58 protein-coding genes and 1 tRNA gene (2 of these 59 cut by a window edge) are annotated in these 57,671 nt (G+C 35.2%); 11 read left to right on the forward strand and 48 right to left on the reverse strand.

Annotated elements, in window-relative coordinates:
• Positions 1-766, forward strand: partial view of an MFS transporter gene (locus AC4BB2_RS08135; RefSeq protein WP_490472444.1) — the 3' portion only. It extends 518 nt beyond the left edge of the window; only the last 766 of its 1,284 coding nucleotides appear in the window; its start codon lies off the left edge, out of view; it ends in the stop codon at positions 764-766.
• Between the two features lie 81 nt (positions 767-847).
• On the opposite strand, the gene floT is transcribed toward AC4BB2_RS08135, so the two are convergent.
• The 4 genes from floT to AC4BB2_RS08155 all read right to left on the reverse strand — a co-directional run bounded on the left by floT (position 848) and on the right by AC4BB2_RS08155 (position 7,260).
• Positions 848-2,320 carry a flotillin lipid rafts scaffold protein FloT gene (gene floT, locus AC4BB2_RS08140; RefSeq protein ID WP_490472445.1) on the reverse strand — a complete coding sequence of 491 codons (1,473 nt, stop codon included), beginning with the start codon at positions 2,318-2,320 and terminating at the stop codon, positions 848-850.
• 20 nt (positions 2,321-2,340) lie between these two features.
• The gene (locus tag AC4BB2_RS08145) at positions 2,341-2,865 is read right to left on the reverse strand and encodes an NfeD family membrane protein (protein ID WP_490472446.1); all 525 of its coding nucleotides are present in this window, start codon (positions 2,863-2,865) and stop codon (positions 2,341-2,343) included.
• A 258-nt stretch (positions 2,866-3,123) separates the two neighbouring features.
• The gene (locus AC4BB2_RS08150) at positions 3,124-6,552 is read right to left on the reverse strand and encodes an FtsX-like permease family protein (RefSeq protein WP_490472447.1); all 3,429 of its coding nucleotides are present in this window, start codon (positions 6,550-6,552) and stop codon (positions 3,124-3,126) included.
• A 6-nt stretch (positions 6,553-6,558) separates the two neighbouring features.
• Positions 6,559-7,260: an ABC transporter ATP-binding protein gene (locus AC4BB2_RS08155; RefSeq protein WP_490472448.1), complete on the reverse strand. Its 702-nt coding sequence runs from the start codon at positions 7,258-7,260 to the stop codon at positions 6,559-6,561.
• 185 nt (positions 7,261-7,445) lie between these two features.
• Between AC4BB2_RS08155 and AC4BB2_RS08160 the strand changes: the two genes are divergently transcribed.
• Both AC4BB2_RS08160 and AC4BB2_RS08165 read left to right on the forward strand, forming a co-directional pair.
• Complete coding sequence (locus AC4BB2_RS08160; protein ID WP_490472449.1) at positions 7,446-8,120, forward strand: DNA/RNA non-specific endonuclease; 675 nt, start codon at positions 7,446-7,448, stop codon at positions 8,118-8,120.
• Positions 8,121-8,251: 131 nt separating this feature from the next.
• Entirely contained in the window at positions 8,252-8,641 is a 390-nt protein-coding gene (locus tag AC4BB2_RS08165; RefSeq protein WP_490472450.1) for a hypothetical protein, read from the forward strand.
• Positions 8,642-8,764: 123 nt separating this feature from the next.
• Here AC4BB2_RS08165 and nagA read toward each other — a convergent pair whose 3' ends face one another.
• Positions 8,765-9,913 carry an N-acetylglucosamine-6-phosphate deacetylase gene (nagA, locus tag AC4BB2_RS08170; protein ID WP_490472451.1) on the reverse strand — a complete coding sequence of 383 codons (1,149 nt, stop codon included), beginning with the start codon at positions 9,911-9,913 and terminating at the stop codon, positions 8,765-8,767.
• Between the two features lie 102 nt (positions 9,914-10,015).
• Complete coding sequence (locus AC4BB2_RS08175; RefSeq protein WP_490472452.1) at positions 10,016-10,843, reverse strand: helix-turn-helix domain-containing protein; 828 nt, start codon at positions 10,841-10,843, stop codon at positions 10,016-10,018.
• Between the two features lie 192 nt (positions 10,844-11,035).
• Here AC4BB2_RS08175 and AC4BB2_RS08180 point away from each other — a divergent pair, with 192 nt between their 5' ends.
• A complete protein-coding gene (locus AC4BB2_RS08180) occupies positions 11,036-11,212 on the forward strand; it encodes a hypothetical protein (protein ID WP_490472453.1) in 177 nt (58 codons plus the stop codon).
• A gap of 69 nt (positions 11,213-11,281) precedes the next feature.
• Here AC4BB2_RS08180 and AC4BB2_RS08185 read toward each other — a convergent pair whose 3' ends face one another.
• The 3 genes from AC4BB2_RS08185 to AC4BB2_RS08195 all read right to left on the reverse strand — a co-directional run bounded on the left by AC4BB2_RS08185 (position 11,282) and on the right by AC4BB2_RS08195 (position 16,174).
• Entirely contained in the window at positions 11,282-12,499 is a 1,218-nt protein-coding gene (locus AC4BB2_RS08185; protein WP_490472454.1) for a pyridoxal phosphate-dependent aminotransferase, read from the reverse strand.
• 203 nt (positions 12,500-12,702) lie between these two features.
• On the reverse strand, positions 12,703-14,061 hold the full coding sequence (locus tag AC4BB2_RS08190) for a WxL domain-containing protein (RefSeq protein ID WP_490472455.1): 1,359 nt from the start codon (positions 14,059-14,061) through the stop codon (positions 12,703-12,705).
• A 451-nt stretch (positions 14,062-14,512) separates the two neighbouring features.
• The gene (locus tag AC4BB2_RS08195; protein ID WP_490472456.1) at positions 14,513-16,174 is read right to left on the reverse strand and encodes a glycoside hydrolase family 13 protein; all 1,662 of its coding nucleotides are present in this window, start codon (positions 16,172-16,174) and stop codon (positions 14,513-14,515) included.
• Between the two features lie 183 nt (positions 16,175-16,357).
• On the opposite strand from AC4BB2_RS08195, the gene AC4BB2_RS08200 reads away from it, so the two are divergent.
• On the forward strand, positions 16,358-16,759 hold the full coding sequence (locus AC4BB2_RS08200) for a DUF2871 domain-containing protein (protein ID WP_490472457.1): 402 nt from the start codon (positions 16,358-16,360) through the stop codon (positions 16,757-16,759).
• A 53-nt stretch (positions 16,760-16,812) separates the two neighbouring features.
• Here AC4BB2_RS08200 and AC4BB2_RS08205 read toward each other — a convergent pair.
• The 10 genes from AC4BB2_RS08205 to AC4BB2_RS08250 all read right to left on the reverse strand — a co-directional run bounded on the left by AC4BB2_RS08205 (position 16,813) and on the right by AC4BB2_RS08250 (position 25,035).
• Positions 16,813-16,895: transfer RNA gene (locus tag AC4BB2_RS08205), tRNA-Leu, on the reverse strand.
• A gap of 299 nt (positions 16,896-17,194) precedes the next feature.
• The gene (locus AC4BB2_RS08210) at positions 17,195-17,353 is read right to left on the reverse strand and encodes a hypothetical protein (protein ID WP_490472458.1); all 159 of its coding nucleotides are present in this window, start codon (positions 17,351-17,353) and stop codon (positions 17,195-17,197) included.
• Positions 17,354-17,499: 146 nt separating this feature from the next.
• Positions 17,500-17,763: a hypothetical protein gene (locus AC4BB2_RS08215; protein WP_490472459.1), complete on the reverse strand. Its 264-nt coding sequence runs from the start codon at positions 17,761-17,763 to the stop codon at positions 17,500-17,502.
• Position 17,764: 1 nt separating this feature from the next.
• Positions 17,765-18,079, reverse strand: a complete 315-nt coding sequence (locus tag AC4BB2_RS08220) for a hypothetical protein (RefSeq protein WP_490472460.1) — start codon at positions 18,077-18,079, stop codon at positions 17,765-17,767.
• Between the two features lie 14 nt (positions 18,080-18,093).
• The gene (locus tag AC4BB2_RS08225; protein WP_490472461.1) at positions 18,094-19,323 is read right to left on the reverse strand and encodes an alpha/beta hydrolase family protein; all 1,230 of its coding nucleotides are present in this window, start codon (positions 19,321-19,323) and stop codon (positions 18,094-18,096) included.
• Positions 19,310-19,708, reverse strand: coding sequence for a hypothetical protein (locus AC4BB2_RS08230; RefSeq protein ID WP_490472462.1), 399 nt, complete (start codon positions 19,706-19,708; stop codon positions 19,310-19,312). Before AC4BB2_RS08230 ends, AC4BB2_RS08225 begins: the two co-directional genes overlap by 14 nt.
• Before the next feature lie 834 nt (positions 19,709-20,542).
• Positions 20,543-21,268, reverse strand: coding sequence for a YdcF family protein (locus AC4BB2_RS08235; protein WP_490472463.1), 726 nt, complete (start codon positions 21,266-21,268; stop codon positions 20,543-20,545).
• 223 nt (positions 21,269-21,491) lie between these two features.
• Positions 21,492-21,989, reverse strand: coding sequence for a SprT family protein (locus AC4BB2_RS08240; RefSeq protein ID WP_490472464.1), 498 nt, complete (start codon positions 21,987-21,989; stop codon positions 21,492-21,494).
• Between the two features lie 2 nt (positions 21,990-21,991).
• The gene (locus tag AC4BB2_RS08245; protein ID WP_490474684.1) at positions 21,992-24,184 is read right to left on the reverse strand and encodes a Tex family protein; all 2,193 of its coding nucleotides are present in this window, start codon (positions 24,182-24,184) and stop codon (positions 21,992-21,994) included.
• Between the two features lie 116 nt (positions 24,185-24,300).
• Positions 24,301-25,035, reverse strand: a complete 735-nt coding sequence (locus AC4BB2_RS08250; RefSeq protein ID WP_490472465.1) for a metallophosphoesterase — start codon at positions 25,033-25,035, stop codon at positions 24,301-24,303.
• 603 nt (positions 25,036-25,638) lie between these two features.
• Between AC4BB2_RS08250 and AC4BB2_RS08255 the strand changes: the two genes are divergently transcribed.
• From AC4BB2_RS08255 to AC4BB2_RS08265, 3 genes are read left to right on the forward strand one after another with little or no spacing between them, the layout of a single operon-like run.
• Positions 25,639-26,499 (forward strand): efflux RND transporter periplasmic adaptor subunit, encoded by an 861-nt coding sequence (locus tag AC4BB2_RS08255; RefSeq protein ID WP_490472466.1) that lies wholly within the window; start codon positions 25,639-25,641, stop codon positions 26,497-26,499.
• 11 nt (positions 26,500-26,510) lie between these two features.
• Positions 26,511-27,203, forward strand: coding sequence for an ABC transporter ATP-binding protein (locus tag AC4BB2_RS08260; protein ID WP_490472467.1), 693 nt, complete (start codon positions 26,511-26,513; stop codon positions 27,201-27,203).
• A 15-nt stretch (positions 27,204-27,218) separates the two neighbouring features.
• Complete coding sequence (locus AC4BB2_RS08265) at positions 27,219-28,442, forward strand: ABC transporter permease (protein ID WP_490472468.1); 1,224 nt, start codon at positions 27,219-27,221, stop codon at positions 28,440-28,442.
• 61 nt (positions 28,443-28,503) lie between these two features.
• Here the strand turns inward: AC4BB2_RS08265 and AC4BB2_RS08270 are convergent, their stop codons facing one another.
• From AC4BB2_RS08270 to AC4BB2_RS08295, 6 genes are all read right to left on the reverse strand, one after another.
• Entirely contained in the window at positions 28,504-28,914 is a 411-nt protein-coding gene (locus tag AC4BB2_RS08270; RefSeq protein WP_490472469.1) for an EVE domain-containing protein, read from the reverse strand.
• An 11-nt stretch (positions 28,915-28,925) separates the two neighbouring features.
• Positions 28,926-29,345, reverse strand: a complete 420-nt coding sequence (locus AC4BB2_RS08275; protein WP_490472470.1) for a pyridoxamine 5'-phosphate oxidase family protein — start codon at positions 29,343-29,345, stop codon at positions 28,926-28,928.
• A 114-nt stretch (positions 29,346-29,459) separates the two neighbouring features.
• Positions 29,460-29,843 (reverse strand): DUF4430 domain-containing protein, encoded by a 384-nt coding sequence (locus AC4BB2_RS08280; RefSeq protein WP_490472471.1) that lies wholly within the window; start codon positions 29,841-29,843, stop codon positions 29,460-29,462.
• 22 nt (positions 29,844-29,865) lie between these two features.
• Positions 29,866-30,543: an ECF transporter S component gene (locus AC4BB2_RS08285; protein WP_490472472.1), complete on the reverse strand. Its 678-nt coding sequence runs from the start codon at positions 30,541-30,543 to the stop codon at positions 29,866-29,868.
• A complete protein-coding gene (locus AC4BB2_RS08290) occupies positions 30,536-32,206 on the reverse strand; it encodes an ABC transporter ATP-binding protein (RefSeq protein WP_490472473.1) in 1,671 nt (556 codons plus the stop codon). The genes AC4BB2_RS08285 and AC4BB2_RS08290 overlap by 8 nt, the downstream gene beginning before the upstream one ends.
• Positions 32,179-33,066 carry an energy-coupling factor transporter transmembrane component T gene (locus AC4BB2_RS08295; RefSeq protein WP_490472474.1) on the reverse strand — a complete coding sequence of 296 codons (888 nt, stop codon included), beginning with the start codon at positions 33,064-33,066 and terminating at the stop codon, positions 32,179-32,181. The genes AC4BB2_RS08290 and AC4BB2_RS08295 overlap by 28 nt, the downstream gene beginning before the upstream one ends.
• 289 nt (positions 33,067-33,355) lie before the next feature.
• Between AC4BB2_RS08295 and AC4BB2_RS08300 the strand changes: the two genes are divergently transcribed.
• Positions 33,356-34,291 (forward strand): helix-turn-helix transcriptional regulator, encoded by a 936-nt coding sequence (locus tag AC4BB2_RS08300; protein ID WP_490472475.1) that lies wholly within the window; start codon positions 33,356-33,358, stop codon positions 34,289-34,291.
• A gap of 56 nt (positions 34,292-34,347) precedes the next feature.
• Here the strand turns inward: AC4BB2_RS08300 and dnaJ are convergent, their stop codons facing one another.
• The 14 genes from dnaJ to rimP all read right to left on the reverse strand — a co-directional run bounded on the left by dnaJ (position 34,348) and on the right by rimP (position 49,866).
• A complete protein-coding gene (dnaJ, locus tag AC4BB2_RS08305; RefSeq protein ID WP_490472476.1) occupies positions 34,348-35,514 on the reverse strand; it encodes a molecular chaperone DnaJ in 1,167 nt (388 codons plus the stop codon).
• A gap of 207 nt (positions 35,515-35,721) precedes the next feature.
• Positions 35,722-37,551: a molecular chaperone DnaK gene (gene dnaK, locus AC4BB2_RS08310; protein ID WP_490472477.1), complete on the reverse strand. Its 1,830-nt coding sequence runs from the start codon at positions 37,549-37,551 to the stop codon at positions 35,722-35,724.
• Positions 37,552-37,625: 74 nt separating this feature from the next.
• Positions 37,626-38,168 carry a nucleotide exchange factor GrpE gene (gene grpE, locus AC4BB2_RS08315; protein ID WP_490472478.1) on the reverse strand — a complete coding sequence of 181 codons (543 nt, stop codon included), beginning with the start codon at positions 38,166-38,168 and terminating at the stop codon, positions 37,626-37,628.
• Between the two features lie 62 nt (positions 38,169-38,230).
• Positions 38,231-39,274, reverse strand: coding sequence for a heat-inducible transcriptional repressor HrcA (gene hrcA / locus AC4BB2_RS08320; protein ID WP_490472479.1), 1,044 nt, complete (start codon positions 39,272-39,274; stop codon positions 38,231-38,233).
• A 193-nt stretch (positions 39,275-39,467) separates the two neighbouring features.
• Entirely contained in the window at positions 39,468-40,619 is a 1,152-nt protein-coding gene (hemW, locus tag AC4BB2_RS08325) for a radical SAM family heme chaperone HemW (protein WP_490472480.1), read from the reverse strand.
• Between the two features lies 1 nt (position 40,620).
• Positions 40,621-41,568 carry a riboflavin biosynthesis protein RibF gene (ribF, locus tag AC4BB2_RS08330; protein ID WP_490472481.1) on the reverse strand — a complete coding sequence of 316 codons (948 nt, stop codon included), beginning with the start codon at positions 41,566-41,568 and terminating at the stop codon, positions 40,621-40,623.
• Positions 41,569-41,585: 17 nt separating this feature from the next.
• Positions 41,586-42,506: a tRNA pseudouridine(55) synthase TruB gene (gene truB, locus AC4BB2_RS08335; protein ID WP_490472482.1), complete on the reverse strand. Its 921-nt coding sequence runs from the start codon at positions 42,504-42,506 to the stop codon at positions 41,586-41,588.
• Positions 42,507-43,014: 508 nt separating this feature from the next.
• Positions 43,015-44,250, reverse strand: a complete 1,236-nt coding sequence (locus AC4BB2_RS08340) for a coiled-coil domain-containing protein (protein ID WP_490472483.1) — start codon at positions 44,248-44,250, stop codon at positions 43,015-43,017.
• 292 nt (positions 44,251-44,542) lie between these two features.
• Positions 44,543-44,893, reverse strand: a complete 351-nt coding sequence (gene rbfA, locus AC4BB2_RS08345) for a 30S ribosome-binding factor RbfA (RefSeq protein ID WP_207696309.1) — start codon at positions 44,891-44,893, stop codon at positions 44,543-44,545.
• A gap of 34 nt (positions 44,894-44,927) precedes the next feature.
• Complete coding sequence (gene infB / locus AC4BB2_RS08350; RefSeq protein ID WP_490472484.1) at positions 44,928-47,492, reverse strand: translation initiation factor IF-2; 2,565 nt, start codon at positions 47,490-47,492, stop codon at positions 44,928-44,930.
• Positions 47,493-47,504: 12 nt separating this feature from the next.
• Positions 47,505-47,807, reverse strand: a complete 303-nt coding sequence (locus tag AC4BB2_RS08355; RefSeq protein ID WP_490474685.1) for a YlxQ-related RNA-binding protein — start codon at positions 47,805-47,807, stop codon at positions 47,505-47,507.
• The gene (gene rnpM, locus AC4BB2_RS08360) at positions 47,800-48,096 is read right to left on the reverse strand and encodes an RNase P modulator RnpM (RefSeq protein WP_490472485.1); all 297 of its coding nucleotides are present in this window, start codon (positions 48,094-48,096) and stop codon (positions 47,800-47,802) included. The genes AC4BB2_RS08355 and rnpM overlap by 8 nt, the downstream gene beginning before the upstream one ends.
• An 18-nt stretch (positions 48,097-48,114) precedes the next feature.
• Positions 48,115-49,296, reverse strand: coding sequence for a transcription termination factor NusA (gene nusA, locus AC4BB2_RS08365; protein ID WP_490472486.1), 1,182 nt, complete (start codon positions 49,294-49,296; stop codon positions 48,115-48,117).
• A gap of 96 nt (positions 49,297-49,392) precedes the next feature.
• Complete coding sequence (gene rimP / locus AC4BB2_RS08370; protein ID WP_490472487.1) at positions 49,393-49,866, reverse strand: ribosome maturation factor RimP; 474 nt, start codon at positions 49,864-49,866, stop codon at positions 49,393-49,395.
• 351 nt (positions 49,867-50,217) lie between these two features.
• Between rimP and rnhC the strand changes: the two genes are divergently transcribed.
• Together rnhC and AC4BB2_RS08380 are read left to right on the forward strand one after the other, a co-directional pair.
• The gene (gene rnhC, locus AC4BB2_RS08375; RefSeq protein WP_490472488.1) at positions 50,218-51,147 is read left to right on the forward strand and encodes a ribonuclease HIII; all 930 of its coding nucleotides are present in this window, start codon (positions 50,218-50,220) and stop codon (positions 51,145-51,147) included.
• Between the two features lie 159 nt (positions 51,148-51,306).
• Positions 51,307-51,825, forward strand: a complete 519-nt coding sequence (locus AC4BB2_RS08380; RefSeq protein ID WP_490472489.1) for a hypothetical protein — start codon at positions 51,307-51,309, stop codon at positions 51,823-51,825.
• 307 nt (positions 51,826-52,132) lie between these two features.
• Here AC4BB2_RS08380 and AC4BB2_RS08385 read toward each other — a convergent pair whose 3' ends face one another.
• From AC4BB2_RS08385 to argF, 9 genes are all read right to left on the reverse strand, one after another.
• The gene (locus tag AC4BB2_RS08385; RefSeq protein WP_490472490.1) at positions 52,133-52,939 is read right to left on the reverse strand and encodes a DUF948 domain-containing protein; all 807 of its coding nucleotides are present in this window, start codon (positions 52,937-52,939) and stop codon (positions 52,133-52,135) included.
• Between the two features lie 445 nt (positions 52,940-53,384).
• Positions 53,385-53,762: a hypothetical protein gene (locus tag AC4BB2_RS08390; protein ID WP_490472491.1), complete on the reverse strand. Its 378-nt coding sequence runs from the start codon at positions 53,760-53,762 to the stop codon at positions 53,385-53,387.
• Positions 53,763-53,787: 25 nt separating this feature from the next.
• Positions 53,788-55,077 (reverse strand): T7SS effector LXG polymorphic toxin, encoded by a 1,290-nt coding sequence (locus tag AC4BB2_RS08395; RefSeq protein WP_490472492.1) that lies wholly within the window; start codon positions 55,075-55,077, stop codon positions 53,788-53,790.
• A complete protein-coding gene (locus tag AC4BB2_RS08400) occupies positions 55,055-55,441 on the reverse strand; it encodes a hypothetical protein (protein WP_490472493.1) in 387 nt (128 codons plus the stop codon). The genes AC4BB2_RS08395 and AC4BB2_RS08400 overlap by 23 nt, the downstream gene beginning before the upstream one ends.
• A complete protein-coding gene (locus tag AC4BB2_RS08405; protein WP_490472494.1) occupies positions 55,438-55,728 on the reverse strand; it encodes a TIGR04197 family type VII secretion effector in 291 nt (96 codons plus the stop codon). Before AC4BB2_RS08405 ends, AC4BB2_RS08400 begins: the two co-directional genes overlap by 4 nt.
• 182 nt (positions 55,729-55,910) lie before the next feature.
• A complete protein-coding gene (locus AC4BB2_RS08410) occupies positions 55,911-56,213 on the reverse strand; it encodes a DUF1292 domain-containing protein (protein WP_490472495.1) in 303 nt (100 codons plus the stop codon).
• Positions 56,214-56,259: 46 nt separating this feature from the next.
• Positions 56,260-56,688, reverse strand: coding sequence for a Holliday junction resolvase RuvX (ruvX, locus tag AC4BB2_RS08415; protein ID WP_490472496.1), 429 nt, complete (start codon positions 56,686-56,688; stop codon positions 56,260-56,262).
• Positions 56,685-56,954, reverse strand: a complete 270-nt coding sequence (locus AC4BB2_RS08420; protein ID WP_086329829.1) for an IreB family regulatory phosphoprotein — start codon at positions 56,952-56,954, stop codon at positions 56,685-56,687. The genes ruvX and AC4BB2_RS08420 overlap by 4 nt, the downstream gene beginning before the upstream one ends.
• A gap of 232 nt (positions 56,955-57,186) precedes the next feature.
• Positions 57,187-57,671 carry the 3' portion of an ornithine carbamoyltransferase gene (argF, locus tag AC4BB2_RS08425; RefSeq protein WP_490472497.1) on the reverse strand. Its footprint extends 451 nt past the window's final position, so 485 of the gene's 936 nt are visible here — the last part of the coding sequence; the start codon falls outside the window, past its right edge; the stop codon is at positions 57,187-57,189.

Genomic DNA, 57,671 nt, shown 5'->3' on the forward strand with positions numbered 1-57,671 from the left:
AATGATGTTTCTTTGTTTTAGTCTGATTGTTGCCATGATCCTTGCTTTTACATTTGGGATTAAATCCAGTCCATTGAGAAAAAAAGAAGAGTCAGCAGTTGATGTCGTTAGTGATCCTAAAGTGAAGTCCTCCACTCTTTCAGGAGAACAACCTAAAGGTCTTTTTTCACCTAAAATGCTTGTTTCTTATCTGTTATATTTTGGAACTTGTTATGGCTATTATATGGTAGTAACTTGGCTTCCAGCATTTTTACAAGACGAGCGAGGATTTAAAGGATTAGCTATTGGCTTTTCATCTGCTTTAGTTGCTTTTGCAGCTATTCCGGGTGCGTTGATTTTCAGTCGAATTTCTGATAAATGGCAGTCAAAAAAAATCTCTATTATCTTAGCTCTTGAACTAGGAGCCGCTGCAATGTTGTTACTAACTGTCACAGCAAATAATTCTTCTTTATTATTGCTTTCATTGATTTTGTATGGATTCTTAGGAAAATTAGCCGTTGAACCTATTATTATTTCATTTATTAGCGATCAGGCAAATCCTTTGATTTTAGGAACGACACTGGGTATCTCAAACTTTTTTGGTTTAAGTGCCTCTATCTTTGCTCCGACTATCACCGGCGTTATATCAGATGCATCGGGAACAAGAGAAATGGGTTTTTATATTTCAATTATTATAATGGTTCTTTCTGCTGTTGCCTTTTTCCTTGTAAACAAACTTCCTGAAAAAAAGAATGTTTATGAATTGGAAGAATCTGGTGAAGCTTAGTCTTGTTTTATTTGTATATCAACAATAAAAAACGACGTACAACTTTTCTTAAGAGAAAAATGTTGTACGTCGTTTCTTCAGTTATTTCTTAACTTCATCGTCACTATAGAAATTCACATTACTGTTCGTTCCTTTTTTAGAGAAGTTTTCGATCAATTCTTTTACATCAATACCTGTTGTTTCTTTTAATGTTTCTTGTGTTCCGGCTAACAGATTTGTCGCATAGTTAGTAATGCGATTAGCACCAGCATTTTCTCCGCCGCCACCGGTATCCACAACAGAGATTTTATCAATATTGCTAAGTGGTTGAGCAGCTTCTTTCATTAATTGAGGCAACATTTCCATTACCATACTTAAGACAGCAGCTTCACCATATTCTTTAAAGGCATCAGCAATTTTCTGTTTGGCTTCGGCTTCAGCAGCACCACGAGCTAAGATAGATTCTGCTTCCGCTTGACCGGCTAATCGTGTTTGATTCGCTTCGGCTTCAGCTAATGACTCAACACGGAAACGTTCAGCTTCGGCTTCAGCAACTTCACGAGCTTTTTGAGCTAATGCTTCTTGTTCTTTTGCATAACGATCAGCATCGGCTTTTTTCTTCACTTCTGAATCGTATTGTTTTTCTCGACGGATAATTTCTTTTTCTTCTAATTCGATTTGCTTTTGACGTTCGATGACTTTAACTTCCATCTCTTGTGCTATAACGTCTTGTTGAGCTTTAGCTGTTTCCAAATTGTACGCTTGGTCAGCTTTGGCTTTAGCAATATCTTGTTCTTCTTTGTAAGTTGCTAATTTCAATTCTTTTTCTTTTGATGCTTCTGCGATTTCAGTTTGACGCTGCAATTCAGCTTGTTGTGATTCTTTTTCAGCTTCTGCTTTTTTGATACGCGTTTCTTTCCATGCTTCCGCTTCTGCAATATCTGCATCACGTTTTACTTGGGCAATTCTTGGTTTACCAAGAGAATCTAAGTAGCCGTTTTTATCGCGAACTTCTTTAATCGTAAACGATACAATAATCAGACCCATTTTCGCTAAATCCACACTGGCAACTTCTTGCACACTTTGGCTGAATTTATCACGGTTTTGATAAATCTCTTCTACAGTCATTGAGCCTAAAATCGAACGTAAATGTCCTTCTAATACTTCACGAGCTTCATTTTCAAGTTCTTCACGTGTTTTACCTAAAAATTGTTCAGCTGCTGTTGCAATTTCTTCGACAGAAGAACCAATTTTGATGATGGATGTTCCATCACACATAACTGGAACCCCTTGTTCTGTATACACTTCTGGTGTGGATACATCTAATTTGCTTGACAGTAAACTGATACGGTTTGATCGTTGGAATACTGGAAGTACAAAAGCTCCTCCACCACGAACGATTTTGATTTTATTACCGCTTTCATCTGAATGTACATTTTTACTGCCTAAGTAACTCCCACTAATAATCAACGCTTCATCTGGTTTTGCTGTTTGATATTTTGAAATAAAAACAATCAATAGCATTAGTAAAATAAAAATAACAAGAACAATTGGTCCCAAAATTCCTAATTCCATTTTTTTCTATCCCTTCTTTTTTATAATTCTAGACTCCCCTTATAGGGTACCACATAACAAACGCGTTCTCTGACTTCAATAATCAGTACTTGCGCTCCTCGTTGGATTGGTTGATCTTGAGGCGCATAGAAAGCTGCTGGACGGCTGATGGAACCTGTGACACTTTTAAATTGAATCTCGCCCATCCCACTAACAGGAATCGGTGTAACAACAGTTGCAGTATTACCTTCTAAATCTTTTTCAGAAATTGAAATGGTCGCTTCCGCATTTTTCATTGGCATCAACACATAAAAATTTAAGAAAAAAACGAGTATTGATGCAATTGCTCCACTGACTAGAAATAACACTAAGTGATTCCATTCAAACAAACGCTCCCCTAGATAGCCAAATAATGATGTAAAAGCTAACCATGGAATAACCAGCATCGGATCAATTGGTCCATCAAAATTAAATACATCACCAAAAATTACCAATAACACAGCAATTCCTGCACAAATAATTAACAGATAAAGATAAATTGTTTCAATCGGAATTCCTTGTATCACATTCTCACTCCTTTCCCTCATTTAACTTTCTAGAATAGAGGTGCTTTCTTCCCAAATTAAGCTCCTTTGCCTTTAATTACCTATTTCTTTTGGCAACCTTCTCCCATTCTCTTCCGACTTTCTCCCGACGATATATATATTTTACCAATACTTTGTACAAAAGGACAGTTATTCTTCAAAAATCCGTCCAAAGATGTAGTAAAAAAAAGAAATGAAACGAATAAATCTTTATTAAAAGAAAATTCGTTCCATTCTATTTTATTCATTGGATTTCAAAGCTTCGATCATATCAACTTTTTTCAATTTTTTATGCATAAAGACCATAACAAGGAAAGTAAAGAACAAAGTAATTAATGCTGAATAGACATAACTAAACCAATGAATCGTTGGTGAAAACATCAGCATATCCACTTCCACAGTGGTCAGTACATAACCATGAACAATTTTTCCAAAGAAACAACCGAAGAAAATTCCAATCAATGTCAAAATAATATTCTCACGGTACACATACATCGTCACTTCTTTATCGTAGAAACCTAATACTTTTATTGTTGAAAGCTCTCTGATACGCTCTGAAATGTTGATATTTGTCAAATTGTACAAAACGATGAAAGCTAATAATCCAGAAACCGTAATCAAGACCCAAACTACGATATTCAAACTATGAATCGTATCATCTAAAGCATCACTTGAAATCGACAAGAAGGAAACATTTAAGACTTTTTGATTTTCCATCAATTCTTTTCCAATGGAAGCTTCTACTTTCTCGCTTGGTGCTTTACCAAAGAGTAAAAATTCTGTATTGTATTGTGGCTGTTTCAAAAAAATCTTTTCATAATAACTTGGAGACATATAAGCAAAATGACCCGTATAATTTTCTGCAATGGCTTTAATTTTGAGTTTATATTCTTGATTATCACTATTTTTCAAAACAAGAGTATCTCCTGTTTTATAGTTGAAAAGATTGGCTAATTTTTCATTGATAATCACACCGTCATCCGTAAGCTTATATTTCTCTGCGGATTGTCGGTCATTGAATAAAATGAATTTGTCTATCTCATTTGGTTTTTCAGGAACATAAATAGAAACAGTTTGTTTCGCATTTGTATTTTTGGTTGTTTTCAATGATTCTACATAAAGCGGCATCGTTTCTTTTAAGTCCTCCACTTTATCCAATACTGCTTGATAGTTTTGTGCGTCTTTTTCAGAATCATCATTTTTAAAAGTCACGACTGCCTGATAGTGCCAGATTTTATTAAACTGCACGTCTACAATATCAGAGATAGAATCTTTTAATCCAAATCCGGTAATAATCAACGCCATACATCCAGCAATTCCCAAAACAGTCATTAACATCCGTTGTTTATAACGGAATAAATTTCGAGCTGTCACTTTTTGTATGAAGCTTAATCGATTCCAAATTGGTTTTATCCGTTCCAAGAAAATTCTTTGTCCAGCTTTTGGCGCTTTTGGTCGTAATAGACTAGCTGGTGTACTGAATAAATCAATTCGTAAGACAACCATCGCAGCCCCTGCAGTACATAAAACAGCGACTAAAATACCAATCAAACTATAACTTAAATACCAAGGAGTGACAAAATTAGGAATATTATATAATTGTCCGTAGGCATCAAAAATGATTGTTGGGAATAGATAATACCCTACAACTAAACCTAAAACGGCACCGCATAGACTAGCTATTATTGCATAAACTAAAAATTTAAATGCAATTTCGCCATTTCGATAGCCTAAAGCTTTCAGACTCCCAATTTCCATTCTTTTTTCTTCAACCATTCGTGTCATTGTTGTTAAACTAACTAAAGCTGCAATTAAGAAAAAGAATATTGGAAAGACTGTAGATAATGAAGCAATACGGTTGGCATTGTCTTCATATTCTGAGTAGCCTGGATTATCATCTCTTGTAAAATAATAATAGTCAGCGGCTTTTAAATCAGCTAATTCTTTTTGTTTCTTTTCTAATTGTTGCTTAGCATCATTCAATTTGGGTAAGGTTTCTGTTTTCTTCTTCTGAAACTCAGCTAGTCCTTGATCGTAGGCAGCTTGACCTGCATCAATTTTTGCCTGTGCCTCGTTTAATTTTCCTTGCCCTTCAATTTTTGACTGTTCTAATTGCTGACGCCCTGCGGCTAATTGTTCTTGGCCAGAAGCTATCTGCGCCTGCGCTTCAGTAATTTGTGCTTGCGCTGCATCGATTTGTTGCTGACCTTCCGTAAATTGTGCAATGGATTGATTAATCGTACCAATCATCTGATCAAGTGATTGTAAGCTTTGATTTGCTTGAGTCTGTTGTTCTGACGAAGTAGCTAACGCCCCATTAATCGTATCCATCACAACTGCAATATTACTTCTAACTGGTTGTTGAATCAATTGATTAACCGCACTAGTAATTTCTGGTGGTGCCCCTAATGCTTGGACTGCTGATTGCAGTTGAGGAGCAGCATCTGCAATACTTTCTGCTAATGATTCATCAGATACACGATCTAAAACAGCAACGGAAGCCCCTAAACTCTGATAGCCATTTACTAACTGATTTAATGCTTCACTTGCTGATAATAATTCGCTTCTCTGTTGTTGCAAGCCAGGTAATGCGTTTTGACCTTCAGTAACTTGAGCTTGCGCTTGTGCTAATTCATTTCTCTTCGTTTCAAGAAGATTTTTCTGTTCAACAAGTTGATTTTCACTTGTTGTAATCGTCACTTGATTTGCATTAAGCTCATTTTCTGCCGATGTAATTTGCTGAGTGTATGCCTCTTGTGCTTGAATCAACTCTTGTTTACCTGATGCAAGTTCTTGTTCACTTGCCTGTAATTTGATTTCAGCATCTTTTAGAGCATTTTCGCCATCAGTAATGTCTTTTTGTGCTGTTTCAAGTGCTGTTTTTGATTCTTCACGAATTTCTTGCACACGCTGTTCAGGGCGTTTTTTCATTGCTTGTTCTACTGCTGTAACTGCTTTTTCACGTTTATCTTTATAATCTGTTGAATAGCTATCTAGGTCACTAAGTCCTTTAAAAGATACAAGGATTTCTGTATATGCTGAAAGATCCATGTCTTCTTTTGGTACCACTGCAAAGAAGTCTAATGATCCTTTACCAATCGAAGTATTTCCTCGAGTGGTATTTTCAATATATTCAGGTGATTGGACAAATCCAACGATTTTGAACTGATCTTTTTTTATAGAATTATCTTTGTTGTCTTCTTTTGATAAAGTGATTGTTTCACCTAATTTATAGTGTCCTCTTGTTTGAGCTAAATCATCTAATGCAATTTCTCCACTTTTTTCAGGTAATCGTCCTTTTACCACTCGATAGTCCATCAACGGCTGCTTGTTTTTCAAATCGTAACTAACAAATTTTACAGCTACATTCCGCTCACTGATAGCAATATCTTTTGTGTATCTAGGAAAAACAGTTTCAACATCTTTAGCTTGTTTGATTGTTTCAATATCTTTGTCTACTAAGCCAAGTGTAGACACGATTCGAGCATCTGGTAATTTTTGTTTTTCATAGTAGTTTGAAGCCGTCTGGGTCATATCTGGACCAGTAGCTTTTAAACCAACAAACACCATAACACCGAGAAAAATAATCCCCATGATTGACATGAAACGTGTTTTTGATTGTTTGATTTCACGAAAGCTGGTTTTAAGTAACGCTGTTTTTTTCAACACTGTCACCTACCATTCTATCTCAGCTACAGGTTTAGGTTCCTCATTGATCGTTACACTTCTAACCTTTGCATCATTGATGCGGATCACACGATCAGCCATTGGTGCAATAGCAGAGTTATGAGTGATAATGATTACTGTGGTTCCTGTATTACGAGCTGTTTCTTGTAAAATCGTTAATATTTGTTTCCCAGTTTCATAATCAAGAGCTCCCGTAGGCTCATCACACAATAATAACTTGGGACGTTTAGCAATCGCTCGGGCAATTGTAACACGCTGTTGTTCTCCACCAGATAATTGAGCTGGGAAGTTATTCAATCTAGCTCCTAAACCAACAGATGTTAAAACTTCTTCCGGATTTAATGCGTCAGATACGATTTGTGAAGCCAATTCAACATTTTCTTTTGTAGTCAAATTAGGTACTAAATTATAAAATTGAAAAACAAAACCAACATCATTTCTACGATAAGTCGTTAATTGTTTTTCATTGAACTTTGCAATATCAGTTCCATCAATAATGATTTGTCCCTCATCACAAGAATCCATACCGCCTAAAATATTTAAAACCGTTGATTTCCCTGCTCCACTAGGTCCTAAAATAACAGCAACCTCGCCTTTTTCTACTGAAAAAGTTATCCCATCATTTGCTGCAATTGTTGTATCTCCCATATGATATCTTTTATATTCATTTATTACATCGATATAAGCCATGACTTTCAATCCCCTCTCAAAGAAATTTTATCATAAGAAGTCAAACAAGTCCTCTACAAGCTCAAAAGGTTTTTGATTTTTTGTTTTTTTTTCGTATAATAGAAGGATGAAATTAAATCTGAATTGATGGTGAGTCGAAAAACAACAACTTCCTCAAGCTCTGATTTCAGTTAGGAGAAAAAAACATGGCAAGAAAAAAACAAAAACCGCCATTCAGTCCAGCAGTCATGCTTATGGCGATTTTAATTATTTTAGTTTTAGGAGTTTTTGGCGTTCAAGTCCCAGACAGTGTTCAGGACCTGTTTGGCATTCACTTACAAACACAACAACAAACAAAACCTAGTACATCCAAACATACAACATCTAAAAATCCTGGTCCTAAAGAATTAGGAGCTGCAACGTTTTCTAAGGCAGAACTGGCAGATAGTAAAAATGGCTGGATTGATTATCATTCTCTAGATTCCTTAGGACGTGCAACCGGTGCAGATGCGTTATTAAAACCAAAGATGGTCAACACAGGTACAACTGCCAACAAAGATGTGCGACCACCAGGTTTTATCTCTGGCGCTGCTCCGCATAATCATTCCAGAGGACACCTTATTGGACGTCAATTAGGCGGTTCAGGAGATGACCCTAGAAATCTTACTACACTTTATCAAACACCGGTTAATACGCCTTTTATGACAAAATATGAAAATCAGATTCGTCTGGCATTAGATAAAGGCGAAACCATCCGTTACCGTGTCACTCCGATTTATGATGGAACTGAATTACTATGTAAGCAAATTGATATAGAAGCTAAAGGCCTTAATAAGAATACAACGATTGATTTTCGTGTAACGATTTTAAATGAACAGTAACCTGCTATATTTTTTATTTGAACACGATAAAAATCACTAACGATTAGCATGTTAGAAAAAGGAAAATCATAGCTAAGTTTTCTTATTTCTCTAAACAGGCTGTTCAGCTTTTAAAAACAGGAGGTACTACTATGAATTTTAAAAAAATTAAAAAACAATATACAGGTACCAACCCAAAAAAATTTTTGACTCTTGTTTTAGCGTCAAAACAAGAGGAGAATGATACGATTATTTTTGATGAATCATTGGAAGAACAATTTGAAAATAATTTGCAGTATCTTGCTTCTGATGGAACGATTTCTCTAGATGATCTTGTCTGTTGGAAGGAAAGTAGTTTTCTAGTTGTTGCTCAAACAATCGACGGAGATTATATTGCAGGTACATCAAATCAAACATTTGTAATTCCTGTTTCACTTTTTAAAACAGATATAGAGACCTATGACCTATTTTTAACTGATTTTTTTATTAAATATATAAATGGTACTTTAAACTCTTCAATTTTACCTCCCATTACGAAATAAAAAAGAGCGAAACAAAACTAAAAATCAGTTTTGTTTCGCTCTTTAAATCTAGATAAATAACGAGAAAAAAGTAGAACCTTCAGTTTATTTATCGAAGCTAAACACTTTTATCTCACTCTTTTTTTACGCACGATATCGTTGTACACCATCTAAATATGTTGCATCTAAGTCCATATTAGGATTTAAAACGATGAAATCGGCATCACGGCCTTTTGCGATCATTCCGCATTTATCATCAATTTTGCAGCTAACTGCTGGAACGAATGTTGCCATCATAATCGCTTGCTCCGGTGTTGCGATTTCCCAATCAACAACATTCTTAATTGCTTCTTTTAATTTTAAAATACTACCAGCTAAATTGCCAGATTCTAAACGAGCTGTTCCATCTTTAACAACAACTGGAAACTCACCTAAGATATAGTCACCTTCCGGCATACCGCCTGCCATCATACAGTCAGTAATCAAAGCAACATGATCATGTCCTGCTTTTTCCATTAAAATATCTGCTGCATTTGGGTGAACATGGTGTCCATCGCAAATTAATTCAGAGAAAACATGTTTTAATGACATCAATGCGCCAACCATTCCTGGTTCACGATGATTCAACCCACGCATACCATTATAAGCATGAACAAAAACACTAGCGCCAGATTCAACAGCATCTGTTGCTTGCTCCAATGTTGCATCACTATGGCCTAAAGCAACAACCACACCTTCATCTGTTACAGCTTTTACAAATTCTTTCACGCCTTTACGTTCTGGAGCTAAAGCAATTTTTTTAATCAAACCACCAGATGCTTCTTGCCATTCATTGAATGTAGCTAAATCAGGATCGCTGAAATAACTTGGATTTTGAGCTCCTTTATGTTCTTCCGTAAAGAAAGGTCCTTCAAAATAAATCCCTTGTACTTTGGCACCAGGAACTTCTTGATGAACTTCACCAATGGTTTTAGCAACATCTTTCAAACGTTCTTTGCTTGATGTTAATGTTGTAGGTAAGAATGACGTAACGCCACAAGACAATAATCCTTCAGACATAACTTTCAAACCTTCTGCATCACTATCCATGACATCATGATTCATATAACCATGAATGTGAGTATCCACCAAACCAGGTGCAATCCATTTTCCTTCTTCTTTAATTACTTTTGCATCATTTTCAGGGACCTCTTTATAAAACTCTCCGAATATGCCATCTGTAATTTCTAAATATCCAGGTCCTTTTACATCACTTTTTAAAAAGAACTTTTCAGCAAAGATAAACGTTCTCATCTTCATCCTTCTTTCTTTAATTTACTCTCTTAAAAGTACTCTTAAAATCCACTAAAGTCAAGAATGGTGTAGACCTTTTGAAAAAAAAACACTTAATTTTCGTTAGATTTTAATTGTTACAATACGATGGATTTGTTCTGATAATACTAAGTACTCTTCAGCTTTTTCTGGAATTCCTTTTACAAGAAGCAACTGACTTTTCAATTGAAACAATTCACTTAAATAGTAGTAACTATTTCTATTCCTTGACCAAACAATTCCTTGATCGATATAAATTTGAGACTCCTCCAGACGATCTTGGTCTGACAAAAATTTGGAATAGTTATAAAATATCTTTGTTAATTCCGCGGTCACTCGTTCATTTGGCAATTTATGAAAATAATGAATGCTCAGCTTTAAGTATTTTTCAGCTTCGACTATTTGTCCAATACTTGCATATGTACTTCCGATACAGCTAATTACCTGTATTTCAAAATCTGATAAGTTAACTTTGTTTGCTTGATACGTGTAAGATAATCCTTTTTTCAAATCAAGTATCGCTTGCTCATAATCATTGCACAAATAAAATTTACAACTGCCTAAATAATAATAATATCTCTGCCAATCTGTGTCTAAATGTAAACGTTCTTCAATCTGAGTATCTTTCATATAGTTCATTATTTTTTCGTATTTTTTATGACGAAAATAATCTGCGATTTTTTCAAATATTTGGGTAATCAAACGAACCTCTTCTGACTTAAACTGCATGATTTGATCAACGGTTACTCCTAAACGCTGACAAATTTGCTGCATCACAACCACATTAGGTAATTCCTCATCATTTTCGATTCTGCTCAATACACTCTGAGAACAAATGTCTTCTGATAACATTTTTTGTGTTAATTTTCTATTCTTGCGAATTTCTTTAATAACTGCTCCAAAAGAATCCATGGCTTCACTCCTATACCAATTTCCATTATCTATTCTGAATAAAATATATCTTTTTTATTAAAATTTTAAAATATGCGAATTCGCATTATGCATTTATTGTACTTTATTGCATAATATACTGCAAGAACATTACCTAATACTAAACCGAGACGATTTAAAATAATTTTACTTTGCAAATAAGGGGTGTTACTCATGACACAGGAGAGACGAATTAGCTTTAGCTGGGAAAAAAGTGATTATATGGGCTATATCGAAAAAGAGTATGAAAATGCTTATTTGGTTGTTGTTTCGGACCCGAGTCCGGATATGGAAGAGAAATATACAAATCGTATGGTTATTAGTAAAAAAGATTGTCAGACGACAGAGTAACTTCTGTTTTCAGACATTCTTAAAATCAGAGTGACTCAAAACGTTTAGCCGTTTTGAGTCACTCTCTTTTTATTTTTGTTTATACGTACTTAAAAACTCACGCATTTTTTCAGTCGTAAATTTCAAGTCTTCCATTTTTGGTAGGTAGACAATTCTAAAGTGATCAGGTTGCGTCCAATTAAATCCGCCGCCATGAACGAGTAAAATATGATGTTCGTGGAGAAAATCTAGGACAAACTTTTCATCATCATAAATATTAAAACGGGCACTATCTATTTTAGGAAAAATATAGAAAGCCGCTTTAGGTTTCACTGCCGAAAGTCCAGGAATATCATTGATTGCATTGTAAATATATTCCCTTTGTTCATAAATTCTTCCACCTGGCAATAATAGATCATCTACACTTTGGTAGCCTCCTAAAGCCGTTTGGATAATTTGCTGAGATAATACGTTTGAACATAAACGCATCGAAGCTAACATATTCAAGCCTTCAATATAACCTTTAGCATTTTTCTTATTCCCACTAAGTACCATCCACCCACAACGGAAACCAGCTACTCTATGTGATTTAGATAAACCATTTAATGTTACAACAAATAGATCCGGTGCTAATGTAGCGATTGGAATATGTGTTAACCCATCCATCACTAAGCGATCATAGATTTCATCTGAGAAAATAATCAAATCGTTTTGTCTTGCTACTTCGACGATCTGTTCAAGTATTTCTTTAGGATACAATGCTCCTGTTGGGTTATTAGGATTGATTAAAACAATTGCTTTCGTATTTGCTGTGACTTTAGCTTTGATATCATCAATATCAGGGTACCACTCCGCTTGCTCATCACAAATATAATGAACGGGATTTCCGCCAGCTAGTGACACGGATGCGGTCCATAAAGGATAGTCAGGCATCGGAACTAGCACTTCATCACCGTTATTCAATAAGCCTTGCATACACATTGAAATCAGTTCACTTACACCATTTCCAGTATAAATATCATTGATTGTTACATTTGGAAAACCTTTAACTTGGCAATATTGTTCAATTGCTTTTCTTGCAGAAAAAATACCTTTTGAATCAGAATATCCTTCTGAGTTGCGAACATTCATAATCATATCACGAACGACTTCATTTGGAGCATCAAAACCAAAAGGAGCGGGATTACCAGTATTAAGTTTCAAAATACGAATACCTTCTTCATGCATTCTGTCGGCTTCTTCTAAAACCGGTCCACGCACATCATAACTTACACCATCAAGTTTGTTGGATTTTTCAAAATTTCTCATACTGTATCCCTCATTTTCAAAATTTATATCTTTAAAGTTACGCTACTAGAACAAAAAAAGCAATGAAAAATTTGGGATTCTCTAAAAATAGTTCTTGAGTGGTTTTCAAGAAATAGTAAAATACCTAAATACTAATAGTTGGATTAGCATTTAAGTATTTTCTATCATTATTTATTTCATAGGACTAAAAAGTTTCATTCAATTTATTCCTTAGGCACATCTTCCAATGTCCAGTCCATTTTTGCTTGATATTTTCCTACAAAAGAACCGCTTGATGTTTTAAACAATAAACCTGTATTTTCTTCCCAGTCTAACGACTGGATTGGATTTGTTGTTGTTTGAGCTTTTTTGACAATAAATAACTCATTAAGCTTTAGCTCTAATTCATCTCCCTTATCAGTAATAAAAACTAACTCGCCCAAGCGATGTTCTTCATTGCCGACTTCTTCTGTCAAATTTGCCGAAAGTCTCCAATTTTTATTTTCTCCTCGAGCATCCTTAACAATGATTTGTTGATCAGATTTTCTCGATACTAATGTTTTCTTTGTAGGAATTTTATTTACTCCAAAATCAAAATTTGGAACATTTTGAAATCCTAGCTCACCTGCTATAATAGCTACTTCTATTTTATAATCATTTTGAACTATTTTACCTGATAAAAGATGTTCCTCTACTCTAACAGTCGCATTTTGTTTCCCTGTTTTAGAAGTATCCGGATAATTGACAAACTTTACGCCATTGAGTCTTTCATAATCATATAATTCGAAATACTTAGCTAAATTATTTTTCAAATCTCGGTCAAGCTCTTCCTTAGTTGTACCCAATGTTATTGAAGCTGTTTTACTTTTTAACTGATTGACGTGGACTGGCCGCAAGCCGCTTTTACTTACTTCATAAAAACTAGTATTATCAATATAATTTTCTTGTGGTACATGATCTTTCCCATTACTCCACAACAGAATCATTTTAACCCAGTTCAGTACTTCTTGATGCCAAACTTTTATCAAGTCTCCTTCTTTTACTTCTTGAGCTTTAAATTTCGTGTAGGCAGTGTCTACCTTGTCAGTCCCTTGAATTTTTGTATCATAATACGAGGAAATACTGCTCAAGTTACTTACAGCTTCGGTTGGTGTATGTAGTGAAAGTTTCATATAATCTGTAAATCTTTCGTTAACTTCGGGTAGATAAGTACTAATTTTCATGCGGGAGGCATCTAAATAATAAGGTTGTTCGTTATAATGATTCACCGTTAGGCCTAATACAGGTTGGTGATTTGCACCCCTTAGTGCTAATGTATCTCCATAACTAACTACCATTGGAACGGTTACCGTTGTTTCAGCTTTACTTGGTAAAACACTGACTTTTACATTAAACGTGTATTCTCCAATTAGATTAGCCGTGTTAGTTGTTTCATAAGTAACTGTATAATTCGTTTCAGGTACTAGCTCACCATCCGACTTCACATTTTTCACGAAGTTTTTGGCTTCATAATGATTAGTTCCTGCCCCTAAAGGTGTATTAAATGGAATTGCTTCCGCTGTGATTGTTGGTTTATTTTCCATTTTTGAACTTGATTCAGCATATACAATCTTTCCATTTAAGCAAAAAATTAGTACTATCAAAAAAATAAAAATACTTGCTTATTATATTTACTCACACGCCTCATCCTTTTTATGTTTTAATACTAATATTCTACTCTATCAAAAAAGAAATTTCTAACTCTAATATTATCTTTTTTTGTACAAAATTATGATTTTTTGGATAAAAAAAGATATTTTCCATTTATTTTTAATAATATATTTTTTATTACATGAATTACCTGATTTTTCTAAATTGTTACTATCAAAAATTAATTAGACTAAAAACCGCACAATGCTTAAAAATGCAAGGTGCGGTTTTTGAGAAGTAATTGAAGCTATCAATTATTGAAAATTAAATGCATTAAAACATCAATTCTTCGGATTTTCAATGACGTTGACAACTGCCAAAATGGAAGGACATCGTTCTTTCGATTCATGATTCTTCCATTTTATATTTATAGACCCTTGCTTCATAAGGCGCAAAAATCGTGTGTTGATGAATCGTGTGACTATCAAGATTACATAATTCAAGAGTCCAATCTTCTATTCGAACATTTTCAGGCAAATCAGCAGAAGCAAAATCCTTTGACAAATTGATGATGACTACAAATCGTTCGTCACCTAAGCGTCTACCATACACAAATAGTTGCGGATGCTCTGGTAAGTAAAGTTTATAGTTGCCGTATATCAATGCTTCATTTTCAGCTCTTAACTGGATAACCTTTTTGTAAAAATTTAAAATAGAGTCTGAATCAGCTAGTTCATCTAAGACATTAACTTCTTGCTTATTTGGATTAATCACCATCCATGGTTTTCTTTTTGAAAAACCAGCATATTCTTCCGCTGTCCATTGCATTGGTGTTCGTGAATTGTCTCTTGCTGTTCTGCGAATCACTTTCATTGCTTTTACAGGATCAACCCCAGCATGGATCATTTCATGGTAAAAATTTTTGGTATCTACTGCATCAATATCATCGATTGAAGCAAATGGCATATTCGTCATGCCAATTTCTTGTCCCTGATAAATAAATGGAGTTCCTTGCAGTAAGAGAAATGTTAAGGCTAAGGCTTTGGCCGATGCTTTCCAAAATACCGTTTCTTCACTACCAAAACTTGACACAGATCTTGGAATATCATGATTTTCCATATACAGTGCATTCCAACCTTTGCCATCTGCTAAAGCTTCTTGCCATCTAGTGATCGCATGTTTGAAATGAACCACATCCAATGTTTCTTGTTCGTCTTTATTCCAAAGTGATATGTGGTCAAATTCAAATAGCATATTGAAATAGCCATCTGTTTCTCCTACCCATTGGGAAGCTTGCTCTGCACTAACCCCATTGGCTTCTCCAACCGTCAAGATATCTCTTTTTCTAAAAATATCTCTTAACTCTTCCAAGTGGATTTCAATTCCAGGAACATTTTTGAATGAATCGAATGGATCATTTGTAGATTTTGTTTCCAAAGGGGCTTTTTTTATATGAGAAATTGCATCAACACGAAAGCCATCAATTCCCTTATCTAGCCACCAATCAATCATTGAAAATAGCTCTCTTTTTACGCGAGGATTTTCCCAATTAAGATCTGGTTGTTCTTTAGCAAAAACATGTAGGTAATATTGATTGGTCGTTTCATCATATTCCCAAGCAGAACCGCCAAAAATCGAAACCCAGTCATTGGGTGGACCACCCATTCTTCCATCAGCCCAAATATAATAGTCTCTATAATCGTCTTTAATAGAAGATCTTGATTCTAAAAACCAAGAATGCTGATTAGAGGTATGATTAATAACCAAATCCATAATAATCCTGATTCCCATTTCATGGGCTTCTTTCAATAATAAGTCAAACTCTTCCATCGTTCCAAAGGTTGCAAGTATTTTTTGATAATCACTGATGTCATATCCATTGTCTACATTAGGAGATTCATAGATAGGGGTAATCCAGATAAATCCCACTCCTAAATCTTTAAGGTAGTCTAATTTTGAGCGAATACCATTCAAATCACCAATACCGTCACCATTTGTATCCATAAAACTACTTGGATAGATCTGATAACCAACTGCTTCTTTCCACCAAGTGCGCTTGATTGTCATATGTATCACTCCATTTTATCTTCGTCTTTCATTACATTATATAAGATGGAAAGAAAAAGCGTATCTGAAATGCATACTATTATGTGTAACTTTAGAAATAAGCGCTTCTAAGCATTCAGATGGAAATACCAAAACAACTTTGCTATAGTTAAGATGTTTGAATAATATATTTAGAGGTGGATAATGAAAAAATTAGTTAGAGTTAGTATGTCTTATATGATTTTTGGATTATTAGCAGGTATTTTTTATCGTGAATTTACGAAATGGAATGATTTTACTGGTGAAACACAACTGGGTGTCTTACACACTCATATTTTGATTTTAGGCATGTTCTTTTTCTTAATTGTTTTACTTTTAGAAAAGAACTTCCAATTAACTAAAGAAAAAAACTATAAGAAATTCTACATTATATACAATATGGGATTGGGAATAACATTGTTAATGATGATTGTTCGTGGTATTTTACAAGTGTTGGCTTATCCTGAATCAGCAGCTATTTCAGGTATTGCTGGACTGGGTCATATCATCATTACTGTGGGATTAGCATACTTCTTCCAAGTTTTGTTTAAAGCTGTTAAAGAATAAAAAATAAAAAAACCTTTTTCTTTTAAAATAGAAAAAGGTTTTTTTATCTTTTATGCGGCCAAGAAGACTCGAACTTCCACGGGATTACTCCCACCAGCCCCTCAAGCTGACGCGTCTGCCATTCCGCCATGACCGCAATTCATATAATAATATCAGTTATAATAACTACTTGTTTCATGTAGAGAATTCAGTAAAAAACTACACTAGCCACGTAAGCCTATGATAGAATACGCTTCTGTTTTTGTCAATATTCTCAAAGATATTTACTGTTAAAAAGACCGCGCCAGCCTTTAGGCTCAATGCGTTCTTTGTTAAATGTCGTTATTTATTCAGTCTCTTCTATGACTGCATAGAAATAGCTATAAACAAATTGAATAGTGGCTCCGTTTAGAATAGCTGATTGACTTAGAAATTCATCATTAAACTCTGGCTTTTTCATCCAAGCATATAAAAAACTGTTGAAACTCCAACTTCTTCAGTAATTTGCTTATTTGTCATGCCCATTTGTGACTTTTTAATCAATAGATCAATTGCTTTCAACTGTTCATCAGTTAATTTCTTTTTGTATATCTGTATTCCTTCACCCTTCCCCATAAATCATTTTCATACAGAAAACAGCCTAGCCAGATGATTAACTGATCAGAATGCTTTTTTCTGCGATAGAAGTAATTAGCTGTGACAGCTATACTTACTACTATGATTTACAGAAAGGATTTCAAGAGTTATTATTGCAAAACCACTCAAAAAGAATCCAGTGTTTGTTTTTGTTTATCGAATACTTGTATTACTTTCTTCCCAAATTGACCTTTTACTGTTTCTTGTAACCCAGTTGTTGCTTTTGAAATGGCTTTTTGTCCAGATTTACTTTCTTGTTCACCTAGTCGCATCGTTTTCTCTTTCTTCAGTTCTTTAGTCTGAAACCCAGAACGACCAATTGCTCTTATTTTAGTTTTTTGGACATTTTTCCTATATTCTTTCATTATTTTTTCTAACGCTTCTAACATATCAATCCCCTTTTTTTAACCTCTGCAACTCTTTCCGATATCCTTGTTCTAATTCTTCTTGCCGATTCAGCACCTTTTTCTTTTCCTTGTCTAGTGCTAGCATCAGTTCTTCTTCCAAACGAGATAATTCCATTCGAGTCTCATTTAACACTTCATCGTTCTCAGTAATATCAGATAATAAATAACGGATTTCTGAATAAGCATCTTCTGCTACTTGTTGTCCTTGTCTCTGAAAATGTTTGATATCATCTTCTTGTTCTTCTAATTTCCGTCTATTATTTTGATACTCTTTTACTAGTTGCTCTTCTTTATCCATCTGATCACTTTCCATTACCCCAATTGTCGAGCTAATTCTTGGTCTCTTTGAACTAATTCGGCTATTTTGCCCCTAATTTCAGAAGTTAACTGATTAAATTGTTCATTCATTTTTTTTGCTTTAGCTATCTTTTCTCTAAATAATTCACTCGGCTCTGTTACAATACTATGTTCTGAGCTACCTGTTGATTCCAATACTTCCATTACTTCTCCATGGCTCAAATCAGGGACATCACTAAATGCTTTTGAATACATTTTCTGCCACAGTTCTTCTAATTCTGTTGTCCCATCTTGATAAATTTTAACCGTATTAGTCATCACTACTTCAAATTCAGAAGAGGTATATTGAACAACAGCTAGTGCTTGACTGTTATTCAAATAAATTTGTTCATTCGTTGAAAGGCCTCCGCTACTGGACTTAAATTTTTTCTTCAATAATTCTAACGTATACATGCTTAAAATAAATTGATTTTTCAATTGACGTTCTGCTTGCTCTTGTATTGCCTTTTTATTGTAGCCATTTTTAGGAATGATTAAATTCCCTTTATTATCAAACTTCCATACGCTTAAACTGTGATAAGTTAGTGGATTATCTAAACCCAATTCAAGACTTACTTTAATCTGTGCCCCAGTTCCATTTCCCATTAAATTACCAATGGCACTATCTCCACGATTACGATAATTGGTTAACATACCAGGATTATTTTTGATCCATTCTTTTGCTTTTGGAGATAATATTCCGTATGGATCTGGACCATTAAAGCCAACGTTTCGCCACTGATTTTCTGCTGCAATCATTAGCGCTAGATATTCACCTAAAGAATGCCCTGTCGTCGTTATTATAGCATTCGGGTATTTTGCTTTTATGTCATCTGCGAAATTTTGGGCAGTGATTGCTTGTCCATCAGTTTTATTATAGGGATCTAGAGCTAGCTGTTTATCTCCTCCAGCAACTGTTTGTATATCCGTTGCTCGATCTTTTGAATCTCCAAAGTTTGTACCTGCAAAAGCAATGACAACCTCTGATGTGTCTACCTTTCCATTTTTTATAGGAGCTACTGCCATAGCTTGCATGCCGTTTTCTGTGTTGTCTTCCACTTTTAGTACTTTATAATCTTGAGACAAATCTTTATCTTCAAAGATTTGCCCATTTTTTACAGGAAGGCGTCCTTCTTTTTCTTCTCTTGCAACATCTCCGGCATAGGCTTTGTCAGCTAGGTAATTATAATCTTTATCGGTTACCATACTCTCCTCCATAATTTATATTAATATTACTTAAATCTAAAGAAGAATCTTTTTTCTCTCTCTTTTCTAAATGAAAATCATTTTTATTATAAGCTAAATGAAAATCATCCTTCTTTTCTAATTCGTTTAAATCAAATTGGATAATTGAATTAGAATTAACTATCACAACTACATGCCAAGTACCCGTTTCTTTTATTTGAGAAAATCTGCCAAACTCAATTTCTTTTATATCTTCATACGTTTGAGTTATGAATAATGCAATTTCCTTCTTAACACCTAGCTCTTTTTGTTCATTTTTATTATTGTCCATATACATTTTCCCACCGATTCCTATAATCAATATTGTAACTATTAAAGAAATAACAATAATTTTTCTTTTCTCCAATTATCCCCCACCTACCTAAAAGTTAATTATACATTACAATAAATCACAAGTAAATATCATGCGTTAAAAAATAAAATAACAAAAATTTCTTGTCAATAAAAAAATGGAAGTGCTCTATGTAACTGAACACTTCCACACTATTCTTCTCTATTAATTTTCCAGTACCATTTTCTTCTTAAGTATATCTGAGCGTGCTATAACATCATCATTCTGATAATGAACTTCAATAAATGATTTTATCTCTGGATCAGCACCATATAAAAGACCTCTTACTTTCCCAGACATATTTAAACCGTAGTCATTGGTAATTTGCAGTTTTTCTTCATCAGTGTAGGCTTTTACATCAATTGATTACTGTAGCAATTACACCTTCTGACCATTTACCCAACTCATCAGCAGCTATTTACTACTTGCCCTCTTTGATTCTACTTTTAAGTATTCATCAGTCTAAACTTGTAATATATTTGAGTAGAAGTATGCCACCTTCTTACTAAACTGCCTCACAATAGTTTTTGTCATGGAAGTTTCATTTTAATACCCCTACAGGAAAATCATTATTCTCCATGTTTACGGTGTAACTATTATTATATGTTAAAATTTTCACTTCTTCTTTTACTGCATTTTATGTTTGTTTATCACCAACAAACTCAAGTAAATTAATGTACGTATGAATGTTTTTCATGTAAAAAGCTTCGCCAGTTATCAAATAGCCAAGCAAATTTTTCAAGTATTCAACATTTAATGCAAAGTAATAATCTTTATTACTTCTATCAAGTATTTTAGTTTTCTTTAGATAGTTCTTCGCCGCAACAAAATCTTTCCTAGAATTTCCAACTATCGTTTCTGTTTATACTCATACACCTGACACAGTTCTTCATAAGCCAATTGAACAGATTCAGGGATTTCCACCACACCTATATAATTACTTCCATTGGGTCCATATCCATTTTCGTCATTTCTTAATCGACGAATTTCACCTAAAACGAGAGAAAGAAAATAATCCTTATTCCATAAACCGTTAAGACGGTCGTCTTCAAAAGTGATCGTTTCCTCAATAGTTTTGACAATAGGAACAATTGGCACACAATTAGTGAATTGCGCATTGGTTTCTTGCCATTCTTTTTGAAATGTTGCTTTGATTCTTCTTTGCAACATAGGATCTTCTAACAACAAAACATTTCTAGGATTCAAACCAGCTTCTTTTACCTTATTCAATGCAAAAACCGCATTCTCACCAGAATTTGTTGATTTAGTTTCAGTTAAAAATAGATCTGTATCTAAATGATAGTTTAACTTGAAATACTCCAAATACATTTCCGTTTCACTAGCATCACTAACATTAATTCCCCAGTTTTTAAAATTCTCTCTCAAAAATGGTGTGGCATGACCGACACCTCCTACAAGCATAAATGCAGAAGCTCTTTTTTGTTCATATAAATGAATCATCTCATCTGCAAGATAAGGGAGACTATTTCCAGCTAAGATAGCTAAATCATAGTTTCCAGTCATTTTTTCTTTTGCAGCTAAATAGTTGATAACTTCATTCCAGTGCTGAATCATGTCCTCATCCCTGCCTTATAAATGACGAGAAAAAACAACAACTCCGCTTTACTTCGATTACATCACTTTAATGAAATTAATGTAATCGAAGTAAAGTAAAGATTGTTGTAAAACACAGTAAACCAACGGATCTTTATAGTGAAAATCCTGTTTTTCTTGTCATTTTCGTAATTTTTTCTTTCTCTAATCTGACGGCTTTTATCTATGCCTGTCCGATTACTACTTATTTATTTGGACTTAATTCCACAAGCTTTCCACGGCATTTTCCGCAAACAAAACGTTGTATATTGATTCTACGTTTTCTTAAAATCAAGGTTTCGCATTTTTCACATTGATATTGATGATAGGACCGCGGTTTTTGTTCTACTAAAGGACGAACATATCGACTGCCACCTGTTTTTTTTAATAATGTTTTAAAATCAATATCTTTGTGTTGATAGCCTTTACCTTCAATATGAAGATGGTAATGACAGAGTTCATGTTTGATTACATTTATCAATTCATTTTCACCATAAATCTCAAAAACTTTTGGATTAAAATCAATATTATGAGAACCTAAATGATACCGTCCACCCGTTGTTTTTAAACGCCGATTAAAATATGCTTTGTGTCGAAAAATTTTCCCAAAAGAAGTGACTGAGATTTCTTCTACCAGTTTTTGTAATTCTTCATCTGTTAATTCTTGTTTTGTTGGTTTTTCTTCTTTAGAAAAACGATTCAAAATCAATCTTTCCTTTCAGTTTGCGGCAACATCGTTAAACTAATGCGCCCTTTCTTCATATCGACATCTTCCACCCAAACAGTAACTACATCTCCTACAGCAACAACATCTGTCGGGTGCTTAACAAACTTCGCGCTTAATTTAGAAATATGCACTAATCCATCTTGTTTTACACCGATATCTACAAAGGCACCGAAATCAATTACATTACGAACCGTTCCTTGTAACTCCATTCCTGGTTTAAGGTCTTCCATCGATAGGACATCTTTTCTTAAAAGAGGTGCAGGCATTTCATCACGCATGTCTCTTCCAGGTTGAACTAGAGCTGCAACAATATCTTTTAATGTTTCCGTTCCGATAGACAGTTCTGTTTCAAGTTGCTTCAAAGATAAGCCTTTGATGTTTTCAGCAGCTTCTGAGGTTCCAAGCTCTGCTAGTTTAACGTTGGCTTTTTCTAGTATTCCTTTGGCAATATCGTAACTTTCAGGATGAATTCCTGTATTGTCTAAGATATTTTTTCCATTTGGAATCCGCAAGAATCCAATCGCTTGTTCATAGGCTTTTGGTCCTAAACGAGGAACTTTTTTCACTTGATTACGAGCTGTAAACGCTCCATTTTCATCACGATATGTGACTAAGTTTTGAGCGGTTGTTTTATTTAATCCAGAAATATGCTGCAATAGTTGAGCGCTAGCTGTATTTACATTGACACCAACTTGGTTAACTGCTGTTTCTACGACAAAATCCAATTGCTCTGCTAAACGTTTTTGAGAAACGTCATGCTGGTATTGACCAACTCCGACTGCTTTAGGATCGATTTTTACTAATTCAGCTAATGGATCTTGTAAGCGTCGAGCAATACTAACAGCACTTCTTTCTTCTACTTGAAGGTCTGGAAATTCTGTTCGTGCTACTTCACTTGCGGAATAAACAGAGGCACCTGCTTCATTAACGATCACATAAAAAACTTCTCGTTTGATTTGTCTTAACTGCTCTGCCACAAACAATTCTGATTCACGGCTAGCTGTTCCATTACCGATAGCTACCATTTCAACTTGATGATCTTCAATCAACTTGTTAAAGGCAGGACCGGCTGCAGCACGTTTTTCCCCTGAAGCTGGTTTATGAGGATAAATCACTTGGATAGCTAGAACTTTCCCAGTAGCATCAACAATAGCTAGTTTACAACCTGTGCGATAAGCTGGGTCAAATCCTAAGACCACTTTCCCTTTTAATGGTGGCTGAAGCAACAGATTACGTAAGTTTTCACCAAAGATATTAATCGCTTGTTCATCAGCTTTTTCAGTTAATTCATTGCGAATTTCACGCTCAATTGCTGGACCAATAAATCGTTTGTAACTGTCTAGATAAGCTGTTTCAACATAAGCAGCCGTTGGCGATTGCTTATTATCTCCAATCAATTGGCGCTCCAGATAAGAACTAATTTTATCTTCTTCTATTAAAAGAGTCACTTTTAAAATGTCTTCTTTTTCGCCGCGATTCGTCGCTAAAACTCTATGAGAAACCATTTTACTTACTGGTTCAGAAAAATCATAATACATTTCATAAACGGATTTTTCATCTTTCTCTTCATCCTTGACGGTGCTGACATACTGACCATGTTTAAAAGTGAAGTCACGAATCCATGAACGAAACTTCGGTTCATCAGATACTCGTTCAGCTATGATTTCATGAGCACCTTGTAATGCCATTTCAGCTGAATCAACCTCTTTTTCTAGATCGACATATTGTTCAGCCTCTACTACTACATCCCCTTGTGCTGGAAAACTCATTAACCAGTCAGCTAAAGGTTCTAATCCTTTTTCTTTAGCAATGGTAGCTTTTGTGCGTCGCTTTTGTTTATACGGGCGATATAGATCTTCTACTTGCTGCATTTTTGTGGCTTTTTGAATGGATTTAGCCAATTCTTCCGTCAGTTTGCCCTGTTCTTCAATCAGTCTTAAGACTTCTTCTTTACGTTTTTCTAGATTGCCTAAATACGTATAGCGTTCTTCGATTTCACGAATTTGCACTTCATCTAAACTGCCAGTCATCTCTTTACGGTAACGGGCAATAAAAGGAACAGTGTTTCCTTCACTTAGCAAAGTCAGCACTGTAGTTATTTGTTTGGGACGATATTCTGTCAATTCTTTTTGAAGTAAATCAACTACTTCTTGGTTATAAGATTCCGCCATATTTTCATACCTCTCTTCATTAGCATACTCTTTCATTTTAGCATATTTCCCCTTTGAAATATAGGAAGAGGTAAAAGCTTAAAAAGGCTTTAAAAGATTCTACTAAAAATGAACAGTTAAAAATCAGGCTGCCATGGTCCATTTAAATTTTGGTATTCAATGTCTTGTACAATCCCTTTTTGGTCGAAAATCACACCATGAACAGAACCACCGAAAACAGCTCCTCCATCAATGCCGATTTTATCATCAGAAAGCCATAAATCTGTCGTTTCCATATCCCCATGAAGCATTGGTGTGATCGTATGACCAAAGACAATTTTTTTACCAGTCTTGTTCTTCCCTTTATGAAAAGCCTCTCTAATCCAGATAAAATCATGAGAACTAGTTTCATGCCAATCTTTTTTCGTTAAGTCGACACCTGCATGAACAAAGATATAGTCATTCCACTCAAAATACAATGGAAGTTGTGTCAAAAAGTCTATTAACTCTTTGTATCGGCTGCGAATCATCATGGCAATTTCTGTTGGTGAGTACTCTTCCGCAGCTCCTTTATGAAGCAAACTTTCCATTGTCTCTTTTCCCCCATTACGGACATAACTGGTAAACCAATCTTCAGGTTTATTTAAAAACTGCAGTAAATATTCTTCGTGGTTTCCTCTAAGATAAACTGCTCCATAGACTTCAACTAATTCTTTTCCAAGTAGGAAACTTTCTTTTGTTTTTGGTCCTCGATCGTTTAGATCACCAATTAGGACCAATTGATGCATAGACTCGTCATAATACTGAACTAACTCTTCAAATAAATCATATTCTCCATGTATATCACTGATTGCGTAGACAAATTCTTTCATTGTCCTATCTCCTTTTCAGCATTCTTTTATTTATTATAACGCAAGAAACAAAAAGAGTTTCTCAAAAAGAGTTTTTTTGAATCACATTATTTACCCAGAAGATGTATCAATAGAAAATGAACACAATACAACTGACGAAAAACTTTTGAACTATTCTCCATTTTCACAAAAATAATTCTTTCAAATAATCAGCTTTAATTGTCAGAATATTCTTGACAAAGATAATGAAATCTTATAATATAAACTAAAGGTAACTTTTATCTAACTTTTAGAACGATAAATAATTATGGTATTTCCATCTAAGGATGGTTAAAATAAACATTAAAACTAATCATTGGAGGTGAAAATCATGTTTGAACTTTTGGGAATTGGGATTATTATTGGAATTACTATTCGTTTTTAGTAATTTTTGAGACCAAAAATAATTTATAAAAAATACGAAATGAGTAAATTCACTACTTATTTCGTATTTTTATTTTCCAAAAATCATCAATTTAGGAATAGTTAAAACATTAAAACTAATCTTAGACTTTTCATTAGAAAGAGAGTAAACTTACATAAATGACGGCATGTCATAAAATTAGTAGAAATGAGCTGAAATGTATGAAGAAAAAAACAATTTTCGGTATTCTTGCAGTCATAGTTATTGCCATCGTTATTTTCTTGCTTGTTCAAGGAAATTCCGGAAAAAGTAAAGCAATCACTGTTAGAACAGGTGAAGTAAAAAAAGAAACAATCGTTGAAAAACTATCAACAACAGGAACCTTAATTCCAAACCAAACTCAATCACTTATTGGTACAGGTAACGTTATTGATGTTAACGTCAATGTGGGTGATAAAGTAGAAAAAGACAAAGTTTTAGCAACTTATGACAATGGTTTACAATTAGTTGCCTCTTTCAACGGCACTGTCACTCAAGTAAACATTAAATCAAAACAACCTGACAATAATGCCCAACAAGGAAAACCTTCTATCCAAGTAGATGATTTGTCTACATTAAAGGTTCAACTGGAATTATCTAACTCTGAAGCCTCTGCAGTAGCAATTGATCAAAAAGCCGAAATCTCAAATAGCAATCAAATATTTCCTGGTAAAGTTGCTGAAAAAGATCCCGTTGCAGTCAATGCGCAATCAGCTGCTGGAACAACCGCAAGCTTAGGCGCCGTTGTAGTATTTGATCACACACCAGAAAATCTTTTTGCAGGGTTTGACGTTGATGTAGATATCACAACAAATAAGGTTGAAGAGGCGATTGCCTTACCAATTGAAGCCTTAACCTATAATGCTAAAAATGACCCCATCGTATATGTTGTCAAAGATGGTAAAGCCAAAGAAACAAAAATTGAGATTGGGATTCAATCTGATACATTAATTCAAGTGAAAAATGGATTAAAAGAAAACGAAACAGTGATTCTTTCACCCAGCTCAGATGTCAAAAACAATACTGAAGTAACCAAAGAATAGAAGGTGAGACGATGATTGATTTAAAAGATGTAGTAAAAATCTACCGTACTGGCGGAGAAGAATTAGAAGCTTTAAAAAACGTTTCTCTGCATATCGCTGAAGGTGAATTTACGTCTATAATGGGACCTAGTGGTTCTGGTAAATCGACGATGATGAACATTCTTGGCTTACTGGACCGTTTTGACAAAGGTACTTATCATTTAAATGGGCAAGATGTTACTAATCTGACTAGTAATGAAAGTGCTCATGTTAGAAATAAAGAAATTGGTTTTGTCTTTCAATCCTTTAATTTGATGCCTCGCATGTCCATTTTAGATAATGTGGCTCTACCAATGGTTTACTCAGGTATTTCTGCTAAAGAACGAAAAGAACGAGCCTTAGAGGCTTTGAGAAAAGTCGGTTTGGCTGATCGTGTCTCCCACCGTCCAAATGCTATTTCAGGTGGACAAAAACAACGGGTTGCCATAGCTCGAGCAATCGTAAATAATCCTGCTGTTTTGATGGCTGATGAGCCGACAGGGAATTTAGACTCAAAAACTACGCTGGAAATCATGAAGATTTTCCAAGATTTAAATGATACCGGTACAACAGTGGTAATGGTTACCCACGAACCAGATGTCGCTCAATATACTAAACGAATCGTGTCGTTTAGAGATGGAGAAATCATTGATGACCAACCAGTGAAAGATCGAAAAACATTATAGAAAGGAGCCGTTTTTATGGGAATTATTGAAAGTTTCAAAATGGCGATCGATAGTATTTTAGCCAATAAAATGCGTTCGTTTCTAACCATGCTAGGAATTATCATCGGGATCGCAGCCGTTATTGCTATTTTGGCAGTAGGCAATGGCGCCACCAGTCAAATTACCGGTACGTTTAGCGACCTAGGAGCTTCTACGATTTCTGTTTCTACTAGCAGAGATGCTACCGACAGCCAAAAAATTACTAGTAAAGATATCAAAGCATTAAAAGATGGGATTCCCCAAATCGATCATCTCTCTCCTGTTGTTTCTATTCAAGCGGTCGCTGCTGCCAATGAAAAATCAAAACCTACGTTGATTATGGCAGGAACACCTGATTTACAATATACCAATCAAACAATGGATAAAGCGATTGTCTATGGCCGTTATTTCAATACAACAGAATATTCGGAAAGCAGTAAAGTAGCTGTAATTAGCGCTGATACCGCTCGTTATTTTTTTAATGGACGTGAAAATGTCGTTGGTGAAAAAATCAACTTGCGAGGACAAAAAGGACAAATCAGTGTCCGGATCATCGGTGTGACTAAAAGCACGATAGAAAAGATGGTCGGCTCTTTTGATGAAGAAGAAATAATGGGCTACCTCTCTATTCCGCTAACAACAGCAAATAGTCTAAATCCTGACGCAACAAAAATCACTAATTTAACGGTTATCGCCAAATCCAAAGATGATATAGATGCCGTTTCTAAGCAAATCGTAAATATTTTATCTGTTCGTCACAACACAGTAGGAGAAAAAGTATATACAGCAACTAACTTCTTACAAGCACTTGATCAAGTCAATAATGTTTTAGGATTATTCATCAACTTTATCGCAGCAGTTGCTGCAATCGCTCTTCTTGTAGGAGGAATTGGTGTGATGAATATTATGCTGGTTTCTGTCACCGAACGAACCAGAGAAATTGGGACAAGAAAAGCTTTAGGCGCAACTGACAGCAACATCTTATTCCAATTTCTGACTGAATCTGTTATCTTATGCTTAATAGGCGGTTTAATTGGATTGACTTTAGGAGCAATCTTGGCTGTTACTGTTGCTAGTGCTTTAGACATTACTCCTCAATTCACGTTAGGCTCAATCGTTGCTGTACTTTTATTCTCAAGTGCGATCGGTATTTTCTTCGGTGTTTATCCCGCAAGAAAAGCAGCAAAACTTGACCCTATTGAAGCGTTACGTTACGAATAATTAAGATTATTCTAGTAAAAAAAATCAGGATGAGAATTGTTTTTCTCTCCTGATTTTTTATTTACACTTCTTTTATCATTCTAGAGGAAATAAGGTCAAATAACTCCTTTGGAATTTGAAAATGCCCAAATCTTAATCTTGAACGATACTCCTGCCATAATGGGTCGTTTGCAACGGCTTGCAATGGAACTGTCTCAATATTTTTCACAAAGGTAACATTTTTTCTGTAAGGAATAAAACCAGGTGCCATTTCAACTAAATAAGTGTCTCCTGCCAAAATTTGTCCCATTGCAATAAACTGCTGACAAGGTTCTTTCTTCTTAAAAATTTTCTTTGGCGCGTAATAAATCAGCCAGTCTCCTTCTTTCATTTTGTTTAAAGGTGCTGATTTCCCATGACATAATTGGCAAAAACCACCTGCTACTCCAATATTCACATGATCTTCTGATGCGACACCAATCCAGTAATTCATATTATCTCTCCTTATAATTGAATTGTTTCTCTGCTGTCCATCCCTAAAATTACGATAACTTCTGAAAAATGGATTTCGTATAGTTCTAGCATGTCACCTGCTTGTTTAATGTTTTCCTCGTAATTAGGTATTTTTTGAATCCATTTCTCCGCAACATCAAAAACTGTCCGATCACTTTTTTTCACTTGAGCATCCTGAACACGTACATGATTTGTACTTGTTGTGGGAATGGTTGTAAAAGCTACATTGGGATTTGCTTGAAATTCCGTAATTTTCTGATTTCCTTTAAATGTTGAAAAGAACAGACATTTCTTGTTTTCATCATAGAAAAAGCTGACGATTCGTACATTGGGGATTTCTCCTACACTTGTGGCTAAAGCAATCTCTGTTTGTTCATTCATTATTTTTTTAAATGCTTCTGTTGTCTTCATAAAATACTTACTCCTTTATTTTTCAATTGTCTGACTGACAAGTTCATTCTAGCAAACAAACCCTGACAACAGCTTGTCAGGGTTTGCGAAAGTAATTATTTTATTAAAGTAGGCTTATAATTTTTTTAAATCCCAAGTAATGATATCCCCATCTTTTGGAAAATACTCAACGGCCATTACTTCCGCTTGTTTATCATTTATATCGTATAGCCAATATTTATTTGATTTTGCATCTTGCTGATGTCCATCGATTCCGCTAATAAAATCTTTATCCATCTCGACTTTATAGTTTGTTTCAAGGATTGTTTGAAGGGATTCATTTTTTTTGACGTTTAATTCTTTTTTATCGAATTCTTTCCCCTCTTCTTTTAAGACGATCGTTACATTAAGCAAATCTTCTTTTGTTTTTTTCGACTCTTTTGTATCTGCAGTTTTACCACATGCCCCTAATAAAAAAATAACGGTTACGATCATAGCTGTTTTTATGATTTTTTTCATTTTAATTCCACCTTTTCTGAATTTATTTTATATCGTATTTGATTAAAATACGTTGAAGCTTTGAACGGATGACTCTATACAACAAACACGAAAAGAACACATTTGAAAAACAATAAGAAACTGTATAAGGTATGGCTGTGACTAGCAAAGCTAGATATCTCTGCCATGAAAAATAACGATCAATGGAAAATACTGTCCAAGTATCCATGAAAAAAGAAAAGAACATACCAGCTAAAATGCCATAAATAGCTAAAAACCAGTAACTTTTCTCTAGAGTTTTTCTAATCCACGGAAGACCCGCAATAAATCCAATCATCCCCCATGAAAACATTTGAAACGGCGTCCATGGTCCTTGACCAAATAGCATATTTGACGTAATTGCTGACAAAGAACCTACTAAAAATCCTACTTCAGCACCCAAACAAATTCCGCAAATGATAATAATTGCTGCCATCGGATTGATTGCGGGAATCATATAAAATAAGAACCTACCTAACACAGCAATCGACGTCAATACAGCAATTAAAACCAATTCTTTCACATTTAGTTGCTTTTTCTCATAGCGATAATAAATCGGAATGCAGGCGCTTATGACCAACAACATTGAAATAATCTGATATTGGCTGCCTTGAAATAAAGCAATTCCCAAAATAATTAGAATCATTACAACCAGCATTTTGAGTAATACACTTTTATTCATTGGCAGCTCCTTTTGCTTCAATACATGCAGTAATTACTTGATCTGTTGTAACCAAATCTGAAAATGTTTCACGAGAGATTCTGCTAGCTGCTGTTGTATAAAAAGTTTGGCGACTAAAAAAATCATTGGGCGTCCCTGTGGTTAATAAATCGTTTTGAAAAAATAATCCACAACGATCAGACAATTCTGCAGCAAATTCTAAATCATGGGTCACTACTAAAATGGACTTTCCTTGTTGTGATACTGTTTTTAGTAATCTAATCAACTCTTTTTTTCCGTAGTTATCGATTCCTTTAGTTGGTTCGTCTAATAATAATATTTTAGGATCAGTCAAAAGTAATTTCCCAAGTGCAGCACGCTGACACTCCCCTCCACTTAAATCAAGAGGATGTTGTGTTAGGATTTCTTTTAGATCAAACATAGTGGTGATTCTCTCGATTTGTTTCTGCTGTTCCTGTCCATCAAGATTTTTATTGAGCAAATAATTTTTGTAATCATCTATCACCGAATCTCTAATAAACATCATTTGAGGTTCCTGAGGTAAGTAGCCGACAGCCTGTTGATTTTTTTTAATCGGCTGATTGAACAGTGTGATGTTGCCACGGTAACATCTGTGAATGCCAGCAATCACTTTTAACAAAGTCGTTTTCCCAGTTCCATTGCCTCCAACCAAAGAAAAAATTTCTCCTTCGTACAAATCGAAATCTACACCAGCTAAAATATCTCGGCTATTTTTTTCATATCGAAACCAACAATTTTTCAATTGAATACTTGTATTTTGAGTATTTTTTTCTTTTATTGTTTCACTTTGTTTCTCTATAATTTTAGGAAAATGTTCCGCTAAGTAACGCTTACCCTCAATAACGGTAATTGGTGTTTCCCCACTTCCTCCACTTTTAAGATAAATTTGCACTGCACTAGGCAAACTTGAAATAAATCGAGATAGATCAAGCTTGTTGCTTTTGATTTCATTAGCAATATTATTAGGTTTCTCTGCAAAGATTAATTGACCTTTATCTAAAAGAACCACCTTACTTGCCAATGAAAAAACTGATTCTAAGCTATGTTCTGCTAATATTATTGTCAAACCCATTTCTCGATGTAGTCTTACTAAAATATCTACAAAGTTCTGGGAAGCAATCGGATCAAGCTGTGTTGTTGGCTCATCTAAAATCAAAATATCTGGTCTCATCACCAAAATAGAAGCTAAATTCAACAATTGCTTTTGACCGCCAGATAAATCCTTTGTTTGAGCTTCAACTAAATTTTGTATTCCTAAAAAATTGACCATTTCAGCGATTCGATTTTTTATTTCAGAAGGCGTAACACCCATATTCTCCAGTCCAAAAGCTAGTTCATGCCAGCCGCTGTCAGTCACAATTTGATTTTCTGGATTTTGCATAACATAACCAATCTTACTAGCAGAAAAAGCATCTGGAATAGTAGAGATATTTTCTTTATTTAAATAGATATCCCCAGTTCGTATCCCAGTGGGCGTCAGTTGAGGTTTTAACATTTTTAACAGTGATGACTTCCCGCTTCCAGAAGCACCGCAAATCAAAATAAAGTCTCCCTTGTTTATAGAGAGGGATACATTATCCAAAACCGTTTTTTCACTGCCGGCATAACGAAAACTTAAATCTTTGATTTCAAGATAGTCCAAAAAATTCCCTCCCATATTCGCTTAAACATTGGTAAAAACGCTAAAATAACAATCAGAAAATAGCTTACCCAGTGTTGTTCTATTAGTAAAAAAATATCGTCCTGATAAGGATAATAATTAAATTGATAGTTGCCATTCATTATATAAAACAAAAACAAACAACCGGAACTGATAATTGCTAATAATGATAACGTATCCCTTTTGCTCCATTGATAGTTGATTCTACTGCTTCTAACACCAACCCCATACCCTCTTGCTTTCATTGAATCTGCTGTATCCATAGCATTTTCAAGAGACCAGGAAAATAAATTTCCAAATAGATCTAAACCATAAGAAGCTTTTTCCTTCAAGCTTCGCGTTTGCGTTTGCTGAAGTTTTCTTTGGATGTTATTCAGCTCTTTATAATACTGCTGAAATAATGGAATAAATCGAAAAATCATAACTAAAATCAATGTTGCTTTAGGAAATCGTTGTCCGAAAATATAAAAGAACTTTTCGCTATCAACTGAAGACTGAAAATTTTGAAACAAATAAATAACAGCTGCAATCATCATCCCCATAAAAAATCCATAAACAAAAGCTTCTAACGTAATTGGTTTATTTAGAAAGAAAAATAAAATCGTACCACCTCGATGAACGAATAAAGGATTAGTTAGGGCGATTGCTACTAAAAAAATCAATGGATAAATAATTGAAGTCTTCTGCTTTCCTTCCAAATCAATCAAGCGCAACATTAAGCTTCCAAAAAAGAAACAAGTAATAACCACTGGATTTGTTGTACACATAACAAGTATGAGCATTATTAAATAATAACAGGAAATCACAAGTGGATGTCTTTGCTTAAACAAGTACTTATTCATCTCACGCTTCCTTCCTCTGCTAATTACTAGATGTATATTACTGTAAACAATAAAAAAACAGCCATAACTTTTGCCAAAGCACGCTGCATGTAAAAACATTATTTTTTATGTCATAAAGATTCATATAACTTTAAACAACACAACAATTATATAAATTTATCTAACTAAAGTCAACATCTCCAAACTAGTAGATCCGTTAAAACATCGGCTCTTACATCTTTTTCCCAAAACCATCTGATTTTTCGCTATAATGGAAAGAGTTATTTAAGATAAAAAAGAAGGTGCATCTATGAAAACTGAACGACTGCTTGCGATTATTATGATCCTACTAGATAAAAAACAAATCAGTGCTTCTCAATTAGCTGAAATGTTAGAAGTTTCTGTTCGAACCATTTATCGAGATATAAATTCCTTAAGCGAAGCTGGTGTACCAGTAACTTCTTTTCCCGGCGTAAATGGCGGCATACAAATCATGGACAACTACAAAATAGATAAACACTTTTTTACTTCTTCGGACATTACATCTTTGCTAATAGCCCTAGAAAGTTTAGCTAATAATGTGTCTCCAATACAATTAAACCAAACGTTTGAAAAAATAAAAACACTAGTTCCAACAGAATTTTTAGAAGAAATTGAATTCAAAACCAATCAAATCGTAATCGACTTAACGCCTTGGACAAGTAATCATACCCTGCAGCCTTTTTTAGAAATCGTCAAAACAGCAATGGATCAGCATCGGTTGCTTTGCTTCAATTATGAAGATAACCAAGGTCAAAAAACGAGCCGAATCGTTGAACCTTATCGACTTGTATTAAAAGAAATCAGTTGGTATCTTCAAGCGTTTTGTAGAGAAAAAAATGATTTTCGAACGTTTAAGATTTCTAGAATGTTTGGACTAAAATTACTTTCAGAAAAATTTGAACCTCGAGAATTTAAACCAAAACCATTAGGAAAAGAACCTTTTTATGGCAAGCATTTTACAATGACTACTTTAAAAGTCACTCATAAAATCAAAGAACAACTGATAGATAAGTTCGGACAATTAAGCTTTTCTCCATCCTCAGATTCCGAAAAATCCATTGTGGAATTTCCCTTTATGGAAGATGACTTCGGTTACAATTTACTTTTAGGATTTGGCAATCAGTGTGAGTGTTTAGAGCCGCAACATGTTAGAACTGAACTAAAACACCGTATTGAAAATCTACTTAAATTATATCAAGAATAATAAAAAAGCATCTAAAGTTGTATAGAACTTAGTACAACTTTAGATGCTTAATCATGTTATTTCTTTTTCTTACCGCCAAAAGCATCTTTCATTTTATCGAAGAAACCTTCTTCTTGCTGTTCACTCACGGTTTGACCGCCAGCTTTAGCAAACGAGCGCAAAGCTTCTTTTTGCTCGTCATTCAAGTTTTTCGGTGTAATGATTTTAACTTTCACGTGTTGGTCACCATTAGCTCCGCCGCGTAAACGAGGTGCACCTTTTCCTCTTAGACGGAAGTTTGTCTCTGTTTGAGTTCCAGCAGGGATCTTCAATTTAACATCGCCATGAACAGTTGGTACTTTCACTTCATCACCTAAGGCTGCTTGAACAAAGCTTAATGGCAAGTCATAATAAATTTCTGAACCTTCGCGATCGAAAATATTACTATGCTCTACGCTAAATACAACATATAAATCACCATATGGTCCGCCATTTGATCCAGCTTCTCCTTGATTAGCCAAACGCATTTGTTGTCCATCTTCAACTCCGGCAGGAACGTTGATTTTCACTTTATGCGCTTTTTTCTCATGACCTGTTCCATGACAAGTTGGACAAGGTTCTTTGATTTCTTTCCCAGTTCCATGACAAACATCACAGGTTTGACGGCTCATGACACGTCCAAGTGGTGTTTGACGTTCAACATTGATTGAACCAGATCCGTGACACTTATGACATGTTTCAGGATGAGTACCTGGTTTAGCACCATTTCCTCCACACGTTTCGCAATTATCTTCGCGATTATACTTGATCTCTTTTTCTACACCGAAAATTGCTTCTTCAAACTTAAGGTTGACTGTATATTGTAAATCAGCCCCTTGTCTTGGAGCAGTCGGGTCAACACTTCGAGATCCGCCGCCAAAGAATGAATCAAAAATATCTTCAAAACCGCCAAAACCACCGCTTGAAAAACCACCGCCGCCAAAGCCACCGAAACCACCAGCTCCGCCGCCATAGTTTGGATCGGTGCCAGCATGACCATACTGATCGTAAGCTGCTTTTTTCTGAGGATCGCTCAATACTTCATATGCTTCAGACACTTCTTTGAATTTTTCTTCTGCATCTGATTCTTTATTGATATCTGGGTGAAATTGTTTTGAAAGCTTACGGTAAGCTTTTTTTATCTCATCATCTGAAGCTCCTTTTGCTAAACCCAGGACTTCATAATAATCTCTTTTCGTAGCCATTAGTTCCCCTCCAACTATTATTCCATTTATTCTAAAAAAGGATCGACGCCAATTTATTTATATAAAAACATCGTTGTAATCATACCACAAATTAAGTAAAAGAAAAACAGCTGCACTTAATTTAGCATTCAAATGCTTCTACAAATAAAGATAGGCAAAGACCAAAGCGATGACTTTGGTCTTTGCCAGCTTGTTAACGATCAATGACTATTTATCGTCGCCTTCAACTTCTTCAAAGTCAGCATCTACAACATCATCTGCTCCACCTTGTGCAGCTTCTGGATTTTCTTGTGCTTGTTGTTGCGCTGCTTGTTCATAAAGTTTTACTGTTAAGTTTTGAACGATTTCGTTTAATGAATCACGTTTTTCTTTCATTTGTTCAATATCATTCGCTTCAACAGCTGCTTTTAATTCATCACGAGCATCTTCTGCTTTTTTCACTTCGTCTGCGTCTACTTTGCCTTCTAGTTCTTTCAATGTTTTATCAACAGTGAATAACAAAGCATCAACGTCATTACGTAAGTCAACTTCTTCTTTACGCGCTTTATCTGCTTCAGCATTGGACTCAGCGTCTTTTACCATGCGTTCGATTTCATCGTCTGATAAACCTGAAGAAGATTTGATTGTAATTGTTTGCTCTTTTTGTGTTCCTAAATCTTTCGCACGAACGTTTACAATACCGTTTTTATCAATATCAAAACTTACTTCGATTTGAGGCACACCACGAGGAGCTGCTGGAATATCTGTTAATTGGAAACGACCTAATGTTTTGTTATCTGCTGACATTGGACGTTCACCTTGTAATACGTGAATATCTACTGCTGGTTGATTATCAGCCGCTGTAGAGAAGACTTGTGATTTACTTGTTGGGATCGTTGTATTGCGATCGATCAATTTAGTAAACACACCGCCCATTGTTTCGATACCTAATGATAATGGTGTAACGTCTAGTAATACGACATCCTTAACATCACCAGTGATAACGCCGCCTTGAATCGCAGCACCCATTGCTACTACTTCATCAGGGTTAACTGATTTGTTTGGTTCTTTGTTTGTTTCTTTACGAACAGCTTCAACTACAGCTGGAATACGTGTAGATCCACCAACTAAAATAACTTCATCGATTTCAGATGGGTTCAAACCAGCATCTTTCAATGCTTGGCGTACAGGAATTTTAGTACGTTCTACTAAGTCACTAGTTAATTCATCAAATTTCGCACGAGTTAAGTTCATTTCTAAGTGTAATGGACCAGCGTCTCCTGCTGTGATAAACGGTAAGCTGATTTGTGTTGAAGTTACACCTGATAAATCTTTTTTCGCTTTTTCAGCAGCATCTTTCAAACGTTGAACAGCCATTTTATCTTGAGATAAGTCAACACCGTTTTCTTTTTTGAATTCTGCTACCATGTGATCGATGATTTTATTATCAAAGTCATCTCCACCCAGTTCGTTGTCTCCGGCAGTTGATAATACATCAAATACGCCATCGCCTAATTCAAGGATTGATACGTCAAATGTACCACCACCAAGGTCAAATACTAACACTTTTTCGTCTTTGTCTGTTTTATCTAAACCATATGCTAATGCTGCAGCAGTTGGTTCGTTAACGATACGTTCTACTTCTAAACCAGCAATTTTACCAGCGTCTTTTGTTGCTTGACGTTGCGCATCGTTGAAGTATGCTGGAACTGTGATAACAGCTTTATCAACTTTTTCACCTAGGTATTCTTCAGCAAAACCTTTTAAATATTGTAAGATCATTGCAGAAATTTCTTGTGGTGTGTAAGATTTGCCGTCTGCTTCTACTTTGTAGCCCGCTTCACCCATATGACGTTTGATTGATGAAATTGTGTGTGGATTCGTTACTGCTTGACGTTTTGCAACTTCACCGACTTGTATTTCACCATTTTTGAATGATACTACTGAAGGTGTTGTACGGTTACCTTCTGGGTTTGCAATGATTTTTGCTTCTCCGCCTTCTAATACTGCAACTGCAGAGTTTGTTGTTCCTAAGTCAATACCAATAATTTTACTCATAATTAATGATCTCCTATCTACTTTTTAATTTTAATTTTTTCAATTTATATGATGCAAACATTTCTGTGTGTTGCTTATTGAGCAACGATAACCATGCTTGCTCTTAAAACGCGGTCATGTAATTTATAGCCTTTTTGTAAGACTTCAACGATTGTATCAGCAGGTGTTTCTTCATTCGCTGGAATCGTTTGAACTGCTTGATGTAAATTAGGATCGAAAGCCTCACCCATTGTTGGGATTTCTTCGATACCTTCTTCTTTCAAAGCCGCTTGTAAACCTTCAAGAACCATTGAGATTCCTTTTTTCAAGCTTGCGCCTTGTTCGTCGTCAACTTCAATTGCCATCGCACGTTCTAGATTATCGATTGAAGGTAATAATTTTTTACCTAAGTCTTGCGAACGGTATCTAACAAGAAGTTCACGTTCATTTTTAAAACGATTGCTCATGTTGGCAATCTCAGCTCGCGCTCTTAGAAATTTATCTTCCATTTCTGATAGCTCAGCTTGAGAATTTTCTAATTCTGTCATTTCAGCTTCTGTTTCAGAAACTCCTGAATCATCAATTGCTTCCATGTGTTCTTCTTGTAATTCTTCGTTTGTTTCTTCTTTCTTACTCACTCTGGCAACTTCCCTTCTCATTTCCGTAGAATTAATTAGAATTCTATATTTTAACTTTTTACTTATTCATCAAGGTACCGATAATAAGCTCCAAGTTTTGTAGCTAATTCGCGGCGGAAAACATCCACTAAACCAAACATTTTTGAATACGGCATACTCGTAGGTCCTAATAAAGCAATGGTTCCTTTTCCATGACCGACTACTTCGTATGTTGCTGTAATCATGCTCATATTATCAAGTAAATCGTTCCCAATTTCTGAACCGATTCGAATGGCGATTTGAGTATCTGTTCTTTCATCTGTAGTTAACAAATGTGTAATTGCATCTGTATTCTGCATAAAGGAGTATACAGATTTTAATTGATTGATGTCATTTTCTACACCAAAGTCTAATAAGTTCATTCGACCACTGACAAAAACTTTCTCTTCAAAAGCATGTCCCAACATTGCATCGAATAAATTCATCATGCCATCTGGCGTTTGAAAATAACGATGTAAAATCATCGGAATTTCTGTTCGTAAGCGATGATAAACAGTCAACAATGGTTGTCCGACAAGTTTATCATTGATAATCTGCGTCATTTTCTCCAAGTCTTGGCTTGTAACTGACGCTGGAATTGCAAATACTTGGCTTTCTACATTGCCTTTATCAGTAACAATAATCGCTATGATCTGGCGTTCGTTTAATGGAACGATTCGAAAACCTGTCAATCTTCGTTCTTTCACTTCTGGACCTAATGAAAAAGCAGTATAACTCGTCAAATCAGAAAGAATTTCAGCCGATTGTTCGATAATATCGTTGATTTCATGAAACTCTTTACCTAATGAATGACGGATTGTTTCCAACTCATCATGTTCAATTTCAGCAGGACTCAATAAATGATCTACATAGTAACGATAGCCATCCATTGAAGGAATTCTACCAGAAGACGAATGTGTCTTTAGGAGTAATCCATGCTCTTCTAAGGCTTTCATATCATTACGAATCGTTGCAGAACTTGATTGAATTCCGTCTTCCATCAATTTCTTTGATCCGACAGGAGTTCCTGTGTTTGTGTATTCTTGGATGATAAGTCGCAAAATATTCTTTTGTCTTTCAGTTATCATAGTTACCACCCTTCATTAGCACTCATGTCGTTCAAGTGCTAATACAATTATTAATATATCAAGTTCTTTCCTAATTGTCAAGAGAAAAACAAACTTTTTTAGCACTCTTTATTATCGAGTGCTAAAAACAGAAAAAGAACTGAACTAAAGGCGTTTAGCCCTAGTTCAGTTCTAGAAATTCAAAGTAAAAAACCTATTTCGATCTGGATTCTTTATCAATAAGGAACGCTTCAAATACATCATTCCCGACAAATAATCCCTTTTCAGAAAGTTGGATATAATCGCCATTTTCTAGCAACAAGCCTTTTTGAACCAAATCTGGAATTGTTTCTTTATACACTTCATCCAATGGAATCCCAAACTTCTCATTAAATCGTTGCTTCGAAACACCGTTCTTTTTTCGCAAACCTAAAAATAATTCTTCTTCCATTTGATTGTTCAATGTCAAAATCTCTGTCTCAACAGTCGGTAATTGGTTTTCTCTTAGCGGTTTTAAATAATGTTGGATTGGGCCATGATTTCGGTAACGAGTATGGCCTAAGTAACCACTTGCTCCCGCGCCAAATCCGTAATAATGTTCATTATTCCAATAGACTAAATTATGTTTACTTTCTTGCCCTTTTAAGGCAAAATTACTCACTTCATATTGATGACGACCAGCTTTTTCCATTGCTGTAATTGTTTCTTCAAACATTTGCGCTTCCACATCTTGATCCGGCAACTGTATACGACCTTGCCGAACCCAATTCATAAACATTGTTTTATTTTCTAAAATCAATGAATACAAAGAGTAGTGAGGCAAGTCAAGTTCAATCGCTCGTGTTAATGTATCACGGAAACTTTCTATTGTTTGTCCAGGCAATGCATAGATCAAATCGATACTTACATTCATAAAATCTTCTTTTTCCAAAAATTTCATTGTATCGTAAACATCTTCTGCTGTGTGCTTACGTCCGATTTTTTTCAATAGCTGATTATCAAAAGTCTGCACACCCATTGATAAGCGATTTACACCATATTCCTTCATTACATGTAACTTCTCTTGAGTTAAGTCGCCAGGATTTGCTTCTACTGTAAATTCATTTTTAGCATCAAATGGTAGTAACTCTCGTACACCTTTCAATAAAACTGCTAATTGCTTGGCTGATAATGAAGTTGGTGTTCCACCGCCAATATAGATAGTTTCAGTATCTTTGCTTGGATACTGTTCTTTTGTTAAGCGTATTTCTGTCAAAAGACTTTGAATATATTCATCAACCGGCTGGCCTTCTAAAAAGACTTTATTGAAGTCGCAATAATAACAAATATGTTCACAAAACGGGATATGAATATAAGCTGAAGTCATATCAGCCCTCACTTTCTGAAAAATAGGCTGCTGTGTCTACTTCATCTTGTTTTAACTGAATAATTAAATTATCCGCACCATCAAATTTCACTTGATCGCGTAGATAATGATTCCAGCGAACTGTTACTTGCTCGCCGTAGATATCTTGATGGAAATCTAAAATGTAAACTTCTACAGTCAATTCTCGACCATCACCAAACGTATCATTATGTCCAATTGACCCCATGCCAACATACCATTTGTTTCCAACTTGGATTTTTACAGCGTAAACACCAATTCTAGGCAGACGAACTGTACTTTTCACTTTGATATTAGCCGTAGGAAAACCTAATAAACGTCCTCTGGCATCTCCATGAACTACGGTTCCATCAATTTCGTATACATAGCCTAACAGCTCAGTAACTTCTTCCATTTTCCCTTGCTCCATTAGCCCGCGAATCCGTGTTGAACTGATTTTTTCACCATCCAATTCTTCTTTATTCACAGTAACAATCTCAAAACGATCTTTGGCATATTCTGGTAAATGAGCAACATCTGCAATCTCTTTAGGTCCATAAGTATAATCGAAACCTGAAACAGCAGCAACCGCACGAAGGCCAACAATATATTGATCTACAAATTCTTGCGGCGCTAAATGAGCAAAAGCTGAAGTAAATTCGATCACATATAAAATATCTACGCCTTGCTTTTGCATTAACCGTTCTTTTTGTTCTAAGCTATTTAAATATTTCATATTCTCCGGTAATACCTTTTGGAACACGATTGATGGATGCTGATTAAAGGTCATCACGGCTAATTTCACGCCTTTTTCTTCAGCTAATTTCTTACCTGTTTCAATTACTGTTTGATGTCCGCGATGAACACCATCAAAAAAGCCTAGTACCATAACAACATCATCTGTTGGAATTTGTTCTAAATTATAGGGATGTCTAATTGGAATAACTTGCATGATAAAACTTCTTTCTATTAATTATTTCTTAGCACTTTGCTAGGTTTTAATACATTAGGTTTGGTTGGATGCGCCATATATAGACTAACAACTTGATTTTTATAAAACAAGGCTAACAAATCATCAGGCATTTCTTTTAATCCAAGTTCGGCAGGAGTTAAACGAACACCATTTTTCACTTTTTGGTAAAGTCCATCTGTTAGATCAACTCGTTGAAATTGTTCAATAGCCCTTTCAATTGGCAATAAGGTTTCATCAATAGCGTTATTCGCCATTATTTCTGCGACTTGTTCTAACGTCAAACATTGTTCAGCAATTAAACCACCACTTGCTGTGCGCGTTAAATCAGACATATGAGCAGGCACACCTAGAGCTATTCCTGTGTCTACAGATAAGGTTCTAACATAGGTCCCTTTCCCACACTCCACTTTAAAACGCCAACTTTGCGTTCCTTTTTCTGCATCAAATACAGGCTCACTCGTCCTTTGAAAAGAATAGATCATCGCTTTTCTAACTGGCCGTTCAACTTCTTCGCCATTTCTAGCGTATTCATATAATCGTTTTCCATTAACTTTAACTGCTGAAAACATCGGCGGAATTTGCGTGATTTCCCCTGTCATCTTCTTCATAGCTGCATCAATTTCTTCTGTTGAAAAAGGTTGAGAGAGCTTTACCTTCTCAACAATTTCTCCACTTGCATCTTCTGTTGTCGTAGAAAAACCTAGTGTGATTTCTCCTTCGTATGTTTTGCCAGAATCAACCATGTATTCAATTACTTTCGTTCCTTTACCGATACAAATAGGTAAAACCCCAGATACGTCTGGATCTAATGTACCACCGTGACCAATTTTTTTTGTATGTAAAATTTTCCTTAGTTTAAAAACACAGTCATGACTTGTCATGCCAGCTTCTTTCCATAAAGGTAAAATACCGTCCATTGTTTTCCTCCGTTTACATTACTAACTTGTTTATTATAGCATAGAAGGGTAAAAAAAATGAAAAAATGAAGTAGTTCAATTTATTTATCTTTCGAACAGACTTAGTCAAATGTAAACAATTACTGTTAATCTTCACTAAGCTATTAAATGTGTTTCATTAACTATTTTAGGAGTTGATTAATTTCCTTTCTAACTTAAAAAGACCATTCACATTCCTATTGGAACAGGAAAAGCTCGTGCCATTGGCGCATTTATCGCTAATATGGTTTCCGTTGAATGCGTTATTTTTTGATTGATTCGTTCGCCGCTTATCAATAGTTGGTCCAATTTTTCACAGGCATTTTATCCGATAGTTTAAACTTTATAATATTGGCTTAATACTTTAAAAAAGTAAAAAAAGCTTAGAGCAAATCCTCTCTAAGCTTTAAACAATTAATTTAATTCTTCCGATTCTCTTGCCTTCACAGTAAAAAAATCAATAAATGTTCTTCGGAAAATGTTACTATTTTTATGCAGAATGCCCCACAATTACGTCTCCTACATAGCCAAATCCAACTCGAGACATACCAGGATTCAATTCCCAATCTCTATGACCTGTACCAGACGGAGATGACATATTCGTCTCATTATACCAAGCCATAATTACAGAATTTCCTGGAGCAAACATGAAAGCAATCACTTCATCTCCTCTATTCCAATGATCTGATGGCACTTGGAAATCTTGCATGATTGAAGCTCTGCTAGTTGCTGCAGCGGCAAGTCCTGGATCCCAACTTACTGGATTCAATCCATGAGCCGCACGTAAAGCATTTAATGCTTGAAATGTTGCATCACCAGAAGTAACTGGCGGCGTTACTGGATTACCAGGATTTTCAGATGGTTTAGTGATTTCTTGATTATTTGAATTGTTATCATTGACAGTCTCTTGAGATTCATTTGAATTAGATTCTTTAGTGCTATCGGTTGTAGTCGTCGTTTTTTCGTTTTGAGCAGATTGTTTCTCTGATTCTTTAGATGTAGCAGCTTTTTCTACTTCTTTCTTTTTTGCTTCATTTGCAAGCTGAGCTTTTAGTGCTTCTTGTTGTTGTTTTAATAGTGAATTTTTTGAATTTTCAGCACCAGATGTATCGGCGTCTATCCCAGCTTTTAAAATATTCAAATCCGCTTGTTTATCAACAAGATTTTCTTTTTCTTTTTCAAGTTGACTAGTTGCCTTTTCAATGGCATCTAAATTACTTTCAATATTAGATTTTTTACTTTCAACAAGTGATTTGTCTTCTTTTTGTTGTTGAACTAAATCATTATTTGCTGTCAAAATTGAAGAAATCGCTTGAACACGACCTACTGCATCTGAAATAGATTCTGAATTTAAAATAATATCAAGAATTTGAGTTCCTTGCCCATTTACTTGGACATTTCTTCCTTGTTTTTGAATTGCTTCTGTACGTTTATTGATTCGTACATCTAAAGCAACGATGTCTTTTTTTAGTTGTTCAGATTGTTTGCTTAAATCTGTTTTTTGTTTATTTAAATTAATTCCTTCATTGTAAATCGAAGATATTTCCTCTTCCAACGTAGTAATCTGTGCAGTTACCTCTTTTTGTTTCGATTTTAATGCTGAAATTTCTTTATCTTGTTGTTCTATTTTTTTATCAGTTGTTTCGGCCAATGAGCTGATTGGTGCTATTGTCCCCGTAACTGTAACCAAGCAAGCTATTACTAATGATAATTTTATTTTCTTCACAATTAAACCTCCAATTTTTTGTGGTTGTTTTAATAAGTCTTGTATCTTATAATCATATCACAAAATTTGTTTATTTGATTGATAAAAGTGTTACAATTTCTTTCAATATAGTTACAAAAATACTTTTTTGCCAAAAGTTACTTATGAAACCACAGAATTCTTTCGAAAATGATGAAAAAAAGCCAAACAGGAAGCATCCCATTTGGCTTTTTTCTATATTTGGTTTTTAGTTCGAGTTTAGTCACTTTAATATTCTTTAAAGTTTCGACAAACGATTTGTCATAAAGTCAAACTATTCTCCTTGATTCAACTTACGAATTAAGTCATCAATATGATTGCCATATTGAACAGATTCATCTTTTTCAAAAATCAATTCCGGCGTTTTATATAGTGTCAAATGCTGGCCTAATTCTTTACGAATCAATCCTTTTGCTTTATCTAATCCTTGTTGTGCTTTTTGTTGATCAGAAGCTAGATCAGATAACAAACTGTAATAAATCGTCGCTTGCTGCAGATCACCAGTTACTCGAACATCGGTAATCGTAATGTCTTGCACACGTGGGTCTCTTACACGTTTTCTCAATATATCATTGATTTCACGCATAATTTCTTGACCTACTCGGCGGTCACGATAATTTGCCATACTGTTTCTCCTTCTTTCTTATTTTTATTTGTTATTATTGTTTGATTTCTTCCATAACAAAACCTTCGATTACATCATCAACTTTAAGATCGTTGAAGTTTTCAACCATCGCACCACATTCAAAGCCAAGTTTAACTTCTTTAGCATCGTCTTTGAAACGTTTCAAACTAGATAATTTGCCTTCAAAGATAACGATTCCGTCACGGATTACACGAACGCCGCTATCACGACGGATAGAACCTTCTGTTACGTAACAACCAGCAATCGTTCCAACTTTAGACACTTTATAAAGTTCGCGAACAGTCATTTGACCAGTAATTTTTTCCTCAAATTCAGGATCAAGCATACCTTTCATTGCTGTTTCGATTTCTTCGATTGCTTTGTAGATGATACGGTGTAAACGGATATCTACTTCTTCTTGATCTGCTTGTTGTTTTGCTTGTGGTGTTGGACGAACGTTAAATCCAATGATGATCGCATTACTTGCTGCGGCAAGTGTAACATCACTTTCATTAATTGCACCAACAGCCGAGTGAACGATTTTCACACGAACACCAGCAACTTCGATTTTTTGTAAGCTAGCAGCAAGAGCTTCAGCCGTACCTTGTACATCTGCTTTGATAATCACGTTAACATCTTTCAATTCGCCTTCTTTTAAGCTTTCAAACAAGTTGTCTAATGTTACACGATTATTTGATGAACGTTGTTCAAGCTGTGCACGTTTGCCACGTTCTTCACCAGCTTGACGCGCTGTTTTTTCATCTTCAAAGACTACAAAACGATCGCCCGCTTGCGGTACATCATTCAAACCAGTGATTTCAACTGGTGTTGCTGGACCTACAGCTTTATCACGGCGGCCAATGTCATTCGTCATTACACGAACACGTCCAAAGGTATTTCCGACAACGATTGGGTCACCAACTTTTAGAGAACCTTGTTGAACAAGTAACGTTGCAACTGGACCTTTTCCTTTATCTAAACGAGCTTCGATTACTGTACCGATAGCGCGCTGTGTTGGGTCAGCTTTCAAGTCTTCCACTTCTGCAATTAAAAGAATATTTTCTAATAATTCATCGATGTTTTGGTTGAATTTCGCTGAAATATTTACGAAGATCGTATCTCCGCCCCATTCTTCTGGAATCAAACCATGTTCACTTAATTCTTGTTTCACGTGGTCAGGGTTTGCACCTGGTTTATCTACTTTGTTAACTGCAACAATAATTGGCACTTCAGCCGCTTTAGCATGGTTGATTGCTTCAATTGTTTGAGGCATTACACCATCGTCTGCTGCAACTACTAAAATCGTAATATCAGTAATACCAGCTCCACGAGCACGCATACTTGTAAAGGCCGCATGTCCTGGTGTATCTAAGAAAGTAATTGGTTTACCATCGATATCAATTTGATATGCACCGATATGTTGAGTAATACCGCCAGCTTCTCCTGAAGTTACTCGTGAATTACGTAAAGTATCAAGCAATGTTGTTTTACCATGGTCAACGTGACCCATAATTGTTACAACTGGAGGACGGGTAACAAGATTTTCTTCAACTAATGCTTCTGGCTCGAAGAATTTATCGATATCCGCTACATCTACTTGAATTTTTTCTTGCGCTTCCATACCATAGTCAACTGCTAATAGTTCAATCGTTTCTTTATCTAGAGATTGGTTTTGGTTAACCATAACACCCATCATAAAGAGTTTTTTGATGATTTCTGCCGGCTCACGGTGAATTTTCTTCGCGATGTCTGCTACGTTCATGCCTTCTGTATATTCTAATACGTCTGGTAATTCACGGAACTTACGTGCTGGAACTGCTGGTTTTGTTGATTCTTGGTATTTGCCTTTTTTGCCTTTTTTATTGAATCTATTGCGGTTTTGGTTATTGTAGCCATTACGGTTACGGTTTTGTCCACCGCCGCCAAAACTATTATTACGATTTTGGTTACCTTGTGTATTGTTACTACCTTGTCCTTGTTGCGGACGGTTTTGTTGTCCAGCTTGTGCTGGGCGATTTTGAGTTGTGTTTTGAGTGTTGCTTTGTGTATTGCGGTTTTGGCTCGTGTTATTTTGATTGTTACGGTTTTGATTCGTTTGTTGTCCAGCTTGTGCGGGACGATTTTGGTTATTTTGTTGAGGACGATTTTGCTGTCCCTGATTTGGGCGATTTTGAGTCATATTTTGGCTGCTTCCTTGCATGTTTCGATTTTGGTTGTTACGGTTTTGATTGTTTTGTTGTCCAGTTTGTACAGGACGATTTTGATTTTGATTGTTTTGTTGTGGACGATTTTGTCCTGTTTGTTGCGGTTTATGTTGATTTTGGTTTGGTCTATTTCCATTTTGGTTAGCTGGTTTTGGATTTGCTGGTTTTGTTTGCGCTTGACCACTTTGTGCTGCTTGTGGTTTAGCTACGGGTTTTTGTTGTGATTGAGCTGGTTTGTTTCCTCCGAACGCTTGACGAAGTTTTGATTCGTCATCAGAAGAAATAGCGCCCATGTGATTTTTCACATCCATACCTAAAGTATGTGCTTTCTCCACAACATCTTTACTCGATTGATTGATTTCTTTTGCTAATTCATAAATTCTTTTTTTCCCCATGCAATCACCTTCCTAACCTTTGATTAGTTCCTTGAACTTGGTCGCAAAACCTTGGTCATTAATGCCGATTACCATACGTGTTCTGCCAATCGCTTGACTTATCTCCGAATGAAGAAACGACTCATTGCAAGGAACTTTGTAATAAGAACATTTGTCCTTTATTTTCTTTCTTGTATTATCACTAGCATCTGCGGCAACAAAAACAAATTTTGCTTTATTGCTACGGATATCACCGATTGTTAATTCTTCACCAGTTACTAGCTTTCCAGCTCTCATAGCCAAACCTAATAAATTCAGTATTTTCTCTTTATTCATTGCCAAACAACTCTTTACGTGCTTTTTGATGTTCAACATAATCTAATAATTCTTGGTAAAACGCATCCGTCAATTTCGTTTCCAACACACGATCTAAGATATGTTTATCCCACGCTTCTTGAACTTCTTTAGGTTCAAGGGAAACATAGGCACCCCGGCCTGGCATTTTCCCTGTTGGGTCAATAGCAACTTCGCCTTCTTTAGAACGAGTGATTCGAACTAATTCTTTTTTCGGTTTCATTTCACCTGAAACAACAGATTTACGCATCGGGACTTTTCTTTTTTTCATGTGATTCCCTCCAAATCGTTAGACTTGTTCTTCGTTTTCTGCTACTTTTTCTTCAAACTCTATGTTTTCGTAATCATCAGCAGTCATGTCAGATTCTACAATAACATCATCATGAACTTCTTCTGGAGAAGCTTCTTGATGATCTGCTTGTTGTGCATAGTATTCTTCCATTTCAGATTCTGGTTTGATATCGATTTTAAAACCAGTCAATTTTGCTGCTAAACGAGCATTTTGACCTCTTTTACCAATAGCCAGTGATAACTGATAATCTGGAACAACGACTGTGCAGGCTTTGCTGTTATTTGGATCAAAAATAACGTCTACTACTTGCGCCGGGTTCAGTGCATTACTGATGAAAACAGCTGGATCTTCGCTCCATTCAACGATATCCATATTTTCACCTTTTAATTCATTTACGATTGCTTGAACACGCTGTCCTTTTGGTCCAACACAAGTTCCAACAGGATCGATATTCTGGTCAGTCGAACGAACAGAAACTTTTGAACGATCCCCAGCTTCACGAGCAATGCTGACGATTTCTACTATTCCATCATATACTTCTGGAATCTCTTGTTCAAATAATCGCTTCAATAAATCTGGATGGCTGCGGCTAACAAAGACTTGCGGGCCTTTTGATGTGTTTTCAACTCTTGAAACATATACTTTGATACGATCATGAGGTTGATAAAACTCATTTGGCATTTGATCTTGTTTAGATAAAACAGCTTCGATCTTACCTAAGTTTACATAAATATAGCGACGGTCCTGTCTTTCGACAATCCCTTGCATGATGTCATTTTCATAAGCACTGAATTCGTTATAAATGATGTTTCTTTCAGCTTCACGAACACGTTGTAAGATAACTTGTTTAGCTGTTTGGGCTGCAATCCGGCCAAAATCTTTTGGCGTTACTTCAAAACGGATTTTATCGCCAATTTCGTAAGCTTTGTTAACTTCCATCGCTTCTTTCAATGATACTTCTAGTTGTGAATCAAATACTTCTTCTGTTACTTCTTTCACTGCATAAACGTGGATATTCCCTTTTTTTCCGTCAAATTCTACTTCAACGTTTTGGGCTTGTCCGTAATGTCTTTTGTATGCGGAAACTAATGCTGCTTCCAACGCATCAATCACGATCTCCTTAGAAATACCTTTTTCAGCTTCTAATGCATCCAATGCATTTAACATTTCTTTGCTCATTTTTTTATCATTTCCTCCTACTGTTTAAATGAAAGGTGAACGGTACTGATCAACCTTTAAGCGGGTCAATTCTAGCCCGTGATAGTCTTTTTACTTTTAAAATTGAATTGCTAAACGAGCTTTTGCAATGTTTTTTCGTTCAAATGTATAGTCTTTGACTCTTGTTTTAATTTTGACTGTCAAGGTCAACTGATCTTTATCAAGTGTTTTTAAAGTACCTTCAAATTGTTTCTCACCGTCAACTGCTTGATAGAGTGAAAGATGAATGTATTCTCCAACCGCTTGTTCATAGTCGCTTTCTTTCTTCAACGGACGTTCAGCTCCCGGTGAGGACACTTCTAAGAAGTACGCTTGAGGAATCGGATCAGGATCCATAGCATCAAGCTTTTCATCTAGCTGTTCACTAACAAGGGCACAGTCTAAGATATCAATGCCGCCTTCTTTATCAATAAAGACGCGGAGAAACCAGTCTCTTCCTTCCTTGACAAACTCTACTTCTACAAGTTCAAAATTTTGTTTTTCTAAGATTGGTGTGACTAACTCGGTAACAGTTTCCACAACACTACTCAAAATTTTCGCCTCCTTCGAGATTTATGTAACGACGCACTAGTAAAGAGCGGAGCAAGCTGATTAGGCTTTGAGCAACAAGGAAAAAGAACTATAGTGAGAATCGTAATGAAACGAGCGTTCTCTCTTCTTTCCTTATGTTACTCCATTAAAAAGAGTGAGCAGAAATCCGCTCACTCAAACTAGTATCATTACTTATAAAGTATTTTAACACAGATTTTCTATAAACTCAAATTTGCGTTATCATAAAAGGCATTTCACTCCAATATTCTTAACTTTTTTTGAAAGAAACATACTTCACTTTTCAGATTTTTTGTTTTACTATAGATAAGAAGATTTGAAAGGAGCGCCACTATGTCTCAAACTCAAGTAATTAAAGTAACCAAAGATACAATAAAGAAAATGTACGCTTTCTACGAAAAAAATCGTTTAAATAAAAACGTTCCTTATACCGAATTTGTTGCAAAAACAGGAAATACTACTATTACAGCCTACACTTCTGGAAAAATAGTTTTTCAAGGTCCAGATGCAGCAAAAGCAGCGTCTAAATGGGGAAATCCCCTCCAAAGCAAAGGTACTAGCAACACTTCCACTCAAAAATCAGGTTCATTACCAGCAAATTTTAGTCAACTTTCTGTTTTAGGTAGCGACGAAGTTGGTAACGGCAGTTACTTTGGGCCTGTTACTGTTTGCGCCGCTTATGTAGATAAAAGCATGGTTGCTAAATTAAAAGCGCTTGGGGTTAGAGATTCCAAAGAGTTAACGGATCCTCAAATTGTCCAGCTTTCAACCGTTATTAAAGAATTGATTCCTTATAAGCTCTTGATTGTCGAACCAGAAAAATACAACGAGATTCAGCCTAAATACAATGCAGTCCACATGAAAGTTGCCTTGCATAATCAGGCAATTCATCTATTATTGAATGAAATCTCCCCAACAAAGCCCGACGCCATATTGATCGATCAATTTACACCTGAAGGTAATTATAAAAAATATGTCAAAAGTGAAAAAAATCAAGTGAACGAAAAATTGTACTTCATTACAAAAGGCGAGCAATATCATGTAGCAGTTGCTGCGGCTTCTATCATCAGTCGAGCAGCCTTTTTAGAAGAGCTTGATAAAGAGTCACTAGAATTAGGTATGAAAGTTCCTTCTGGTGCGGGAACAGTTTCTGATAAAGTCGCTGCTAAGGTTTTAGCCAAAGGTGGCATGGAGCTATTAAGCAAATATGTAAAACTCCATTTTGCTAATACTGAAAAAGCGAAAAAAATCGCTTCAAAATAAGAAAAAATGCCTAAGACAACGATTCAGATTGTCTTAGGTGTTTTTTATTTTGCTTGTTGAATTTTTTTGTCCAACTTCACATAATCAAAAAGTAATTCACATTGAAACTAAACTTACTTAATGATAAAATAATATTACAAAATATAAGGAGTGTGTTTTATGAAAAAGAAATTATTGATAGCAATTTTTTTGGTAGCATTTGGATTGTTTTTTGAAAATAGTAACGTTCAGGCACAAGAGTCTGTTGACTCTTCTAGTTCACCTGTTACCTTTAACTTATTGAGAGGGGCTCCCGCAAAACAAGAATCAGTAGTTCAAAGTGGTCAAAAACTTCGGATTTCCATAGGTAGCTTAAGAGCAAAAGAATTTGTATCAAAATATGTAATAAAATTTAAAGCTGAATCAGAAAATAAAGAGAGCTTCTTTCTTGAAGAGTTATATGATCATGGCTATAGCTGGCAAGTTGCATCTAGAAAATTTTTCTATACTAATGCTTCTCAAACAGTACACACTAATTTATTAGACGAGACAGTGAAAGGATGGACTAGTGGAGGCCGAATTTTTGATTTATATAATTATTCAGCTCAACCATTAAAAATTACTTTCTCTGTTAATTCTTCAATCCATCCAAGAGACTTACCATGTGTGGATTACAACGATATTGATTTTGATTTATAATAAAAGAGGAGACGCTCGGTCGCCATCTCCTTTTCTTATATAATATTTGTAAACAAGAAAGCTGAATCCTTATTTATCAAGGGTTCAGCTTTTTCTTTTTAAACTCTATTCTTCTTCTTCCGCCATGAATGACGATCGCGTTTCATAGATTTGTATCTATCATCATTTAGTAACTTGTAAGAAAAAAATATTCATAGTCAATCACCGAATATCATTAACCATTTTCTTAATGGCATTCACTAAAATTCTCATTAGCGTGGGGCGCTATACATAGAATACAGACAAAAATCCCTATGCTATTCTATATTTATTTTGTAATTTTATTTTTAAAATCCCCTGTTGAAACATCTTCAGTGAAATCAACTAGCCCTGTTACTTTACTTTTGTACTCTTGATTATTATCAGACTTATTCTCCATGTCAGGTTTTATTAAGCTGTTCACTGATGCTGTATATTCATTCTCAAGAGAGTACGCCCCATTATTTTTAGTACGCTCACTATCAAATTTAATATTATTATCATTAATAGTATAGTATTCCGTGAGATAATTATTATTGTAATCTCTAAAAGAAACACTAATTACTTTTGACCGCATAAGTAAAAAACTATCTCCTTCAAATCTTTGCATTAATTCATTTTCAATATCCACGACGTACTTGTTTAAATCAAAGTCTAAATTTTCACCTTTTAAAACCCATTTGTTATCACTTTCACTTCCTAATTCGTATGAGTATAAGGTACTGTTAAATGCCATATTTTTAGTTTTATTACGAATTAAAACGGTTATTTTCAAATTCATAGAAACATCCTTTGCACTCCCTTCTTTCAGTTCCATCTGATATTTATTTATTCCGTCTTGTTCTAAAACTTTAAATAAAAAAACTGGTGCTCCTCTTTTTTGATTTAATTCTAGGTTTTGTTTAGAAATATTATTAGAAACTTCTGTCAAGCTATTAGCAGTTTTAGATATATTGTTAGCTGTTATAGAAATATATATGGTTATTACTGCTATAGCTATGCCAAATATCAACTTATTGAGAACGTCCCCAATTACAACAATATTCTTAATGACTATCTCATTCCGCTCCATAAGATCATTAAATTTATCTTTCATCTTATATTCTCCTTGTATGACACTAAAACAACCATACCAAAAGTAAGAAAAAATAGCTATATTAATTTGTTATAAGATATCTCTTTTCTTAGGACTGCCCTTCATCTATCCGCTATCATTTCAAACTGACTAGAAATAACCTAGTTTCTGTTGTCCATAATTTTTCACTATCTAAAAATCTGAATAAAAGGAATTTTCTGTGTAGATGACTGCACGTTCCTTCTCATTGATCCTAGAGAAACATTCTACATAGGGAGGGTACCCCCCAACCAGCACAAATCTGCGCTGGTTGACGGCTCACTTTTACGCTCTCATTATCGTATCTAATACAAATCTGAATAATTAACGCTATATATGTAAAAACCAGAAATCTTGTTAACTTAAGATTTCTGGTTTTTCTATTTAAATTCTGTACTATTTTTATTATCAGACCTGTTAATAAAGGTTACTTAACATCAATAATTTCCACTCGCTCGGCTAAAACCCAACCATTTAATCCGTATGAAGATGATAATACCTGATAGTGTACACCAGCATCCTTAATTTTGTCTGCCAGTTCTTGTATTGAATCATACATTATCGGCCAAGCATAATTTTTTGTTTGATCTAGCAATTCTTTATTTTCTTTAAAAAAATCTTCTATTGGCCTTTCTTCTAAATCTGAAATAATACTATATGGCATCTCTTCATAAAATTTATAGCAAAATACTTCTTGAAATACAATTTGTTTTTGCCTGTGTTCGCTTGATATATCTATTGATATTGTATTTTTTTTAAATTCTACTATAAATCTTTCTATTTCATAATCATGAATTGTATTCATCTTATATCTCTCTCCTTATGCATGCTTATTGTCTTGGCGGTATCTTATTCCAATCCCACTGATGTCTATGTGGAAACTCGTGTGTTCCATCATCTGTATGGTTATAATCTATGTCTTCCACTGCTTTTCCGTCTGGACCATAATATCTTCTTCTCTTTACAGAGCCATCTGGATTCAATAAATCAGTTGAAGAATTGGGCTCTCCAGTTGATTCTAATCTCCGCTCTCCAACTTCTAAATCTTTATGTTTTTTAGCTGGTTCACCGCTTTCTCTGCTCTTATCCAGCTCTGCCGTTTCATCCATCGCATTGATAGTAGGCGCATTATTTATTATATCCGAAATGGACTGTCCAGCTTTGAGTACCCCTGTACCTTTTTTAATTGCATCCGCTATTTTTCCAGCCTTACCTAGATTTCCTAATATACCACCCATTCCAGGAGCAAGGGGCATTTCATTTCTCATTATTTTTATTTGTTGGATTCTGTACTGATTTTCATTTAAAGAATCCTTACGTATTTCCAATTGCGCATATAGTTCTGGATATCTATCTGGGGAAACTATTTTGCCGTTTTTCATCAGATACCAATGACCTAATTCATTCTTAACGATTTCATACCCATCTAATTGACCAATTGCTTTTTTTACTCGTGCATCCTTCACTTGTTGTTTCATTTTTTCACGTTGCTTCCAACGTGTATGAATGGGTTTTGCCCACGCCATGTCTAAACGTTTCAAATCAAAAGTACCTGTTGCTGGATTCCATGCTTTAGAGTTGGCCACCTGTGCTAAACCTGTGTTGAATTCTTGCTGACTCGCTTCATAATCTGAAAAAAAACTTGCTGATTGACCATCGTAGGCATGAAACTTTTCTAATTTCTCTCGACGTTTATCAATACTTTCGCAGGCATTGATAAATCTACGTTCTAAATCTGGTCGTGGTGTTTTAGCTGTACTCATTTGGTGTTCTAAACGCTGCTTTAACTGCTCAAACTGATTGATTTCTTCTAAAATCAAGTCTTCATCTGTATCAATCCCACTTACTGTTCCTTGATATTCACTAAGAAACTTTCTATGGGCACTTTCCAGCGCTTCACCTGTCATTATAGCAGATTGACATAGCGGTGTATAAGCGACCATGAAATAATTTTTAGCTGAATCATAGGCTTTGCTAGATAGTGGCGCAGATAAAAAGAGTTGGATACTTGCTTGTAACGATGCAATTGCCTGATTTGCTTGATTGGTCAATTGAGAAGCTTGTGATGATCTCGCCTGTGCTTCACTCACATAAAATTTAAGCCCCATTTTCTTTTTCATCCGGCTTCTTCCAAAAAGCTTGTTGCTCTGCCTTTAGATTTTCTTCTTGATCAAACAACATCCGTTCGTCCTTTTTTAGCTGAACGAGTTGTTCATCAAATTCTCTCTGGGCTTTTTTAGCGAGATGAAGGCTCTCATCTCCTCTTTCTTCAAAAAAAGCTCGCTCTTCTGCTTCACAATTACCTAAGACAAAATCATAGACCGCCTGTTCTTGTTGTTGTAGCTGGAAAAATTCTTCTTGTTGCTCTTCTATGTACCGTTGCTCTTTTCTAATCTCTAACTGATCCTCTTGAAGTTGTTCCAAACGAATTCTAAACTGATAATTTTTTTGATCAAATTCTTGTTGTTTCTGAATCTCACTCATGAAAAACCTCCCGGAAGGTTAAATTTTGTTAATTGAGCAATATTCTGATCGATTCGTTCAAACTCTTTCGCAACAGAATGAATGTTATCACCAGCTGAAACAACACTGGTAGATAATGCGGCTAATCCCTGTTGGTAGTTATTGAGCGATTGTACAGCTGGAGCATTTCCTGAAACATTGGTGCTAGAAGCTGATACAGATACACTTATACTATTTAATGCGCTAGCAGACTGACTAAAAGAAGCCGAAATACCACTAGCAATACTTGAGTTACTGTTAATTGCCATCTTTTACTCCTTTTTATTCATATTATCTTTTTGATTTTATCATACCAAAAGTGATATTAACATTAATTAAAGTAATTAATTATCACCTGTCAATCATCAAAAGACATAGCTTATTTCTAACAATATTCTCAAAAATAAAAAAGCCAAGCCCTATTACCAAGGACTTAGCTCTCATTTAATTTCTATTCTTCTTCTTCCGCCATGAACGTATTGAAGACTTCTTCAATCATATCCCATTCAGCATCTGTTTCGATTTGTTGTAATTCGCCTTCTGTTCCTTCGTTGTTTTCAATGTAAGCGTAAGCTTGCAATTCAACGTCATCTTCTTCTGGAACACCAGCTGGGTATAGAAGTACGTAATTTTTACCGAATTCTTCTTGACCATCTACGGTTAAAAGAATTTCATATAGTGTTTCATTTCCTTGCTCATCAACTAAAGTGATGTGTTCGTGTCCTTCGTGATCGTGGTTATGTTCTTCTGCCATTATTTTGCTCTCCTTTTATTTGACACTTGTTTTTAAAACAAGCTGTTTAGATTTTATTTCCAGCGCCGTCTAAATAATTTTGTAAAATCATGACTGCAGCTACTTTATCGATGACTTTTTTTCTTTTGGCTCTTGATGCGTTTGCCTGTTCGACTAACATGCGTTCTGCTTGTACAGTGGTTAATCGCTCATCTTGGTACGTAACAGGTAATTGGAAAAGTTCTTCAATCTTCTTTCCGTAAGCCATGGAAGCTTCTGCTCTTGGTCCAATCGAATTATTCATGTTTTTTGGTAATCCTACGACAAATTTAGTGACTTCATATTCTTTCACTAATTCTGCCAAACGTTCAAAACCAAATTCTTCCTGCTCTTCGTTGATTCGGATGATTTCTACACCTTGTGCTGTCCAACCGAACGGATCGCTAACAGCAATCCCCACTGTCTTAGAACCAACGTCAAGTCCCATTACTCTCATCGAATAGTGATTCCATGATTTGATAAGTAAAATTTAACAAGCTCTTCCATGATCTCATCTCGTTCGTGACGACGAATCAGATTTCGAGCGTCTTGATAACGAGGAATGTAGGCCGGGTCTCCAGAAAGTAAATAGCCCACAATCTGATTAATCGGATTATATCCTTTTTCCTCTAAAGCCTTGTATACAGTAGCCAGAGTCTCACTTACTTCCTTCTTACGACTGTCATCAAAATCAAAACGCACAGTTTCATCTGTAAAACCCATTTATCTACACCTCACTTTTATTCTATTCATACAGTTTCATTCTACTAAAAACAAAGCAAAACTACAAACAAAACTTAATATTTTCTTCTATATATTAAAGATTTCCTTTAATTTCTATCAAAATCAATTGATTATCAGAGAGATAAGAGTTTTTTTAGCTGATTCCGACTGACTAAAATGATACATATAAAAACAAACAGAAGCTAAACTGTTTTTGTTTAGCTTCTGTCTTCTATATTTCTGACATCACTTTAACCATCAATGCTTTTTGAGCATGTAGACGATTAGCTGCTTCTTGGTAAATTGCTGAATGCAGACCATCAATAATATCAACGGACACTTCTTCTCCTCTATGAGCAGGTAAACAATGTAAAAAAAGGTAATCTTTTTTTGCTTGAGCAGCTAATTGATTATTGACTTGAAAGTCTTTAAAGACTTTCTCCCGTTCTTGCTGCTCTGACTCATCTCCCATGCTTGCCCACACATCTGTCACTAGAACATCTGCATTTTTCACAGCTTCAGCTGGATCATTTACTATCTCAATCTTGCTTCCGCTATCTTTCGCATTTTTTTGAGCAATCTCAACAATTGTATTTTTGGGTTCATATCCTACTGGTGTCGCAATACTTACATCCATTCCCACCAAGCTTCCTCCAATTAAAAAGGAATGAGCCATATTATTTCCATCACCGATATACGCTAGCTTGATTCCTTCAA

It is taken from the genome of Enterococcus sp. AAFC-DPL-5146, assembly GCF_058216635.1.

Bases quoted from the DNA above. Each gene is read 5' to 3' on its own strand.
- floT (WP_490472445.1), bottom strand. From the start codon at position 2,320: ATGGAATTAGGAATTTTGGGACCAATTGTTCTTGTTATTTTTATTTTA.
- AC4BB2_RS08155 (WP_490472448.1), bottom strand. From the start codon at position 7,260: ATGGCTTATATCGATGTAATAAATGAATATAAAAGATATCATATGGGA.
- AC4BB2_RS08160 (WP_490472449.1), top strand. From the start codon at position 7,446: ATGGCAAGAAAAAAACAAAAACCGCCATTCAGTCCAGCAGTCATGCTT.
- AC4BB2_RS08165 (WP_490472450.1), top strand. From the start codon at position 8,252: ATGAATTTTAAAAAAATTAAAAAACAATATACAGGTACCAACCCAAAA.
- nagA (WP_490472451.1), bottom strand. From the start codon at position 9,913: ATGAGAACGTTTATCTTTGCTGAAAAGTTCTTTTTAAAAAGTGATGTA.
- AC4BB2_RS08175 (WP_490472452.1), bottom strand. From the start codon at position 10,843: ATGGATTCTTTTGGAGCAGTTATTAAAGAAATTCGCAAGAATAGAAAA.
- AC4BB2_RS08180 (WP_490472453.1), top strand. From the start codon at position 11,036: ATGACACAGGAGAGACGAATTAGCTTTAGCTGGGAAAAAAGTGATTAT.
- AC4BB2_RS08185 (WP_490472454.1), bottom strand. From the start codon at position 12,499: ATGAGAAATTTTGAAAAATCCAACAAACTTGATGGTGTAAGTTATGAT.
- AC4BB2_RS08190 (WP_490472455.1), bottom strand. From the start codon at position 14,061: ATGGAAAATAAACCAACAATCACAGCGGAAGCAATTCCATTTAATACA.
- AC4BB2_RS08195 (WP_490472456.1), bottom strand. From the start codon at position 16,174: ATGACAATCAAGCGCACTTGGTGGAAAGAAGCAGTTGGTTATCAGATC.
- AC4BB2_RS08200 (WP_490472457.1), top strand. From the start codon at position 16,358: ATGAAAAAATTAGTTAGAGTTAGTATGTCTTATATGATTTTTGGATTA.
- AC4BB2_RS08210 (WP_490472458.1), bottom strand. From the start codon at position 17,353: ATGGGGAAGGGTGAAGGAATACAGATATACAAAAAGAAATTAACTGAT.
- AC4BB2_RS08215 (WP_490472459.1), bottom strand. From the start codon at position 17,763: ATGTTAGAAGCGTTAGAAAAAATAATGAAAGAATATAGGAAAAATGTC.
- AC4BB2_RS08220 (WP_490472460.1), bottom strand. From the start codon at position 18,079: ATGGATAAAGAAGAGCAACTAGTAAAAGAGTATCAAAATAATAGACGG.
- AC4BB2_RS08225 (WP_490472461.1), bottom strand. From the start codon at position 19,323: ATGGTAACCGATAAAGATTATAATTACCTAGCTGACAAAGCCTATGCC.
- AC4BB2_RS08235 (WP_490472463.1), bottom strand. From the start codon at position 21,268: ATGATTCAGCACTGGAATGAAGTTATCAACTATTTAGCTGCAAAAGAA.
- AC4BB2_RS08245 (WP_490474684.1), bottom strand. From the start codon at position 24,184: ATGGCGGAATCTTATAACCAAGAAGTAGTTGATTTACTTCAAAAAGAA.
- AC4BB2_RS08250 (WP_490472465.1), bottom strand. From the start codon at position 25,035: ATGAAAGAATTTGTCTACGCAATCAGTGATATACATGGAGAATATGAT.
- AC4BB2_RS08255 (WP_490472466.1), top strand. From the start codon at position 25,639: ATGAAGAAAAAAACAATTTTCGGTATTCTTGCAGTCATAGTTATTGCC.
- AC4BB2_RS08260 (WP_490472467.1), top strand. From the start codon at position 26,511: ATGATTGATTTAAAAGATGTAGTAAAAATCTACCGTACTGGCGGAGAA.
- AC4BB2_RS08265 (WP_490472468.1), top strand. From the start codon at position 27,219: ATGGGAATTATTGAAAGTTTCAAAATGGCGATCGATAGTATTTTAGCC.
- AC4BB2_RS08270 (WP_490472469.1), bottom strand. From the start codon at position 28,914: ATGAATTACTGGATTGGTGTCGCATCAGAAGATCATGTGAATATTGGA.
- AC4BB2_RS08275 (WP_490472470.1), bottom strand. From the start codon at position 29,345: ATGAAGACAACAGAAGCATTTAAAAAAATAATGAATGAACAAACAGAG.
- AC4BB2_RS08280 (WP_490472471.1), bottom strand. From the start codon at position 29,843: ATGAAAAAAATCATAAAAACAGCTATGATCGTAACCGTTATTTTTTTA.
- AC4BB2_RS08285 (WP_490472472.1), bottom strand. From the start codon at position 30,543: ATGAATAAAAGTGTATTACTCAAAATGCTGGTTGTAATGATTCTAATT.
- AC4BB2_RS08295 (WP_490472474.1), bottom strand. From the start codon at position 33,066: ATGAATAAGTACTTGTTTAAGCAAAGACATCCACTTGTGATTTCCTGT.
- AC4BB2_RS08300 (WP_490472475.1), top strand. From the start codon at position 33,356: ATGAAAACTGAACGACTGCTTGCGATTATTATGATCCTACTAGATAAA.
- dnaJ (WP_490472476.1), bottom strand. From the start codon at position 35,514: ATGGCTACGAAAAGAGATTATTATGAAGTCCTGGGTTTAGCAAAAGGA.
- dnaK (WP_490472477.1), bottom strand. From the start codon at position 37,551: ATGAGTAAAATTATTGGTATTGACTTAGGAACAACAAACTCTGCAGTT.
- hrcA (WP_490472479.1), bottom strand. From the start codon at position 39,274: ATGATAACTGAAAGACAAAAGAATATTTTGCGACTTATCATCCAAGAA.
- hemW (WP_490472480.1), bottom strand. From the start codon at position 40,619: ATGACTTCAGCTTATATTCATATCCCGTTTTGTGAACATATTTGTTAT.
- ribF (WP_490472481.1), bottom strand. From the start codon at position 41,568: ATGCAAGTTATTCCAATTAGACATCCCTATAATTTAGAACAAATTCCA.
- truB (WP_490472482.1), bottom strand. From the start codon at position 42,506: ATGGACGGTATTTTACCTTTATGGAAAGAAGCTGGCATGACAAGTCAT.
- rbfA (WP_207696309.1), bottom strand. From the start codon at position 44,893: ATGGCAAATTATCGTGACCGCCGAGTAGGTCAAGAAATTATGCGTGAA.
- infB (WP_490472484.1), bottom strand. From the start codon at position 47,492: ATGGGGAAAAAAAGAATTTATGAATTAGCAAAAGAAATCAATCAATCG.
- AC4BB2_RS08355 (WP_490474685.1), bottom strand. From the start codon at position 47,807: ATGAATAAAGAGAAAATACTGAATTTATTAGGTTTGGCTATGAGAGCT.
- rnpM (WP_490472485.1), bottom strand. From the start codon at position 48,096: ATGAAAAAAAGAAAAGTCCCGATGCGTAAATCTGTTGTTTCAGGTGAA.
- nusA (WP_490472486.1), bottom strand. From the start codon at position 49,296: ATGAGCAAAGAAATGTTAAATGCATTGGATGCATTAGAAGCTGAAAAA.
- rnhC (WP_490472488.1), top strand. From the start codon at position 50,218: ATGTCTCAAACTCAAGTAATTAAAGTAACCAAAGATACAATAAAGAAA.
- AC4BB2_RS08380 (WP_490472489.1), top strand. From the start codon at position 51,307: ATGAAAAAGAAATTATTGATAGCAATTTTTTTGGTAGCATTTGGATTG.
- AC4BB2_RS08385 (WP_490472490.1), bottom strand. From the start codon at position 52,939: ATGAAAGATAAATTTAATGATCTTATGGAGCGGAATGAGATAGTCATT.
- AC4BB2_RS08390 (WP_490472491.1), bottom strand. From the start codon at position 53,762: ATGAATACAATTCATGATTATGAAATAGAAAGATTTATAGTAGAATTT.
- AC4BB2_RS08395 (WP_490472492.1), bottom strand. From the start codon at position 55,077: ATGAAAAAGAAAATGGGGCTTAAATTTTATGTGAGTGAAGCACAGGCG.
- AC4BB2_RS08400 (WP_490472493.1), bottom strand. From the start codon at position 55,441: ATGAGTGAGATTCAGAAACAACAAGAATTTGATCAAAAAAATTATCAG.
- AC4BB2_RS08405 (WP_490472494.1), bottom strand. From the start codon at position 55,728: ATGGCAATTAACAGTAACTCAAGTATTGCTAGTGGTATTTCGGCTTCT.
- AC4BB2_RS08410 (WP_490472495.1), bottom strand. From the start codon at position 56,213: ATGGCAGAAGAACATAACCACGATCACGAAGGACACGAACACATCACT.
- ruvX (WP_490472496.1), bottom strand. From the start codon at position 56,688: ATGAGAGTAATGGGACTTGACGTTGGTTCTAAGACAGTGGGGATTGCT.
- AC4BB2_RS08420 (WP_086329829.1), bottom strand. From the start codon at position 56,954: ATGGGTTTTACAGATGAAACTGTGCGTTTTGATTTTGATGACAGTCGT.